Raw genomic sequence first — 57671 nt, 5'->3', positions numbered from 1 at the left:
TCGTCGTGATGGAACTCGTCGAGGGCCAGAGCATTTCGGCAGTGCTCAAGACGCATCGGGCGCTCAACCACTACCAGCTCGCCGTGTTCGTCGACGGCGTCGCCGCGGCGTTGCAGACGGCGCACCGGGTCGGGATCGTGCACCGCGACATCAAACCGGGCAACGTGCTGCTGGCTCCGCTGGGGCAGGTCAAGCTCGCCGACTTCGGCCTGTCCCGCAACGTCGCCGAAGCCACCATGACCCGTTCCGAGATGCTGGTCGGAACGCCCGCCTACCTCCCGCCGGAGATCGCCCGCAGCCGCACCCTGGAGGCCTCGGCGGATCTGTGGAGCCTGGGGGCCACGCTCTTCGCCGCCGCCGAGGGCAGGCCACCGTACGACAAGTCCAAGGACCCGCTGGCCGTCATCAGTTCGATCGTGCACGGGCCGCTCCCCCGGCATCACCAGACCGGGCCCATCGCCGACGTCCTCACCGGCCTGATGGTCAAGGACCCGGCCCGGCGGATGCCGCTGGCCGAGGTGCGCCGCCGGCTGCGAGAACTCGTCATGGACGCCGGCGAGCAGCCGTTCGAGGGGCTGCTGAGCATTCCCACCGCTTCCACCGAGCGCATTCCCGCACCGAACCCGGAACCGGAAATCCCGCGGCAGAACAGCGGGCGGCCGGGTGCGCGCGCACCCGGCCGCGCGCCTCGCGCCCTGCCGGGAACGCAGCCGCCGTTACGCGGCGCCGCGGCGACCGAGCAGCCGAAACGACGTGCGCCGGTGCCGCCGATGCCCTCGCGGTCGGCTGCCGCGTCCCGGGCACCGCTGCGCACACCCGTCGTGCTGGCGGTGGCGGGGGTCGTGCTGGCGGTAGCCGCGGCGACGATCGGATTCGTGGTCGGCCAGGAGGACGACACCGCGGGCTCGGTCTCCAACGAGCAGAGCCTGACCTTCGGCAGCGCCTACCGCGCGTTGCAGGTCGAGCAGGGCGCGACCTTGGGGCGGAAGGTCTCGAAGGGCGCGCAGCACGACATCCAGTACCTCGGTTCCCTGGTCGCCGGTGATGTGCTGCGGCTGGACGGCGTGGACTTCGGCGGCAGGCCCGCCACCGAGGCCGTCGCCCGCCTGAGCACCACAGCCAACGGGACGAGCAAGGCGCATCTGGACATCCACCTGGATCGCCCCGACGGCGAGCTCGTCGGACGCGTCGACATCGCCATCCGGCGCGGCGGAACCGGTTGGCAGAACGTGCCGGTGCGGCTGCAGCGCGGCATCACGGGCACGCACACGCTCTACCTCGTGGTCGGCGCGACGGCCCGGGTGGACGATCTCCTCAAGCTGGATTGGATCCGGTTCCGCCGCTGACCGCCACCACGCATCACTGCTCGGCCTCCCACCGGCATCGGGTATCCTGACCAGCGATGACGGTCTTGAGCGAGCAGGAGTGGCGAGCGCGGCAGGCCGCTCATCGGGAGCGCGTATCCGCGTGGACCGCGCCGCACCGCAGGCGCCGGGAGGAGAACCGCAAGCATCCGGTGCTGGACTTCCTGTTCACCTACTACTCGTTCCGCCCGGCGCGCCTGGAGCGCTGGCAGCCCGGGGTCGGCGTGACCTTGGAGAACGGCGAAGAGTTCCTGTCCCGCCGCGGCTTCGTCGAGACCTCGGACGGGGTCGCGCTGGATCCGGAGGCGTTGACCGACAAGCGCCGCGACAGCGCCGAGTTCATCCTCGGGCTGCTCTCGGCGACCGCCTCCCGGCAGGCCCGGCTGGGCTGCTTCGGGCTGCACGAGTGGGCGATGGTCTACCAGACCGAGCCCGGCGACGTCCGGCACTCCGGCTGGCCGCTGCGGCTCGGCCACCAGGGCACCGACGAGGTCGTCGAGACGATGCCGATCGGCTGCACGCACCACGACGCGTTCCGCTTCTTCACCCCGCAGGCCCGCCCGCTCAACGAGCTGCAGCCCGAGCGCGCCGACCAGGTCGAGCTCGAACAACCGGGCTGCCTGCACGCGAACATGGACCTGTTCAAGTGGGCCTACAAGCTCGATCCGTTCGTACCCGCCGAGCTGATCGCGGATTGCTTCGAGCTCGCCGCCCGGGTGCGCGAACTGGACATGTGCGCGAGCCCGTACGACCTCAGCGACCTCGGCTACGAGCCGGTGCGGATCGAGACGCCGCAGGGACGCGCCGAGTACGTGCGGCGCCAGCGCGAGTTCGCCGAGGAGGCCGCCGCGCTCCGGCAACGGCTCATCGACACCTGCCGGGAGATCCTGGCCTGGGGCGGGCAACCGGTCTGAGCCCGGCCACGAGGTCGCGACCGGCCCCGGGTCACCGGAGCCGGTCAGCCGACCGTCGCCTCGGCCGCCTGCGGCCGCTCGGTCCGCTGGCCCCGGGCCAGCACCAGGTAGACCAGCACGGCCAGAGTCGACAGCGCTGCCATGACCAGGGCCATCGGCACGGCGGTGTGCGAGCCCGCGACGCCGACCAGCGGCGAGGCGAGACCACCGACCAGGAACTGCAGCACGCCCAGCAGCGCCGAGGCGCTGCCCGCGGTTTCCGGGCGTCCGGACAGGCTCAGCGCGGTCGCGTTGGGCATCACCAGACCGACGCTGGCCACGGTGACGAACAGCGCGGGCAGCAGTCCGGCCAGTCCGATGCCGCCGAGCACCGAGACGATCACCGACAGGGCGCCCAGCAGGTTGCAGCCGAGCCCGATCGCCAGCATCTTGCGCGGGTCGGCCTTGCCGACCAGTCGCCCGTTGAGCTGGCCGACGGCCACGATGCCGATGGCGTTGACGGCGAAGACGATGCCGAAGGTCTGCGCGGACATGCCGTAGACGTCCTGCAGCACGAACGACGATCCGGAGATGTAGGCGAACATCGCGGCGAACGCCAGCGACGCGGACAGCGCGAACCCGGTGAACAGCCGATCGCTCAGCAGGCCGCCGAAGGTGCGCAGGGTACGGCCCAGGCTGCCCGGCTGCCGCTGCTGCACGGGCAGCGTTTCCGGCAGCAGGAAGGTGGCCACCGCCAGCAGCAGCGCACCCACGACCGCGAGGACCACGAACACGCCGCGCCACGAGGTCAGCTGCAGCAGCTGACCGCCGACCACCGGCGCCATGATCGGCACGACGCCCACCACGAGCATCAGCATCGAGAAGAACTTCGCCAGCGCCACGCCGGAGTACAGGTCGCGCACCACGGCTCGGGCGATCACGATTCCGGCCGCGCCGCCGAAGCCCTGCACCAGCCGGATCCCGGCGAGCGCGTACGCCGACGGTGCCAGCGCGCACAGCACCGAGGCGAGCACGTAGATGGCCACGCCGATCAGCAGTGGCCTGCGCCTGCCGACGGCGTCCGACATCGGCCCCATCACCAGCTGACCGAGCGCCAGACCCATGGTGCAGGCCATCAGGGACAGCTGGACCTCGGAGGCGCCGGCTTGCAGATCGGCGGCGATGGCCGGGAACGCGGGCAGGTACATGTCCATGCACAGCGGTCCGAAGGCCGTCATCCCGCCCAGAATCAACGCGTACTTGGCCCGGCTTGGCGGAGCCTGAGTCATTCAACCCTCGTTCGTTCGCGACACGAAACTTTCCCGTCAAAACCGTAACCGGAATCGGCGCGTTTCGCGATGAGTTGTTCGTCGCACGCAAGTCTGTCCCAGGAGATCCGCACGACCGAGGAGATCCCATGCCCGAGACCCACGACCTGGCGCCGGCCGTCCGTCGCCTGACCGATCTGCTGCCCGGCATCGGTGAGGAGAGGCTGCGCGCACCCACGCCCTGCCGCGACTACTCGGTAGCCGATCTGCTCGACCACGTGCACGAGCTGGCCGCCGCCTTCACCGCGGCAGCCGTCAAGGACCTGGACACCACGGCCCGAGCGCCGGATCCGCGCGCCGAGAAGCTGCCCGCGGACTGGCGGACGGCAATCCCCCGGCGACTCGACGCGCTGTCCGAGGCTTGGCGAGAGGAGGACGCCTGGACGGGCATGACCCAGGCCGGCGGTGTAGCACTGCCCGGCGAGCTGGCCGGAATCGTCGCGCTCAACGAGATCACGGTGCACGGCTGGGACCTCGCCGCCGCGAGCGGGCAGCGCTTCGCCCCGGACGAGGCCACCGTGGCGGCGTGCCTGGACTTCGCCGCGAGCTTCGCCGATGACGAGCCCGACCCGGACAGCCCGTTCGGACCGCCGGTTCCGCTCCCGCACACGGCCCCGCCCCTGGAACGCCTGCTCGCCCTCACCGGCCGCAACCCGACCTGGCACCCCTAGCAGCGGTGGTGACAGTTTTGCCTAAAACTGTGAGACCTCGGCGCCCGAGAGGTCCGTACAGTTTTAGGCAAAACTGTCACGGGCCTGACCGGCACCGCGCCTGAGGCGGTGGTTCCGCCGGAGTGCTGACGCGTTGTCAGGCACCCGGTACGCGGAAGCCGAAGGGTAGCTCCAGGCGGTGGGCGGTCAGGAACTCGTCGTCGGCCAGCAGCTCGGCCGTCGGGCCGTCGGCCACGACCCGGCCGTCGTCGACCACCACGCTGCGCGGGCACAGCTGCAGCGCGTACGGCAGGTCGTGGGTGACCATAAGCGTGGTGCTGCCCAGCGACAGCAGGACTTCCGCGAGCTCGCGGCGGGCGACCGGCTCCAGGTTCGCCGAGGGCTCGTCGAGCACCAGCAGTTCCGGGTCGCAGGCCAGCACCGCGGCGAGCGCCACGCGCTTGCGCTGGCCACCGGACAGGTGCAGCGGTGAGCGGTGTGCGTGCTCGGTCATCCCGACCGCGTCCAGCGCCTCGTGAACGCGCTGCTCGAGCTCGGCACCGCGGGCGCCGAAGTTGGCGGGGCCGAACGCCACGTCCTCGCGCACCGTCGGCATGAACAGCTGATCGTCCGGGTCCTGGAAGACCAGGCCGACGCGGCGGCGGATCTCCTTGAGGTTGCGGTCGACGACCTCGAGCCCGCCCACCGAGATGGACCCCGAGCTACCGCGCAGCACCCCGTTGAGGTGCAGCGTCAGCGTGGTCTTGCCCGCACCGTTGGGCCCGAGCACCGCGACCCGCTCGCCGGGCTCCACGCGCAGGTCCACCCCGCGCAGCGCCGCGTGCCCGTCCGGGTAGGCATAGGTCAGGTCCGAGACCGCCAGCGCCGGCTCGACCTCCGAGGCCGCGGCCGCACCCGCCGACTGCTCGCTCACGCCGTCCACAGCGACACTCCCAACACGACGGCGGCCAGCGCGGGGACCGCCAAACCCATGCCCCAGGTCCGTACCGAGGTGCGACGAGCCGGCTGGAGCTCGGGCATCTCCCCCGCCCAGCCGCGCGAGACCATCGCCAGGTGCACGCGCTCCCCGCGTTCGTAGGACCGGATGAACAGACTCCCGATGCCCCGGGCGGTGGCCCCGACCTGCCAGAGGAACCGGGGATCGTGGCCGCGGGAGATGCGCGCGAGGCGCATCCGCGCCGCCTCGGCGGCGATGACCTCGGCGTAGCGCAGCATCAGCGTGATGATGGTGATCAGCAGCTTCGGCGTCCGCAGCCGCTGCAGGCCGAGCACCAGTTCGCGCGGCGCGGTCGTCGCCGCCAGCACGAGCGAGGTGCCGAGGCCGAGCGTGCCCTTGGCGAGGATGTTGAAACCCGCCAGCAGTCCCTCGGTGGAGAGCCCGATCCCGGCGACGTCCGTGCTCGGACCACCCGCGGTGAACGGAAGCAGCAGCGCCAGCACCACGAACGGGACCTCGATGAGCAACCTGGTGAGCAGCCAGCGCACCGGGATGCCCGCCAACCGGGACGCGCCGAAGACGATCGAGGCGTAAGCGGCGAAGGCCCAGAACAGCTCGCGCGGTGTGGCCACCACGCACAGCACGAACAGGAACGCCGCCACGATCTTGACCTGCGGGACGGCCCGGTGCAGCACCGAGTCGCCCGGTAGGTGCAGCGCGTCGGCGTGTCCGCCGCTCATCTACCGTTCTCCGGTCCGGCGGCGCAGCCCCCAGAACAACCCGCCCGCGGCCGCGAGCGTGACGAGGGCGCCGATGATCCCGGCCACCCCGGTGAACCGATCGTCGCCACCCACCGCGTAGTCGGCCAACGGGCCTTCGGACAGCGCGTGGTCGGTGGTGTGCTGGGCGATGCAGTCACCGCGCAGCTGCTCGCCCTGCTGGGTCTGCACGGTTTCGCAGCCGCGCTGGGTGACCGCGTCGAGCCCGTCGGGATCGGAGTCGGCGAAGTAGGCCACTCCCCCGGCGACCACGAGGACCACCAGGGCGAAGATCAGCAGGAACCGGCGTCGCGGGACGCTCATCGGACGGCCTCCTCACGGGTGCCGCGCAACAGGTGGACCAGATCGGGCCGGGCGGAGGCGACCGCACCCACCGTGGCCGCGGTGATCAGCCCTTCGCCGATACCGATCAGGCCGTGCACGCCGATCATGGCCATCGAAACCGCGCCCAGGCCGATACCTGCCGCGCCGCCGATCGCGTACTCCAGGATGAAACCGCAGGAGGCCAGCACGGTGTTGACCCATGCGGCGACGAACGCGGTGGTCAGCAGGCCCGCTCGGCTGCGCTTGGCGAACCGCCGCAGCGCCAGGGCGACCAGGTAGCCTGCGGCGGTGCCGATCAGCGCCATGTTGGTGATGTTCGCGCCGAGCATGGTCAGCCCGCCATCGGCGAACAGCAACGCCTGCACGACCAGCACGATCGATACGCACAGCGCCCCGACCCACGGGCCCGCGAGCAACGCGGCCAGCGCGCCGCCCAGCAGGTGGCCGCTCACGCCTGGCAGCACCGGAAAGTTGATCATCTGCGCGGCGAAGACGAACGCGGCCACCAGACCGGCCATCGGCGCTGTGCGGTCGTCGAGGTCGGTGCGCGCCTTGTAAAGCGCCACGGCGAGCCCGGCGATGGCCACTGCGGCGAAGAGCACCGCGGTCTGCGCGTTGAGCAGCCCGTCGCTCATGTGCATGGCGAGCGTGGTGGTCTGCACGGCCGTCCCCTCTGGTCTTCAACAACAGCGGACCAAGGGTAGTTGCCGCAGAGCTGCTATCACCAGTACCTGGCAAGAGGTGAAGATCGCATTCTCGCGCCGGACGGCGCGTGTTCGCGGCCGGCGCGCCCGACAACGCGAAAAAGCCGTCGGCCCGGGCGCGTCACCGGGGCCCACGGCTCAAGCCTGCGAACTCAGTCGCGCACGGCCAGGGCCAGCTCGCCGTTGTCGTCGCGCTCGGCGTCGAGAGTCTTGTCGCCCAGCAGTTGAGCGACTTCCTGCTCCAGGAAGACCCGGACCCCGGACTCCTCGATGATCTCGTCGCCTTCCTGCGGCGCCTCCGCGACCGCGGCCTGGAGTCCCTGCTCGGCCGACGCAATGCGCAGACCGGAGCCCTCGGAAGATTCGCCGCCGACGAGGACAAGCTTGATGACCTCTACGGCGTTCTCACTGATGGTCAGCATGCGTAGCTCAACTGCTTCCTGCGCGTTGTTCCGTCGGTTGAAGGGGTCACCGTGTCAAAGCGACGAGTATCCACGCAAACCGGCCCCTTCCTGGCGTGTCGATCACGCCGGGAAGGGGCCGGATCAGCGCTGCGGGCCGTCCGCTCCGCGCCCGAGCGGCGAAGTCGCGAACGAGACCCGCACCTCGCCGGGCTTCAGCTCTGGTAGGCCTCCAGCGGCGGGCAGGAGCAGACCAGGTTGCGGTCGCCGCGCGCACCGTCGATGCGCCGCACCGGCGGGAACACCTTCGCCGCGTCGGTGCCCAGCGGGTAGGCCGCCTGCTCCCGCGAGTAGGCGTGGTTCCACTCCTGAGCCAGGCAGGCCGCGTTGTGCGGCGCGCCCACCAGCGGATTGTCCTCGACGGGCCACTGCCCGGCCACGACCTTGTCGATCTCGGCGCGGATGGCGATCATCGCCTCGCAGAAGCGATCCAGCTCGGCGAGGTTCTCGCTCTCGGTCGGCTCGACCATCAACGTGCCCGCGACCGGGAAGGACATGGTCGGCGCGTGGATGCCGTAGTCCGAGAGCCGCTTGGCGATGTCGTCGACGCTGATGCCGCTCTCCTTGCTGATCGGCCGCAGGTCGAGGATGCACTCGTGGGCCACGTAACCGCCCTCACCGGTGTAGAGCACCGGGAAGTGCTCGCGCAGCCGCCTGGCCACGTAGTTGGCCGAGGCGACGGCGGTCAGCGTCGCGCGCCGCAGCCCGTCGGCGCCCATCATCCGCACGTAGGCCCAGGAGATCGGCAGGATCGAGGCGCTGCCCCACGGGGCGGCGCTGATCGGCCCGACGCCGGTGTCCGGACCGGCCGCGGGCTGCAGCGGGTGGTTGGGCAGGAACGGCGTCAGGTGCTCGCGCACACCGATCGGGCCCACGCCCGGGCCGCCACCGCCGTGCGGGATGCAGAACGTCTTGTGCAGGTTCAGGTGCGAGACGTCGGAGCCGAACTTGCCCATCCGGGCCAGGCCGATCAGCGCGTTCAGGTTCGCGCCGTCCACGTAGACCTGACCGCCCGCGTCGTGCACCAGACCGCAGACCTCCCGCACGGTGTCCTCGTAGACGCCGTGCGTGGACGGGTAGGTGATCATGATGGCCGCGAGGTCCTCGGCGTGCTTGGCCGCGAGCTCGCGCAGGTGCTCCATCTCGATGTTGCCCTGCTCGTCGCAGCGCACCACGACGACGCGCATACCGGCCATGACCGCGCTCGCGGCGTTGGTGCCGTGCGCCGACGCCGGGATCAGGCACACGTCGCGGTCCGTCCCACCACGGCTGTGGTGGTAAGCGCGGATCGCCAGCAGACCGGCGAACTCGCCCTGGCTGCCGGCGTTGGGCTGCAGGCTCACCGCGTCGTAGCCGGTGACCTCGGCCAGCCAGTTCTCCAGGTCGGAGACCACCTGCAGCAGTCCCTCGGCGTCCTGGGCCGGGGCGAACGGGTGCAGCGAGGAGAACTCGGGCCAGGTGATCGGCTCCATCTCGGCCGTCGCGTTGAGCTTCATGGTGCACGAACCCAGCGGGATCATGCTCCGGTCCAGCGCGATGTCCTTGTCCGAGAGGGCGCGCAGGTAGCGCAGCAGCGAGGTCTCGGAGCGGTGGGTGTGGAACACCGGGTGCGTCAGGTACTCGGAGGTGCGCACCAGCGCGCTCGGCAGCGCATCGGCGGTCTCGGCGTCGATGGCGTCGGCGTTGCCCGCAGCCACGCCGAACGCCCGCCACACCCCGTCCAGGTGCGCGCGCGTGGTGGTCTCGTCGCAGCTGATGCCGACGTGGTCGGCGTCCACCCGGCGCAGGTTGATGCCCTCCTGGCGAGCCGCGGCCAGCACCTCGTCGGCGCGGCCGGGCACCTTGGCGACCACCGTGTCGAAGAACTCCCGGTTCACGACCTCGACGCCACCGCGGCGCAACTGCTCGGCCAGCACGGTCGCCATCCGGTGCGCACGGGTCGCGATCGCCCGCAGCCCGTCCGGGCCGTGGTAGACCGCGTACATCGCGGCGACCACGGCCAGCAGCACCTGCGCCGTGCAGATGTTGCTGGTCGCCTTCTCGCGGCGAATGTGCTGCTCGCGGGTCTGCAGCGCGAGGCGGTACGCCTGGTTGCCGTCGGCGTCGACGCTCACGCCGACCAACCGCCCGGGCAGCTGGCGCTCCATGCCCTTGACCACCGCCATGTACCCGGCGTGCGGGCCGCCGAAGCCCATCGGCACGCCGAAGCGCTGGGTGTTGCCCACGACCACGTCGGCGCCCATCTCGCCCGGCGAGCGCAGCAGCGTCAGCGCCAGCAGGTCCGCGGCGACCACGGCCTTGGCGCCGCGCTCGTGGATCTCGCCGATCAGGGCCTCGTGGTCGCGCACGGCACCGGAGGCGCCGGGGTAGGACAGCAGCGCGCCGAAGAAGTCGCCCTCGGGCAGCTCGCCTCCGGCCAGGTCGGCGACGACGACCTCGATGCCCAGCGGCTCCGCGCGGGTCTGGATGACCGCGATGGTCTGCGGCAGCGTGTCGGCGTCGACCAGGAAGCGCGGCGACTTGCTCTTGCCCGCGCGACGCACCAGGGTCATGCCCTCGGCGGCGGCGGTGGCCTCGTCCAGCACCGAGGCGTTGGCCACCGGCACACCGGCCAGGTCCGAGACCATGGTCTGGAAGTTCAGCAGCGCCTCGAGACGGCCCTGCGAGATCTCCGGCTGGTACGGGGTGTACGCGGTGTACCAGGCCGGGTTCTCCAGCACGTTGCGCATGATCACCGGGGGGGTGACCGTGCCGTGGTAGCCGAGCCCGATCATCTCCGCGTGCGGCCTGCAGCGGCCCGCCAGCTCGCGCAACTCGTCCAGCGCCTCGGTCTCGGTGGCCGGGTCGGGCAGCGCCAGCTGCAGGTCACCTTCGCGGATGCTGTCCGGGACGGCCTTCTGCCCCAATTCCTCCAGCGAGCCGACGCCGATGACGTCGAGCATGCGGGCGAGCTCGGCGGGCATCGGTCCGACATGCCGGTCGGCGAAGGGCCTGCCGTGCTCCAACGCGGCCAAGGGAATGCGATCGTGCTTACCGTCGGTCATCGCCAAACCTCACTCATCACGGCGAACAAAGGGCGGCAGCCGGGGCTGCTCTCCCCCTCTGTCACTGTCCGCGAAGCGAACGCCTGAGAGCTTCACCCACGCTGTGGGCTTGCACCGTCGGCGGAGTGCACCACGCGTGGCGCACCCTCTTTCCAGAGGTATCTCGCCCGTGCGGTCCAGGTGGCCTGAGAGGTTGTCGGGGAGATTTGCTCCTTCGGCGCCTGCTCCGGCACTGCCGGTCCAGGGCTCTCCCGCACGGGGTCGGCGATAGCGGTCAGGCTACCCGATCAACAGCGCATTGCGGATCCGCGATGTCGGCTGTCGCACAAACAGACGATCCGGTCAGCCGGTCTCGGCCTGCCGCTCGCGCCTGCGTTGTGCCAGCTCATCGGCCAGCTGGGCCTCGATGTTCTCGCCACCGTCGGCCCGCTCGGCGGGGAACTCGTGGATGGTTCCGCTGATCTCGCGCATCGCTCCGCTGACCGCGATGCCGAACACGCCCTGGCCGCCCTGCAACAGATCGACCACCTCCTCCGCGGAGGTGCACTCGTAGACCGTGGTGCCGTCGCTGAACAGCGTGAGCTTCGCCAGGTCCTGCACACCGCGGTTGCGCAGGTGCTCCACCGCGACTCGGATGTTGTGCAGCGACACCCCGGTGTCCAGCAGTCGCTTGACCACCTTGAGCACCAGGATGTCCTTGAACGAGTACAACCGCTGCGAACCGGAGCCGGCGGCACCGCGTATGGACGGCCCGACCAGCTTCGTCCGCGCCCAGTAGTCGAGTTGCCGGTAGGTGATGCCCGCGATCTGACACGCCGCAGGCCCCCGGTAACCGACCAGTTCGTCCGGCAGCGAGGCGTCGGCGAACAGTTCACCCTGCTCCGCAGCACTCGAGTCGGCTGCTTCCTCGACCACGCCTGCCTCCCCTCGTCCGGCCGTGCGGCCGACGACGATCACCAGCGCCCGGATCCGTGGCGATCCAGCGACGCGAACCTTGTGCCCACACCACCCGCGGTGGCGGTACCGGCTGAATCACACCAGGGCAATTCGCGCACTTCGAAGGTAGGCCCGCCCGGCGAGCGGGTCAACGCGACGCGCGGGGCGGCGGGCCGAACACTTCGACGCGCGAAACGTCCGGTGACGAGCAGGCCCCCGGGAGCGGCGAACCGCTCCCGGGGGCCTGTCGTTGGCTTCACGTCATTCGTCGACGAGCCCGGCGACCGGGCTTCACGTGTCGGCGCCGCGGAAGTCCTCCGGAGAAACGGAGTCGAGGAACTCGCGGAACTTCTCCACCTCGTCCTCCTGCTCGTCCGGAATGATCAATCCCGCTTCGTCCAGCACCGACTCGTCGGCGTGAATGGGCACACCGATCCGCAGCGCGAGCGCCACCGAGTCGCTCGGCCGCGCCGACACCCGCACGTCTCCGTCGAACACCAGCTCGGCGAAGAAGGTGCCTTCCTGCAGATCGGTGATCCGGACCTGTTCCAGGTCCCGGCCGAGCGCACCGATGACATCCTTGAGCAGGTCGTGCGTCAGCGGCCGCTGGGGCCGCACGCCCTGCTGCTCGAGGGCGATCGCAGTGGCCTCCACCGACCCGATCCAGATCGGCAGGTAGCGCTCACCCTGCGCCTCGCGCAACAGCAGGATCGGCTGGTTCGCCGGTAGTTCCACTCGCACGCCGACGACGCGCATCTCGCTGCTCATCGTCACATCGCCTCCTCCAGCGCGCCGAAGCGTGACATCCCCGTCGAGGATCGCGCACCGACGCCTCCGACGCTACCCGCGATACGGCGGACACGCCCATCCCTACAAGCGGTCCGGCGGTCCTCCGCCTTGCGCAGTCGTTGTTGCCGGGACTCGTGGCCCTGACCGCCGGCTCGGCTCCTCGTCGAGCGTCACCCGGCACGATACACCGCACGAACTCCCTGGCTGCGCAGTGCAAACCGCCTGCGCCACCGGAAAATTCCCGGCATCAGGGGCGCATCCGCGCGCTGGCGCGCAGCTGCTTCACGCGTCAGCGGGGCGACGCCCGGTGGCGCCGCCCCGCTGACGGTAGTCATGTACCCCCTGGGCAGGCCTCAGCGGCCGCCCTGGCCCCCATCGATCGGCCCGGTCAGGAAGACCAGCCGGAACTTACCGATCTGCACCTCGTCGCCGTTGGCCAGCACCGAGGTGTCCACCGGTTCCCGGTTGACGTAGGTCCCGTTGAGGCTGCCCACGTCGACCACCACGAAGTCGTTGCCTTCCCGGCGGAACTCCGCGTGACGACGGGAGACCGTGACATCGTCGAGGAAGATGTCACTGTCCGGGTGCCGTCCGGCGTTGGTGGTCTCCCGGTCCAGGAGGAACCGCGAGCCCGCGTTCGGGCCGCGCTTGACCACCAGCAAGGCCGAACCCGCGGGCAGCGCGTCGACCCCGGCTGCGGCGGCGGGCTCCGGAGCCCCGCTCTCGGTGCTTTCCTGCTCCGAGAAGGGCCTGAAGACCGAGGTGGTCTCCGGTGACTGCTCCGGCGGAACGTCGCCGAAGCCGCTGTTTTGGCTCACCTGAGCTCTCCTCTACGCGGATAGATCGTGCCAAGTATGCACCCAACGTACCGTGCCTGGACAGGCCCGGGACGCGCGACTCCCGACATCGGCAGGCGCCGAATACCGGTTGTGACGATCATGCCTGGTCGATGACCTTCTGGTACCCCTCGGCGTCCAGCAGGGCGTCCAATTGCTCCGGTTCGGCGAGCCGGATCTCCACCATCCAGCCGTCATCCTGCGGAGCCGAATTGACCAGCTCGGGCTGATCTTCGAGCGCGTCGTTACGGCCGGTCACCTCGCCGGCGACCGGCGCGTAGATGTCCGAGACGCTCTTGGTCGATTCCACCTCGCCGAGCGCGTCCCCAGCGGCGACCTGCTGCCCCACTTCCGGGAGCTGCACGAAAACCACGTCGCCCAGCTGCTGCTGGGCGTAATCGGTGATCCCGATGCGCACCACGTCATCCGTCCTGCGCTGGACCCACTCGTGCTCTTCGGTGTACCTGATGTCCGGGGCCGTCACGAGGTCCCGCCTTCCTGCCGCTGTTGCAACGCGCCGGTGATCGGCTTCGGCGAAAGGTACTGGCCCCGCGCAACGGGCCGCAAGGCGACGCGCGATCGGCTGAGAAGCCGCTCAGCGCCCGCTGCGCAGCCCCGGCGCCGAACGGCGCGCTGCGGGCCCCACCCCTGAACAGGGCCGCGAGAGGTCTCCCCGCCGAGCCGGAAGCGGGTCGGGCCCCGGCGCCGGAACCGGCGCGGCGGGCCTACGTTCGCGCTTGGCGGACCGCGGCGATGACCTGGCCGAGGTAGAGGATCCCGGCCCAGAGGTAGAGCGCGCCGCCCCAGCAGGTGAAGGCGTAGGCGATCGGGCGAACCACGTCCGCGCCGATGAAGTCCTCCTGCACCAGCAGCAGCAGCGGGAACGCGTACATCAGGCAGAAGGTGGCCGCCTTGCCCAGGTAGTGCACGTCCGGCGGCTCGTAGCCGTGCCAGCGCAGCACCGGCAGACAGAGCGTGAGCACGATGTCGCGGCCGACGAGGGCCACGGCCGCCCACCAGGGAATGACATCGCGGAGCACGAAGGCCGCGAGGGTGGCCACGATGTAGAGGCGGTCGGCGGCTGGGTCCAGCAGCTCGCCGATGCGGCTGTACTGGTTGAGCCAGCGTGCGAGCTTCCCGTCGAGCCAGTCGGTGATGCCGGAGACCACCAGCACCAGCAGGGCGAGCAGATCGGACTGCGGACCGAGCAGCAACCACAGGAACAGCGGCACCCCGGCCAGCCGGACCACGCTGAGCAGGTTGGGCAGCGTCCACAGCGGGTCGGCCCAGACGCCACGGGCGACTTCCCGGATCCGGTCCATGCCGGGATCCGGAAGCTCCCCGTTGCTCGCGTCGGTCGCACCGCTCGTGGTGTTGTCCGTGGTGCGCTCGGCGTCCTGCACCACGAGCCTCCCCTGAATGGTTGTGCGCACTGTCCCGCAACGGGTGCACACTCGTGCATCCTGACCCGATCAGGGTCTCATATGGGCTGCACAACCCACTTGGCGGCCGGATGCCGCGCGCGGAGTCGAAGCGACCGGACCGCGCACGAGCCGGGGCTCGGCCACCGGTGCGCGATCAGCGGCGGCGGTGCGTCCAGCCCCGGCGGTGCAGTTCGGCGTCGGTCAGGAACCGCGCCCTGCCCCTGTCGTCCACGCCCGCCCAGCGAGCGCCTGCGGCGCCCTCGCGGACGTAGCAGTGGCCACCGCTCCACACCACGCTGCAGGGCGCGGTCGGTAGTTCACCCGCGCTCGGTCCATCCGCCTCGGCGGACCCATCGGACGGCGACATCCCTGCGGACAGGGCCGGTTTCGTGCTCATCGTTCGTAGCACCTCCGATTATTTTGTCGGCGCCAAGCAGCTCGGTGTTAGCCCGGGCCATCGACTCTGCCGCGATTGTGTGCCCCTGAAACCGCAATGTCGCGCTGGAACCGAGGTGTCGCGCCCAGCGGCCGATCACCGTCGCCGAGCAGCCGTCCGGCCGGCGCCCGGCGTTCGGCGCGGGCGATGACGCTCGCCCGCTCGCGGCGTCGCGCGGTGACCGCGCCGTTTCGGCGTGAACCTGGCGCCGGTGCGGCATGTGCGGTACTAACCGGGGCAACATCACCTTCGCCGACACTGGAGTCAGTTATGGGTGCCTACGCCGAGGCCTATCAGCGGAGCCTGACCGACCGCGAGGGGTTCTGGCTCGACGCGGCGCGCGCGATCGACTGGGACGAACCGCCGACCCGGGCGCTGGACGATTCCGCGGCTCCGTTCTACCGCTGGTTCCCGGACGGCGAGCTCAACACCTGCTTCAACGCGCTGGACCGCCACGTGCGCGACGGGCGCGGCGAGCAGCCCGCGCTGATCTGGGACTCGGCGATGACCGGCGCGGTCCGCACCTGGACCTACAGCGAGCTGCTCGCGAAGGTCGCGCACTTCGCCGGGGCGCTGCGCGCGCAGGGGGTCTCCCGCGGCGACCGCGTGGTGATCTACCTGCCGATGATCCCGGAGGCCGCCGTGGCGATGCTGGCGTGCGCGCGGATCGGCGCGGTGCACTCGGTGGTCTTCGGCGGTTTCGCGCCCAAGGAACTGGCCGCGCGGATCGACGACGCGCGGCCCTCGGTGATCGTGGCCGCCTCGTGCGGGCTGGAGCCGGGACGCGTCGTGGAGTACAAGCCGATCGTCGACGAGGCGCTGAGCCTGACCGAGCACCAGCCGGGCAAGGTGATCGTGTTCCAGCGACCGCAGGCACGAGCCGAGCTGGGCCCGCGCGACGTCGATTGGCAGGACGCCCTGGCGGGGGCCGAACCCGCCGAGTGCGTGCCGGTGGCGGCCACCGATCCGCTCTACGTGCTCTACACCTCGGGAACCACCGGGCGCCCGAAGGGCGTGGTCCGCGACAACGGTGGCCACGCGGTGGCGCTGCGCTGGTCGATGGCCAACATCTACGACATCTCCCCCGGCGACGTCTTCTGGACAGCCTCGGACGTCGGCTGGGTGGTCGGGCACTCCTACATCGTCTACGCGCCGCTGCTGACCGGAGCCACGACCGTGCTCTACGAGGGCAAGCCGGTGGGCACCCCGGATGCCGGCGCGTTCTGGCGCGTCATCGCGCAGCACCGGGTCAAGGCGCTGTTCACCGCGCCCACCGCGCTGCGCGCGATCAAGCGGGTCGATCCGGACGCCGAGCAGCTCGCCGCGCACGACACCTCGTGGCTGCGGACGCTGTTCCTGGCCGGCGAGCGGCTCGACCCGGAGACCTACCACTGGGCCGCCGAGAAGCTGGACGTCCCGGTGATCGACCACTGGTGGCAGACCGAGACGGGCTGGCCGATCTGCGCGAACCTGCGCGGGCTCGAGCCGATGCCGGTCAAGGCGGGCTCGCCGACGGTTCCCGCCCCCGGCTTCGAGATCGCGGTGCTGGATCAGGCGGGCAATCCGCTGCCGCCGGAGACCGATGGCGCCATCTGCCTGAAGCTGCCGCTGCCACCGGGCACGCTGCCGACGTTGTGGGGTGACGACGAGCGGTTCCGCGAGTCCTACCTCTCCCGCTACCCGGGCTACTACCTCACCGGGGACAACGGCTACGTCGATGCCGACGGGTACGTGTTCGTCATGGGCCGCACCGACGACGTGATCAACGTTGCGGGGCACCGGCTCTCGACCGGATCGATCGAAGCGGTGCTCGCCGCGCACCCCGCCGTGGCCGAGTGCGCGGTGATCGGCGTGCACGATCAGCTCAAGGGGCAGGTGCCGCGCGGCTTCGTGGTGCTCAAGTCGGGCGTGGAGATCACCGAGGAGCGGCTGCACGACGAGCTGGTGACGGCCGTGCGCGAGCAGATCGGACCGGTCGCCGCCTTCAAGGACGTGGCCGTGGTCGGCGGGCTGCCCAAGACGCGCTCCGGCAAGATCCTGCGCAAGTCGATGCGCGAGATCGCCGATCGCGGGGACACCAAGGTCCCCTCGACCATCGAGGACCCGGGCGTGCTGGAGGATCTCCGACCCTCGTTGCGCGCCGACTGACGCGGCCCGATACGTCCGTTTGGAGGCTTCCCCGGAACAGCGTGGTCTATACCTTTGGGTGGTTCCCTCCCGAGAGGAGCCACTCCATGAGCGCTAGACCCCGTTCGATGGCGCGCAGGACCGCGCTGGTCGCGGTCGCCGGAGCTCTGCTGGCCGCCGGAACCGTGGTTCCGGCGAGCGGTGCTCCGGCGGCCTCGCCCCTGGACGACATCATCCCCGCACCGGAGTCCGTCACCGCCGATCCGGGCTCCGGTTTCGAGCTCACGCAGCGGACCGCGATCCGGGCATCCGGCGAGGCCGCAGCCGTCGGCGACTACCTCGCGGGCGTGCTGCGCCCCTCGACCGGCCTGCCGCTGCCGGTCAACCGCAACGGGCGCGGTACCGGCAACATCGCCCTGACCCTGGACGGCGAGCAGGAGCTGGGCCCGGAGGGATACCGGTTGCGCGTCGACGACGACGTGGTCCGGTTGCGAGCCACCACCACCGACGGCCTGTTCAACGGCGTGCAGACGCTGCGCCAGCTGCTGCCCGCCGGGATCGAGAGCACGACCCCGCGGAGCGGCCCGTGGACGATGCCCGGGGGCGAGGTCGTGGACACGCCGCGGTTCGGGCACCGGGCGGCGATGCTGGACGTGGCGCGGCACTTCTTCGGCGTCGAGGAGGTCAAGCGCTACATCGATCAGCTGGCCAAGTACAAGATCAACCGGCTGCACCTGCACCTGTCGGACGACCAGGGCTGGCGGCTCCAGATCAAGAGCTGGCCGCGGCTGACCGAACACGGCGGCAGCACCGAGGTCGGGGGCGGCCCCGGCGGGTACTACACCCAGCAGGACTACACCGAGATCGTCGACTACGCGGCCTCCCGGCACATGACCGTGATCCCGGAGATCGACATGCCGGGGCACACCAACGCCGCGCTGTCGTCCTACCCGGAGCTCAACTGCGATGGCCAGGCCCCACCGCTCTACACCGGCATCGAGGTCGGCTTCAGCTCGCTGTGCGTGGACAAGGACATCACCTACCGGTTCGTCGAGGACGTGATCCGCGAGGTCAGCGCGCTCACCCCCGGCCAGTACCTGCACATCGGCGGCGACGAGGCGCACTCGACCACCGACGAGGACTACATCGCCTTCATGTCCGAGGTGCTGCCCCTGGTCGAGAAGTACGGCAAGCGGCCGATGGGATGGCACGAGTACGGCAAGGCCGCCCCGCAGGGCGATGCGGTGCTGCAGTTCTGGGGCACCACCAACAGCGACCCGGTGCTCGGCGAGGCCGTGGCCCGCGGCAACGAGATCCTGGTCTCGCCCGCGAACAGATCCTACCTGGACCAGAAGTACGACGAGAACACCGAGCTCGGGTTGAACTGGGCCGGGCCGACCACGGTCTCGGAGTCCTACACGTGGGACCCCGGCAGCTATCTGCAGGACGTGCCGGAGGAATCGGTCCTGGGCGTCGAGGCTCCGATGTGGACCGAGACCCTGGAGGAGTCCGATCACATCGAGTTCATGGCCTTCCCCAGGCTGCCGGCGATCGCGGAACTGGCGTGGTCACCGAAGGAGGCCCTGGGCTGGGAGTCGTTCAGCCGGCGGCTAGCCACCCACGGACCGCGTTTCGAGGCGGCGGGCATCGACTACTACCGCTCACCGCAGGTCCCCTGGTAGCGGCGGAACCGGATCGCGCTGACCTCGCCGGAGCCCGCGCGGGCTCCGGCGAGGTCAGCCGCCGTTCCCGGAAACGGGAGGAAACCGGTCGACCGGGCGGCGGGGCCGCCGCGCCGGTCAGACCCCGACCTTGGGTTCCAGCACCGCCCACCAGTCGGCGAGGGTGGGCCGCTCGGCCAGGTCGGCGAAGGTGACCTGCACACCCTGCTTGCGCCACTGCTCGACCAGGGTCATCACCCGGACCGAGTCCAAGCCCCAGTCGATGAGTTCCTCGTCATCGGCGAGTTCCGCCGGGTCCTCGAAGAGGAGCTCGGCGACCTGCGCGCGGACGTCCTCCAGGGTGAGCTTCGCGGGCATCGTCATCTCCTCGTCGTCTCAGGGGTCCTTGCAGTATGCGGCGACGGCCGCTGTTCCAGGTGCGGGACTCTGCCCGCACCACCGGGGTTCTGCCGCGTCGTGCGGCGAGGACAGCCGCGACCCCGCGTAGGTGGCTACTCAGGGAGTGGCTCCCGCAGCCACACGGCGCGTCAGGTTCCCCCACCCGCACCGTCACGCAAACCAAGCGGAAGTATCTCCTCAGACCGTCTCGGTCGCGCGGGTCAGGGATTCGGCCAGGTTGGCGCTGGTGTCCACGACACCGCAGTTGCGCGCCGCGTACTGCAGCGCCATCCGGTGGTTGTCCAGGGAGAAGTCGGCCACGCCGTCGGCGGCGAGGAACGCCTGGACCTCCTGCTGGAAGGCCTCGGCCGCGGTCATCATGCAACCGATGTGGGCGTAAACGCCGGTGATGACCAGCTGGTCACGTCCCCACTCGCGCAGCAGTTCGCGCAGCTCGGTGCGCTGGAAAGCGCTGTAACGCCACTTGGTCAGGCGCACGTCGTCCGGCTGCGGGGCCAGCTCGTCGATGATCTCCTCCATCGCCGGGTCGGCCACGCCGGGGCCCCACCATTCCAGCTGCAACCCGCGCTGTTCCGGGGTCTGCCCGCCGGGCTGCGCGCAGTAGACGACCGGGACACCTGCGGCGCGCGCCTTTTCGGCCAGGCTCGCGATGTTCGGCACGACCTGGTTCAGCGGTTCGGCGTCCCGGGTGAAGGCGTCGACGAAGTGCCGTTCCATGTCGTGCACCAGCAGTACCGCGCGTTCGCGGTCGACGTGCCACGACACCTTGTTGGCGGGCAGTTCCTCGGGCCGCGGGACCCGGTAGGGGGCGATCCTGGGAAGCGCCACGGTGATTCCTTTCAGATCTGGGCGGGTCTTCAGCCGGGCAGTTGCGGCACGAGCTCGCGGGTGATCGCTTCCCGCAGGTCGCGCTTGCTGGTCTTGCCGACGCCGGTCTGCGGGAACTGCTCGACGAACACCACCCGGTCCGGCACCTTGTAGCCGGCCAAGCCGCGCTGCCGGATGAACTTGATCAGCTCGCGGGACTTCGGCGCGGTTCCCCGCGCGACCACGAAGGCGCAGGTGCGCTCGCCGAGGTAGTCGTCGGGCATCGAGACCACGGCCGCGTCGTGGACCGCGGGATGGGCCAGCAGGTGGTTCTCCACCTCTTCGGCGGCGATCTTCTCGCCGCCCCGGTTGATCTGGTCCTTGGCCCGCCCCTCGACGACGAGGTTGCCCTCGGCGGTGAAGCGCACGACATCGCCGGTGCGGTAGAAGCCCTCCGGGGTGAACGCGCGAGCGTTGTGCTCCTCGGCCCGGTAGTAGCCGCGGATCGTGTAGGGCCCGCGGGTGAGCAGGTGACCGGTCTCCCCCGGCGGAACCGGCTCGTCCTCGTCATCGACCACCAGGACCTCGTCGTCCGGCGAGATCGGGCGCCCCTGGGTGGTGACGACGACCTCCTCCGGATCGTCCAGGCGGGTGTAGTTGACCAATCCTTCGGCCATGCCGAACACCTGCTGCAGGGTCGCTCCCAGCACCGGGCGCACCCGGCGCGCGGCCTCCTCGCTGAACTTCGCGCCGCCGACCTGCAGCACCTCCAGGCTGGAGAGGTCGTGCGAGCTCTCCGGGGCGGCGTCCAGCCACAGCAGCGCCAGCGGCGGCACCGCGGGTGCCTGCGTGACGCGCTCCCGCTCGATCAGCGGGAACACCTCGTCCGGGCTCGGCCTGCGCGCCAGCACCACCCGGCCACCGGCGTGGAAGACGCCGAGCGCGCCGGGCGAGCTCATCGGGAAGTTGTGCGCGGCGGGCAGCGCCACCATGTAGACGGTGTCCTCGGCGACCCCGCAGATCTCGTTGCTGGCGCGGAACGAGTAGATGTAGTCGTCGTGCGTGCGCGGGATGAGCTTGGGCACCCCGGTGCTGCCGCCGGACAGCTGCAGGAAGGCCACGTCGCTCGAGGACGGCTCGTCCAGCGCCACCGGCTCGGCGTCCACATCGGGCAACGCGGTGAACTCGCCCGGCTCGCCCGCGATGAACACCGCTAGATCGGGCAGCTTCTCGCGAACCTCGGCAGCGAGCGCGCGGTGGTCGAATCCGGCCTCGACATCGACGGTGAGGTAAGCGGTCGCCTCGGAGAACTCGCAGAAGTACGCGATCTCGGTCAGCCGGTGCGAGGGCAGCGCGAACACCGGCACCGCACCGAGGCGGAACAGCGCGAAGCAGACCTCGTAGTGCTCGGCGATGTTCGGCAGCTGGACCACGACGCGGTCGCCCTTGGCGATGCCCCGTTCGCGCAGCCCGGCGGCCAGCCGATCGGCCCGCTCGTCGAGTTCGCCGTAGGTGACGCGTCGCGTCGCGTCGACGACGGCGACGCGGTCGGGGTGCTTGGTCGCGCGCACCCGCAACATCTGGCCGTGGGTGTACCCCTGCCAGTAGCCGGCGGCCCGGTAGCGGTCGGCGCACTCGTCGGGCCACAGCGTGACCCCGGGAAGTGAAGCGATCATGATTCCCCTCAGAAGGCCTGTTCCAAGCCCATCGCGGACAGCGCGGTGCGGAACTTCGCGGTGGTTTCGGCCAGCTCCTCGGCGGGCTCGGACCCTGCGACGATGCCCGCGCCCGCGAACAGGCGCAACGACTCGTCCTCGACGTCGGCGCAGCGGATCGCCACCACCCACTCGCCGTCGCCGTCGGCGTCGCACCAGCCGACCATGCCCGCGTAGTAGCCGCGCTCGAACGGCTCGGTCTCGGCGATCGCCGAGCGCGCCCGATCCGGCGGCGTACCGCACACCGCCGGGGTCGGGTGCAACGCGTCGGCCAGTTCCAGCGAGGTGGTCGCCGGATCGCGCAGCTCGCCGCTGATCTCGGTGGCCAGGTGCCACATGGCGTTGGTGGACACGACCGAGGGCGCCTGCGGCACGTGCAGCTCGGAGCAGTACGGGCGCAGCGCTTCGGCCACCGCCTCGACCACCGCGGCGTGTTCGCGGTGGTCCTTCTCGGACTCGCTGAGCTCGGCGGCGCGCCGCCTGTCCTCGGCCGGGTCGTCGCTGCGCGGCCGGGATCCCGCCATCGGGTTGGACCGCACCGACGTGCCGCGCCGGGAGACCAGCAGTTCCGGGCTCGCACCGAGGAAGGTGCGGCTCAGCGCGGGCTGCGGGCCGAAGCTGTCGCGCGTGCCGTCCTCGCCGCGGCGCGGCAGGTCGACGGCGAAGGTGTAGCTGGCCGGGTCGGCGAGCGCCAGGCTGCGCAGCATCCCGCGGACGTCGACGGGTTCGCTCGGGGTGAGTTCCAGCGAGCGGGCCAGCACGGCCTTGCTCAGCTCACCGCGCTCCATCCGGCGCAGCAGCCGCTCGACGCCGCGCTCGTACTCCTCGGGTCCGGGCACGGAGCGCACCTCGAACTCCGGCCCGGCCACCGAGTGCCGCTGCGGCACCAGGACGTTCAGCGGCTCGGCGCGCACCACTTCCTCGGGCAGCACCAGGTGCGCGGGGAGGTCGGCGCCGAACGGCACGGCCCCCACCACCATCGGGTTGCGCCGCCCGAATTCCACGGCGCCGTCGAGGAATTCCCGCATCTGCTGGGGCAGTTGCTCCCGGGAGCACCGGGTCTTGGGCATGGTCGCGGCGACCCCGCGCGCCAGCAGCACACCTCTCGGACCGGAGAATAAGAACGACGATCCTGCCTCGTAGGCCGCGAGCAACCGGGCGGAGCCCGCGACGACCGTGTCGTCGGAGAGCACACCGGGTTCGGTGTCGATCGTGGTCATGGCAACCTTTCGCGATTCGCGGCGGGTTCAGGCGCGCAGCGTGGCGCCACCGTCGACGTACAGGTCATGCATCGTGATGTGCCCGGCCTCGTCGGAGACGAGGAAGACGACCGCGTTGGCGATGTCGGCCGGGGTGGCGAGCTTGCCCAGCGGAATGCCCGCCTTGTAGGTCTCCGGCGAACCCGCGATCACCTGCTCGGCGCCGCTCTCGTCGGCCCACATGCCGCGCTGCATGTCCGTGTCGGTCGAACCCGGTGCCACGATGTTGCAGCGGATGCCGTGCTCGGCCAGTTCCAGTCCGAGCGATTTGGTGAACATGGTGGCGGCGGCCTTGGACGCGGCGTAGGCCGACATGGAGTGGCGGGGCACGCCGGCGGCGTTGGATCCGACGGTCACGATCGCGCCCCGCCGCCGCGAGATCATGTGCTTGGAGACCTCGCGGCAGAGGTTGAACACCCCGGTGGCGTTGACCGCGAAGGTGCGCTGCCACTCTGCGTCGGTCATCTCCTGCGCGGAGCCGGTCTGCAGCACGCCCGCGACGTTGGCGAGGATGTCGACGGGGCCCTGCTGGGCTTCGACCACGGCCACCACCTCGGCCACCGCCGCGGGATCGGCGACATCGGCGCGGTAGGCCCGCACCCGGTGGCCCTTCGCGGTCAACTGCGCCGCGAGCGTTTCGACCCGCGCCCCGTTGCGATCCATCGCCGCCACCTCGGCGCCGCTGCCTGCCAGCGCGGTCGCCACTTCGGCCCCGATCCCCTGGCCCGCGCCGGTGACGATGGCGACCTTGCCGCTGATCCCCGTCCGGTTCATCGTGCCCTTCTGTGCATTCAGGCTAGCCTAACCTTTGTCAGGTAAGCCTGAGTTTAGAACACGGACCGTCCGGTTTCGCCCCGCCATCGGGGTGGCTTTGATCACCGAAGTGAGGTTTCGCTGCCGCTGGACGGCAACGCGACCCCGAATTCAGCCGACAACACCCCGGACGAAGCCCAGCTCCAGCAGGTCCTCCGGGCGGAGGCGGAGCAGCCCGGCCAGTTCGGGCACCTCGGGCTCCGAGCGCTTGAGGATGGCCGCCGCCGATTCGGGGGCGATCACCGCGAAGTAGGCGTCCGAGGTGATCCAGGTGCGTTCCGGGGCCGACAGGGCGAGCGCACCGCCCGAACCGCCCTCCCCGATGACCAGCGTGGTGACCGGCACGTCCGCGGCGGCCACGGCGCTGAACGCCTCGGCGATGGCCGGGCCGATACCGCCGCGCTCGGCCGCCGCGTCGTTGGCCGCTCCCGGGGTGTCCACGAGTGTCAGCACCGGGATGCCGAGCTGATCGGCGAGCCGGATCAAGCGCGCGGCGGTGCGGAATCCGGCCGGGGTGTTCGCGGTGCCGCACTGCGCGGCGAAGGCGATCGTGCGGCCGCCCCGGTCGCCGAAACCGCAGATCATGGCTTCGTCACGGCCACCTGTGCGATCGCCGCCGATCTCGAACCGGCGGTCGAAGTAGACGCCCAGGTACTCACCCGCGCGCGGGCGTTCGGCCGCCCGCGCGCGCTCGACGGCCTGCGATCCCGTTCGAACGGGTGCTCGCGCGGTCAACGCGACCGGAACCGGAGCCGGGTCCGGAGACGCCGCCACGCGAGCGGGGTGCAGCAGCTCCACCAGTTCGGCCAGTCGCGCGGGAAGCTCCTCCTCGGGAACCAGCCGGTCGATCTGGCCGTCGGCGTACTTGCCCTCGCTGCGAAACTCCACCCCGTCGGCGCCTCCGCGCACCCGGGCACCGCCGAAGGCCACGGCCGCTCCGGGCGTTGCCAGCACGACATCGGCGTTGGCGGCCAGCGCCGCCCACATCCCGCCGGTCGTCGGGTCGCGCAGCACGGCGATGTGCGGGATGCTCTCGCGCCTGATCGCCAAGCAGGCTCGCGCGATCACCTGCAGCTGCTGCAACGCGCGGATGCCCTCCTGCATCCTGCTGCCACCGGAGGCCACCAGCGAGACCACCGGCAGGCGCAGCTCACGGGCCCGCTCGAACGCGGCCGCGATGCGGGCGCCCGCGTCCGCGCCGACCGAGCCGCCCAGGAAGGCGAAGTCGAAGGCGATCAGCACCGCTTCTCGCCCACCGAGCCGCGCCCGCCCGCACAGCACCGATTCCGCGCTCCCGGAGCGCTCTGCCGCGCGAGCGCGCTGGCCGGCATAACCGGGCCAGTCCAGCGGACCGTCCCCGGTCGTGGCGGCGCCCGGGGGGGTCGAACTCGGCGAACTCCCGGCCGATCGCCTCGACCAGGGCGCGGGCACCGCTGTGCTCAGCCATGCCCGCCTTCCGCGAGCAACGCCTTCTTCTGCACCTTGCCCATCTCGTTGCGCGGCAGGGACTCGCGCAACCGCACCTCGCGCGGCCGCTTGTGCGGGGTCAGCAGCCCGGCGACGTGCTCGATCAGCTCCTGCTCGGACGCCTCGCCCACGGGAACCACCCAGGCGATGATCCGCTCGCCCAGGTCCGGATCGGGTTCACCGGTGACCGCGACCTCGGCGACCGCCGGGTGCTCGAGCAGGCAGTTCTCGATCTCGCCCGCGCCGATCTTGTAGCCACCGCTCTTGATGATGTCGGTGGCCTTGCGGCCGACGATGCGGACGTAGCCGTCCGGCGCGCGCACGGCCATGTCCCCGGTCCGGAACCAGCCGTCGCTGAAGGCCGCCTCGGTGGCATCGGGCCGGTTCAGGTAACCGCTGAACAGGTTCGAACCGCGCACCAGGATCTCACCGACGGTCTCGTCGTCGCTCGCAGTGATCTCGGCGCCCTGCTCGTCGACGAGCTTGAGCTCGACGCCCGCGAAGGGCCTGCCGACATAGCCGGGACGGCGATCGCCGTCGGCCCGCACACCGCAGTTCATGATCGTCTCGCTCATGCCGTAGCGCTCGACGACGCGCTGACCGGTGAGCCGCTCGATGCGCTCGTGCTCCACCGCGGGCAGCGCCGCCGAACCGGACACCAGCAGCCGGGCCTTGCCGATCGCCCCTCCCAGCTGCGGGTCTTGCTCCGCGTCGGCGGCGAGCCGGTGATACATCGTGGGAACGCCGAACATCATCGTGGCCGTGCCGGACAGCTCCTCGGCCACCGCGGAGGTGTCGAACTTCCCGAGGTGGCGCACCGAACCGCCCAGGCGGATCGGGCCCAGGGTGCCCAGGATCAACCCGTGCACGTGGAACAGCGGCAGCGCGTGCACCAGCACGTCGGCCTCGGTCCACTGCCACGCCTCGGACAGCGCGTCCAGGTTCGCCGCGATCGCGCGGCGCGGCAGCACCACGCCCTTGGGCGGACCCGTGGTCCCGGAGGTGTAGACGATCAGGGCGGGCGCATCGGGCACCGCGTCGTCGTGCGGCGCCGGGCGGCGCGCGGTGACGTCGATCTCGGCCACCGGGACGGTGCCGAACCCATCGGGCGCTGTGAACCCGGATTCGGCGAGCAACAACTCCGGCTCGCTGTCGCCGAGGATGTGGGCGAGCTCGCGCTCCCCCACCTTCGGGTTGATCGGCACCACCGCCGCACCCGCGCACAACCCGCCGATGACCGCCACCGCGGTCTCCAGGCTGTTGGTCGCCCACACCGCGACCCGCCGCTTGCCCCCGAGACGCTCGGCGACGGCACCGGCCGCGCCCGCCAGCTCCCGGTAGGTCAGCGCCCGATCGCCGAAGCGCAGCGCCTCGCCGTCGTCGGGTTCGCGCAACTTCGGGAACAGCACCTGGCCGACCATGACCACCTCCGCTAGGACTCTGAGCACTCCCACCTTCGTCACCGCGCTCGAAGGCCGTCAAGGCGGCGATCACCACGTCCGACGCCCCGCCGCGGCCACCGCGCGCAGCCGGTGGTTAAGGTTCTGGAGGTTTGTTCCCTGGGTACGGAGTCTCGGTTGATCGGGTGGTTGCTGGCCACTGCGGGCACTGCCGCGCTGGGCGCGGTGTTTCCGCTGGTCAACATCGAGCTCTACCTGCTCACCGCCGTGTCCACCACCACCGGCGTCAGCTGGTGGGCGTTCGCGATCGCCGCGGCCGTGGGTCAGGTCGCCGCCAAGACCGTGTTCTACTTCGCGGGACGCGGCGGCTTCGCGCTCGGCGAGCGCCTGAGCAAGCGGCTCGAGGAGAAGCGCGGCGGCCGCTGGGCGGGCTGGCTGGACGCCTTCCACCGCCGCACCCGGGAGCACCCGTGGTGGGGCATGGGCGTGCTGGCCGTCAGCGCGGTCCCGGGCCTGCCGCCGTACAGCTTGATGTGCCTGCTCTCCGGCGCGGCGGGTCTTCCGGTGCTCGGGTTTCTCGGCTCCAGCCTGCTCGGCCGCACCGGACGCTTCCTCATCATCGCCGGTGCGCCGGGACTGCTCAGCTGGACGCTGAGCGGCTGACCGGCCAAGCGGTGATCGATCACACGGAGGGTGCGGATTCGATCACCCCGCGCACGGGGTGATCGAGCCGATCCCCGGTCGGTCTTCTACCGTTCGAACTCGTGAGTCTACTGCGAACGCTGCCCGTCGAGGACGTGCTGGCACGCGGCGAGCGGAGCAGCCTGCAACGCCGGCTGACCGGCAGGGATCTCATCGGATTCGGCATCGGCGTGATCATCGGTACCGGTGTGTTCACCCTCGCCGGGGTCGAGGCGAAGGAGCACGCGGGCCCAGCCGTGGTGCTGTCGTTCCTGATCGGCGGGATCGTCGCCGCGCTGGCGGCGCTGTGCTACGCGGAGCTGGCGGCCTCGGTGCCGACCGCGGGCAGCGCCTACACCTACGCCTACGCGACCCTCGGTGAGCTGTTCGCCTGGATCATCGGGTGGGACCTGCTCCTCGAGTTCTCCCTCGGCGTGGCCGTGGTGGCCCGCAGCTGGTCGGGTTACGTCGCCAACCTGCTCGGCCTCCCCGGTCAGTGGTTCGGCGAGGACGCACCGATCAACCTCGGCGCGGTGCTGATCATCGCGGTGCTCGCGGTGGTGGCCGTCGCGGGCATCCGGGAATCGTCCTGGCTGACCAACGGCCTGGTGGTCATCAAGGTCTCGGTGTGCGTTCTGGTGATCGTGGCCGGGCTGTTCTTCTTCAACGGCGCCAACCTGGATCCGTTCGTGCCACCGGCACGGCCGCCCGAGGCCAGCACCGGCGCGCTCGAACAGCCGCTGCTGCAAGCGGTGGCGGGCATCGAGCAGTCGGTCTACGGCTTCGGCGGCGTGCTCACCGCAGCGGCCGTGGTGTTCTTCGCCTACACGGGCTTCGAGGCACTCGCCAACCTCGGCGAGGAGACCCGCAGACCGCGCCGCGACCTGCCGGTGGGCCTGCTGGGCAGCCTGATCGCCTGCACGCTGATCTACGTCCTGGTCGCGATCGTGCTCGCGGCGATGATCGACTACCGGCAGCTCGACGAGGGCGCTCCGCTGGCCGCGGCGTTCCAGACCGTCGGGCAGCCCTGGGTGGCGGCGGTGATCTCCCTCGGCGCGGTGACCGGGCTGACCTCCGTCATGCTGGTGAACCTCGTGACCATCGGCCGGATCGGGTTCGCGATGGGGCGGGACGGGCTGCTACCGCAGCGGATCTCCCGGGTGCACCGCAGGCGCGGAACGCCGCACCTGGTGACCATCGGCGCGGCTGCGCTGATCGCGCTGCTGGCCGCGTTCGTCCCGATCTCCGAGCTCTCCGACATGGTCAGCATCGGGGCCTTGTCCGGATTCCTGATCGTGTGCGTGGCGGTTCCGGTGCTGCGGCGCACCCGGCCGAACCTGAACCGGCCGTTCCGGGCGCCGTTCTCCCCGGTGCTGCCGATCGTCGCGGCGCTGGCCTGCCTGTACCTGATGGCCAACCTCGACATCCTGACCTGGATCCGGTTCGGTGCGTGGCTCGTGGTGGGCCTGGCGATCTACTTCCTCTACGGCATCCGGCACGCTCGACTCGCCACCGGGGAGCCCGTCGATACCTGACCGGCCCGGCACGCACAATCGTGGTGTCGCGGGCTGGACGCCCCGCTCGTAACGTCTAGTGCGCCGCCGCAGCCAGCAGGAGGTTGGATGAGTCCCGAAACGCCCGACGCCGACGCCGCCGAACAGGCCCGTCAGGCCGACGAGATCCCCGAGGAGAACGAGGTCGCACCCACCGATCGGCCGCTCGACGCCGATCCCGCCGACCTGGTCGATCAGCACCGCGAGGAGCCGCTCGACGACGCCTACGAGCACGACTGACCGCTCGTGGGACCGGGCAGGGGCGGGAACCCCCTGCCCGGTCGGGTGGCTCGACCACCCGACCGGTGCGGGCGAATCACCCGATCAGCGGCACCGCTGGTTCCAACGCGCCGTGCAGCCGGGCATACCGCGGCGATCCCGCGCGTCGTTCGACTCCGGATGCGGGCCTACGACGCCTCCGGCAGCACCCTGCCCGGGTTGAGGATGTCGTTCGGGTCGAGCGCGCGTTTGATCGCGTGCGAGGTCGACAGACCGGCCTCGTCGAGCTCCCGGCCGAGCCAGTCGCGCTTGAGCTGACCGACGCCGTGCTCACCGGTGATCGTGCCACCCAGCTCCAGGCCGAGCGCCATGATCGCGTCGAACGCCTGGTGCGCGCGTGCGGTCTCGTCGGCGTCGGACTCGTCGAAGGCGACCACCGGATGCATGTTGCCGTCCCCGGCGTGCCCGGCGCACAGCACCTGCACCCGGTGCTCGGCCTCGACGCGCTTCAGCCCGGTCACCATCTCCTCCAGACGCCTGCGCGGCACGCACACGTCGTCGATCAGCAGGGCCTTGCCGAGCTTCTCGTGCGCGTCACCGACCAGGCGGCGAGCCTGCATGAGCATTTCGCCCTCGGCAACGCTGTCGGAGACCACGACCTCGGCGGCGCCCATCGCGGTCGCGACCTTCTCGAAGGCCGCGAGCTCGGCCGGGGCGGCATCTCCCAGATCGGACTGCACCAGCAGCATCGCCGCCATACCCTCGGGGAAGCCCAGATCGGCGATCTGCTGGACCGCCTTCACCGAGGAGGCGTCCATGAACTCCAGCACCGACGGCCGATGGCCCTCGGCCAGGAACCCGCTGACGGTGCGCGCCGAGTCGGCGAGTTCCGGGAAGAACGCCACCGCGGTCAACGGCTGCGCGCTGGCGGGCCGCAGCGACAGGGTCACCTCGGTGACCACGCCGAGCGTCCCCTCGGCGCCCACCATCAGGCGGGTCAGGTCGTATCCCGCGACGCCCTTGGCGGTGCGGCGCCCGGTGCGCATCACTCGCCCGTCGGCGAGGACGACCTCCAGACCGCGGACGAAATCACCCGTCACACCATATTTCACGCAGCACATGCCGCCCGCGTTGGTGGAGACGTTGCCGCCGATGGTGGAAATGCTGCGGGAGCCCGGATCCGGCGGGTAGAACAGACCGCGTTCGGCGACGGCCGCGGCCAGCGCACCGTTGATCACACCGGGCTGCACCACCGCGACCTGCTCCTCGGGGTCGATGCCGATGATGGCGTCCATCTTCTCCAGCGACAGCAGCACGCACCCGTCCAGGGCGTTGCCCGCTCCGGAGAGCCCCGACCGGGCGCCCTGCGGCACGACCGCCACCCCGTGCTCGTTGGCCCAGCGCAGCACCGCGGAGACGTCCTCGGTGCTCCGCGCGCGGACGAGGGCGGCCGGGGTTCCCGCGGGGCAGAACGTGGCCCGGTCGCGGCTGTGCGCGGCCAGCACGTCCGGGTCGTCGAACACCCGGCCTTCCGGCAGCAGTTCCCGTAGCGCTTCGGTGGTGGTCATGCCCTCTCCCCGCGAATCGGTCCTACCACCACGAACCTAGACCTCCGAACAACCGCGGCCCAGCCCGTCCCACTGGCAGGAAACCCGCCGCGCGAGGTCAGATCCACGGAGCGATCGCGGTCACCCACGCTCACCGGTGCGGTCACCACCACCGTCGCGCCGCGATCGCCGCCAACGCCGCCCTGGTGAACGACCTGCTGCCGAAAGTCTTGGAGGACGGAACGCCGCATCCGGAAGCCGAACCGAGAACGGGCCGCGCTTCACCGCCACTGCCATCGGAAAGCCGTGCTGGGCAACCAATCCTCGGTGCGCTGCTGCGCTACTGTCCGAAGTTGACGAGCTGGGACGCGGGCTGTTGCGGGATGCCGGATCGATCGACGTCGAGACCGGTCGCGGGGCGACGCACGCCGACGCCGACGCGAATTAACCCACGCCCGAGCGGTTCCCGGTACCGACCAGCCGCCCGTTGCCGCACAGTTTCAGGGGTCCTTGCAGAATGCGGTGGGGCCGCTGGTTCAGGTGGGGGCTCAGCCTGCGCCGCCACGGGTTCTCAGACGTCGTCGGGCGAGGACAGCCGCGGCGCCGCGTAGGCCGCTACTCAAGGAGCGGATCCCGCAGCCCGGCGGCGTCTGAGGTTCCGCTCCCGGCACCGCCACGCAAACCGCAAACTGAAATGTCTCCTTAGGCAGAACTGTCACGAGCCCTGCACCCGGAATGTCCGTGCTGCGTTCCTCAGCCCGGCCAGAGGCCGAAGAGGTTCGCGAAGCCCTCGCGCCAGCTCGGCCAGGTGGGCCGCCAACCGAGCGTCTCTCGGATCCGGAAGTTCGTCGCGCCGCGCTGCTCCGTGAGCTGGTGGACGGTCAACCAGTCCAGCTGAGCCTTGGCCTGGTCCGCGGTCAGCGAGACCGGCGCGGGCCCACCGGCCATCCTGGCGTAGGCGGGCAGCCATTCCGAGCACTCGGCGGGTTCGTTGTCGACCACGTTGTAGACGCCCGGGTCGCCGCCCTCGAGGAATTCCAGGACCACCCCGGCAGCGTCGTCGACGTGCGTGAACGAGGTCAAACCCATTCCGTCCACCACCAGCGGCAGCTCGCTGCCGCACACCCGCGCGTGGATGTCGCCGCCCGGCGCGTACTCGGTGTCCGGGCCGTACAGCGAGCCGTAGCGCAGCACGAAACCCTCGATGCCCGCGCGGGTCAGCACCTCTTCCTCCATGGACGCCAGCGCGCGGACCACCTCGCCCCAGCAACCCGGCGCCTCCGTCCACAGTGGGGCTTCCTCGTCCAGGACGTCGTGGCCGTGCGGGCGGTAGGCGGCGGTCATGCCGGGCGCGATGAACCTGCGCGCGCCTGCCTGCACCGCCGCGTCCAGGAGGTTCTTCGAGCCGCTGGCGCGCAGCTTCGCCGTGCGGCGCATCGCCTCGTCCCGATCCGCCGCGCCGAAACCGGTCGTCTGGTCGATGACCACGTCGGGTCCGCTCTCGCGGAGGCGGTCGGAAAGCCCTTCCAGGTCGAGCACGTCGGCGACGACGACCTCGTCGGCTGGCACGTCTTCCAGCCGGTCGGTCTTGCGCACCAGCGCGGTGACGTGATGTTCACGTTCGCGCAGGAGCGGAAGCAACTTTCGACCGACAACACCGGTGGCACCGGCAACAACCACACGCAGCGGCACTACTGACCTCTCGGACCTGCTCCAGCACAATGTTTCGCGGGCCCGAGGCTACCGTCTGTGCGCACCCCGTATCGGGTGAAAAAATCTCGGATTTAGCGGTCCTTGCACTATGCGGCGGAGCCGCATGCGGTGTGGGACTCAGCCTGCGCCGCCGCGGGTTCTGACGCGTCGTGTGGCGAGGACAGTCGCGACGCCGCGTAGGTTGCTACTCAAGGAGCGGATCCCGCAGCCACACGGCGCGTCAGGTTCCGCCACCTGCACCGCCCCGCAAGCCTCAAACTGAAGATGTCTGCTTAGACCGCGAACTCGACCGCGCGACGGCGCGGGAGCGCGGTTCGGGCTGCGGCCTCTCGGGCCGGCAGCGGCAAGATCGACCACGAACCGACGGACCTTCCGGGGCGACGAGCCAGGCCGCGGGCGGCCGCTGCCCGCCGCCGCCGGAAAGTCCGATCTCGTCAGATGGTGCGGATACCCGCGGCCTGCGGGCCCTTCGGTCCCTCGGCGATGTCGAATTCCACGCGCTGGTTCTCGTCCAGCGTGCGGAAACCAGTGGCATCGATGGCGGAGTAGTGGGCGAAGACGTCAGAGCCGCCGCCGTCCGGGGTGATGAACCCGTAGCCCTTCTCCGCGTTGAACCACTTGACCGTACCGGTAGCCATTCCTTGTTACTCCCTGTTTCTACTGGCCAGGGTCAACACTGCGCAGACCCCCGGTCGCCGAGCTGATCACCCACCCGCGGAACGAGCATCGCGGCACAAAAAAAGCGCCTGCGTTCTGGCAGGCACTTCGCAGTAACGCTGGGACCAAAACCGCAACCACCAGTAACGCTAGCACTCCGGTAGCAGGTTGTCACACGTCGATCGCACGCAGTCAGGCGACCGCGTCCGAGCAGCCCGAACCGGCCCTCGAGGGCCGGTTCGGGCTGCTGCTGAACGACTTTCAACTTCCGTTCCCGATCGAGCACGGGCGGCACGATCGCGCGCCGAAGCAACCGCGCGCCCCTCGCGCCGCCCGCGCGAGACCTACCCGGTCACGGAATGCTCAGCAGCGCCTGCCCCTGCTCCTCGGCCGCCCGGTTCTGCTCGGTGCGCCGCTCGGCCATCAGCAGCGCGGCGTCCCTCGGCGTGTGCCCCTCGGTGTCCCAGGAGGCAAGCAGCGGCGGAATCTTGGCCAGCATCTCCTCCCGCAGCACCTGGAAGGACAGCACCGGGTCGGCGTCGACCCGGCCCATCAGCAGCCACCAGGCCCATGCGGCGGCGCCCGCGTTGGCCACGAAGTCCGGAATCACCGGAATCCCGCGAGCCGCCAGCATCTCCTCCGCTTCCGGGGTGACCGGGTTGTTGGCCGCCTCGACGATGACCCGCGCGGCGACGGACGGCACCTGCGCCTCGGAGATGGCGAACGAGACCGCCGCCGGGATGAGCACGTCCACCTCGATCGAGAGCACCGCCTCGCGGGGCAGCCGGGCGACGTCCTCGGGAACCTGGTCGCGGTCGATCTCGCCGAAGCGGTCCCGAGCGTCCAGCAACGCCGGCACGTCCAGGCCGTCCGGGTGGTAGAGGGTGCCGGCCGCGTCGGCCATCGCCACCACCTTCAGGCCCGCTTCGTGCAGGTAGTACGCGGCGCCACCGCCCATGGTGCCGACGCCTTGCACCCCGACCGTGGTCTCCGGGGCCTGCCAGTCGCGGGCGTGCAGCACGCCGAGGCAGCACTGCGCCACGCCGTAGCCGCCGACCACATCACCGAGCAGCAGCCCGCCCGGCACCGGGGCGTTCAGCCCGGCGCGCACCCGGCGCAGCGTGCGCTCGACGTCCGGGGCGCGGGTGATCGCGGCGTGGTAGCTCTGGTGCATCCCCAGCTCGGCGAAGGCGTCGTCGATCAAGTGCTGCGGCACGCCCAGGTCCTCCGCGGTCACCCAGTGCGCGTCCAGCCACGGCCGCATCGCGTGCAGGAACCGCCGCAGCACTCCCTTGGCCTCGGGATCCTTCGGGTCGCAGTCGATCCCGCCCTTGGCGCCGCCCACCGGCAGGTCGAACACCGCGGTCTTGCGGGCCATGCCGCGCGCCAGGTGCTCCACCTCCTCCATGGTGCAGCCGGCGCGCATCCGGGTCCCGCCGGTGGCGAGACCGGAAACCAGGCTGTGCACGACGAGATAGCCGTTGCGGCCTGTCACCGAATCCGTCCAGGTCACCTTCATGAGCGGTTCGCCGCCGACGAGTCCCATGGGCCGAACCTCCTTTCAGAGCGCATAACAAGTGCGGGCGCATTTACGCCCGATTTGACCGGATCCCGATCAGGAATGTGCTAAGGCGAGACGCCGAAAGCCGTGGAAGGCGGTAAGGGGTCGGGCCGGACGCGCAAGAAGGTTCGGTTCGAGTAGCACAAGGCCCACCTCCCACGTCCGCCCGGGGTGTAGCTCGAAGCTAAGGTTCAACGAGCCGGATTGTCAACAATCATCGCTTCGAACAAGGGTTACGTGGCTGGAACGGGTGGATTTCTCCCGGTTAATCGCCGGAAGGGCCCGCTGCGTAACGAGATCAACTCGACCGGCCCACGGCGGTGCGGCTCGGCCCTAGGCTGCGATTCGCGAACCGTTCGACAGCGCTCTCCCGGCCGCGCCGGAACCTGGGGGATCCGGACGCGGGCGCGTTGCCCTTTTGGAAGGATGAGCAGCATGAGTCAACCGGGACCAGGTGTCCAGCCGGGATCGCTGGACGAGTCGGCGCAGCAGCAGCTGATCCAGGAGATCGGCCGGGTGATCGTGCGCGCGTTGCCTCCCGGGTGGAACGAGGCCACCGTCGAGTACCGGGCGGTAGGTGAGCACCGGGAGACCATCGCGCAGCTGAAGGCCCCGAACGGAAGCGCCATCCCCCTCGCCGTGCCCGCCGAAGCCGCCGAGCTCTTCACCCGCTTGCGCGACGGCATGTACCGGCCCGACCGCGGCACCTGGGTCAGCGCGCTCTACCGCTTGCAGCGGCCCGGCAGCTACACGGTGGACTTCAACGGCGAATACCGCCCGAACTGGCGAACCGCTCCCCCTCCGCAGGCCTACGCCGAGGAGCTGCGCCGCTATCCGCGTCCCGAGTCGGCGGTTCCGGAGTGGTTCCACGACTCGACGGCAGGACCCGGCCACGACACGAGCGGCGCCCTGCGCACGGCCGAGGTGTTCGACGACGACGGGCGTCCGATCACCGATCGCCCGGACATCGCCCCCGCCGAGCGCGACCGCGTGATCGACTTCCTGGAACGCGCGCCGATAGTGCTGGCCGCGCGCAGCTACGACACCGATCGGCTCGACCCGAAGGGTCCCGCCTCGGTGCCGATGACCTTCCACACCGACGGCAGCTGGGTCTGGCCCGGCGCGGTCGGCTACTACTTGCGCACGCACGGGGTGGCACCGGAACCGGAGCTGCTCGAGCACATCCGGGGCTTGGACTTCCAGCTTCCCGAGGTCAGCGACTCGCAGCAGGAGCTCGCCGTTTCGCTGATCACCGGCGAGTCGCGGAACTAGGCCGCGCCGTGCCCGAGGTCGCCTTCGTCGACGGCCCGGTGGCCACCATGGACGCCGCCCGCTCGTTCACCGATGCGGTGCTCGTGCGGGACGGGCGGATCGCCGCGCTCGGCGAACAGGCCGTGCGGGAGCGCGCGGGTCCGCGCACCGAGGTGGTGCCGCTGCGCGGCAGGCTACTGCTGCCGGGCATGCACGACGCCCACGTCCACCCCGTCTTCGGCGGTCTCCAGCGGCTGCGCTGCGACCTCTCGGACGCCGCTGACGCCGCGGACTGCTTGAGCCGGGTCGCCGCGCACCTGCGCGCGCACCCGAGGCAGCAGTGGCTGCTCGGCAGCGGATGGGACATGGGTCACTTCGCCGACGGCTGGCCGACCCGCCGGGCGCTGGATTCCGTCACCGGGGACCGGCCCGCCTACCTGGTCAACCGCGACCAGCACGGGGCCTGGGTGAACTCCGCGGCGCTACGACTGGCCGGGGTGGACCGGAACACGCCGGACCCTCCGGACGGCCGCATCGAGCGCGATCCGGCCGGACGCCCGGACGGCACGCTGCACGAGGGGGCCACCCGGCTGGTGACGCGGGCGCTGCCGGAGGTGGACGCCGAGCACTACCTGGCCGGGCTCGCGGAGGGGCAGCGGCACCTGCACGAGCGGGGCGTGACCTCCTGGCACGACGCGATCATCGGCGACTACCTGGGCTACGACGACCTGCTGGAGACCTACCGGACGGCCGACCGGCGAGGGCTGCTGACCGGCAAGGCGCGCGGCGCGCTGTGGTGGGACCGCGAGCGCGGCCTCGACCAGATCCCGGAGCTCGTCGAGCGCCGCTCCCGGGCCCGGGGCGACCGCTTCCGCGCCGAGAACGTGAAGATCATGCTGGACGGCGTCTGCGAGAACGCCACGGCCGCGATGCGGATGCCCTACCTCGGCGATGGCGGCACCGGCATGTCCTTCGTCCCGCCGAGCCTGCTGGCCGAGGCGGTGCCGCGGTTGGCGAGCGAGGGATTCGGCCTGCACTTCCACGCGGTCGGCGGCCGCGCGGTGCGCGACGCGCTGGACGCGTTGCAGGCGGCCCCCTCGGCCGGCCCGCGCCACCAGATCGCGCACGCGCAAGTGGTGCACCCCAGCGACATCGGCCGCTTCCGCGAGCTCGGGGTGGCCGCGACGGTGCAACCGCGCTGGGCCGTCAACGACCCGTCGATGACCGAGCTGACCGTCCCCAAGCTCGGCCACACCCGGTCCGGGTGGCAGTACCCGTTCCGGTCATTGCGCGGCGCCGGGGCGGTGCTGGCGGCGGGCAGCGACTGGCCGGTCTCGGAGGCGGACCCGCTGCTCGCCGTGCACGTGGCGGTCAATCGCAGCGAACCGGGCAGCGACGAACCCCTCGGCGCCGAGGAGTCCTTGGACCTCATCGACGCGCTCGCCGCCTACACTGCTGGCAGCGCGTGGGTCAACCACGCCGAGCGCGAGACCGGCAGCGTCGAAGCGGGCAAGGCCGCGGATCTGGTGGTCCTCGACAGCGACCCGTTCTCCTTGACACGGGCGGAAATCGGACATTGCGGCGTGGACCTGACCATGGTCGACGGGGAGATCGTGCACAGCCGGTGATCAAGATCGGGTGAGCCGCTGGGCTATGTGAGCGACCCGTTTTCCCGATCGTGTGCAACGGCAGTCGCGGCATCGACCGCGCCGCGACGGCCTGGTTTCGTCGCTCCTGCGACGGGACACCATCTCCGAGGAGGCCAAGCCGACATGCCGTCCTTTCGACTGCCGGACTTCTACCTCTCCTACCCGGCTCGTCTGAATCCGAACCTGCAGCGCGCCCGCGAGCACAGCAAGCGGTGGGCGCGGCAGATGGAGATGATCGACGTCCCGCAGCAGGGCAAGGAGATCTGGACCGAAACCGACCTGGACAAGCACGACTACGCGCTGCTCTGCGCCTACACCCACCCCGACTGCGACGGTGACGAGCTCGACCTGGTCACCGACTGGTACGTGTGGGTCTTCTACTTCGACGATCACTTCGTCGAGCTGTACAAGCGCTCCCCCGACCTCGGCTCGGCCCGCGAACACCTGGACCGGCTGCGCGCGTTCATGCCGATCGAGGGCCCGATCACCGAGGAGCCGAGGAACCCGGTTGAGGCGGGCCTGGCGGATCTGTGGCAGCGCACGGTTCCCTCGATGACCGTCGATTGGCGCCAGCGATTCGCCGACAACACCAAGCACCTGCTGGACGAGTCGCTGTGGGAACTGGCCAACATCACCGAAGAGCGCCTCTCCAACCCCATCGAGTACATCGAGATGCGCCGCAAGGTCGGCGGGGCGCCGTGGTCGGCGAACCTGGTGGAGCACGCCGCGGGCGCGGAGGTACCCGCGGCGATCGCCGAAACCCGCCCGCTGCAGGTGCTTCGGGACACGTTCTCGGACGCCGTGCACCTGCGCAACGACCTGTTCTCCTACGACCGCGAGGTCTTGGACGAGGGCGAGCTCAGCAACGGCGTGCTGGTCTTCGAGAAGTTCCTCGGCTGCGACACCCAGGAGGCCGCGGACACGGTCAACGACCTGCTGACCTCGCGGCTGCACCAGTTCGAGCACACCGCGCTCACCGAAGTCCCCCGGCTGCTCGACGAGTTCGGGATCGACCCGGCCGGGCGGCTCGCCGTGCTGGGCTACGCGAAGGGCCTGCAGGACTGGCAGTCCGGCGGGCACGAGTGGCACATGCAGTCCGGCCGGTACCCGGACGGCGGCGGTTCCACCGCGGTGCTCGGCGGTCCGACGGGCCTGGGGACCGCCGGCGCCTACATCGGCAAGTCGCTGGTTTCCACCGCGCCGCAACGCATCCGGGGGTTCAGCCACGTCCCGTTCCAGCGGGTCGGGCCGATCCAGCTGCGCGAGATCGAGCTGCCGTACCAGGTGCAGCTGAGCCCGCACCTGGACGCCGTGCGCGATGACGTCGTCGAGTGGTCCCGCGAAATGGGGATGTTCGTCGACGCCCCGGCGATCTGGGACGAGGACGCGCTCCGGATGAACGACCTCCCGCACTGCGCGGCCGGTCTCGACCCGGACGCGACCCGCGAGGAGCTCGAGCTGGCCTCCGAGTGGCTCGTCTGGGGCACCTACGGCGACGACATGTACCCGCAGCTGTACGGGCACACCCGCGATCTGGCGGGGGCGAAGGCGCAGAACGCCCGGCTCAAGGAGCTGATGCCGCTCGACGGCGCGAGCACCGAGGTGGTGCCGGTGAACATGCTGGAGCGTTCGCTGCTCGACCTGTGGCGTCGCACCAGCGCGCCGATGGACGCCGGGCAGCAGGAGACCTTCCGGCAGGCGATCTGCACGATGATCGACAGCTGGGTCTGGGAGCTGGACAACCAGCACCAGAACCGGGTGCCGGATCCGGTGGACTACTTCAACATGCGCCCGCGCACCTTCGGTTCGGACCTCACGATGAGCCTGTCGCGCTTCTCGCACGGCAACGTCGTGCCGCCGGAGATCTACGAGAACCGCACCATCCGCAACATGGAGAGCTCCGCCAGCGACGTGGCGACGATGATCAACGACCTGTTCTCGTTCCGCAAGGAGATCGAGTTCGAGGGCGAGGTGCACAACGCGGTCCTGGTGGTGCAGAACTTCCTGGACTGCGATCTGGAACGCGCCTTCGACATCAGCTACGGCCTGCTGCACACCCGGCTCGAGCAGTTCCAGCACACCGTCGAGGTGGGACTTCCGAACCTGTTCGAGGAGTTCGAGCTCGGCACCGAGGCGCGCCGGGTCCTGGAGCAGTACGCGACCGAGCTGCAGGACTGGATGGCCGGAATCCTCAACTGGCACCGGCACTGCAGGCGCTACTTCGACGAAGAGCTGCGGTACAACACACCGCTGAGCGGTGCGCGCGTGTCCGGGATCCCCGGCCCGCCAACGGTGGAGTCGTTCTACACACCGTCGATGCCGTGGAACCCGGTCGCGGGCTGAAGGGTCCATTCAGTTCGTGGCTGAGCCGCTGTTCCAGGTGCGGAACCGCCCGCACCGCTGCGGGTTCTCAGACGTCGCCGGGCGAGGACAGCCGCCGCCGCGCAGGTCGCTGCTCGAGTCGCGGACGCCGCAGCCCGGCGGCGTCCGAGGTTCCGCTACCCGCGCCGCCGCGCGAACCGCGACTGAAACACCTCCCCGAGTCAGCCACCGGTGGCTTCGCCGGAGGTCAAGGCGTGCCAAGACGCTCGTCCGACTGCTGAGATCGCCTCCGCTCCGGGACCGCCCCGGTAGCCCTTGGTGGAGATCGGGTCGGTGAGCTCGTCGACCAGCACGGCCACGACGACCTCGGGCCGTGCTCGGCCGAGCAGGGCGACGTCGTGGCGCAGCCCCTTGATCTCGCCGGTCTTGTTCCAGAACCGGGCTCGTTCCGGGAGCAGGGCGGGCAGCCGATCGATGACCTGCTGCCGGGCCAGCACGTCGAGCGCGTGCGCGGTGAGCTCCGGCGGGAGCGCCTCGCCCTCGGCCAGCGCGGACATCGCCCGCGCCTGGTCGAGGGCGGTGGTGCGCAGCGCACCGGGCGCGTCGACATCGCCGATGTGCCGCTCGACCCGGGTCGCCCGGCAGCCCAGGTCGGCCGCGCAGTCGGCGACGGGTTCGAATCCGACCCGGTCGATGACGGCGTTGGTGGCCGCGTTGTCGCTGATCACGATCATCAGGTTGATCAGGTCCCGCAGCGACGTCCGGGAGACGCTGGGCAGCTCGGGCAGGATCCCGGTTCCCCCGGTGCGCTGCTGCGGCAGCTCCACCCACTCGTCCAGATCGAGACGGCCGTCGCGCACCGCGCGCAACGCCGCGATCATGACCATCACCTTGATGGTGCTGGCCGAGTGCACCGGCTGCTCGGCACCCCGCAGCACCGATTCCCGCTCGGTGAGGTGCCAGGTCGCGATACCCACCCGGCCGGGCAACCGGATGCCTTCCAGTTCCTGCTCGAAACGTGCTGCGTAACCCACTGAGTCCATCCCTTCCACCGCGGCGCGCGAGAACCATAGCTTCGAAGCCGCCGCATGGCCCGACACCGGTTTGACAGACTGTTCCGCGTGCGCCCACGGATGTCACGTCTGGACCGAACCACTCGTCTGTTCTGGCGCTTCAGCGGCAGACCCGTCGATCTCGCCGGCGCCCACCGCTGGCTGGACGCGCCGATGCACGACAGCCCCCGCATCGGCGAAGGCTGGCTACCCGAGTCGGCCGCCGGAGACGGCGCGCTCCGCGAAGGATCGGCCGCAGGTCTGCTGGCCGACTTCTCGCACCTGGACGGGCCGGGTTTCCGGGCGAGCGACCTGCACCGGTCGATCCGGGACTTCTACGAACGCACGTCCGCCTGGGGCATGGAGGTGTGGACCCAGTGGCACCCGCTATTCCAACCGGCGGGCGAGCTGGTCTCCCGGCTGTTCGGGCGTCGCGTGCAGCAGCTCGCGTTGCCGACCCGCCCGCTCGAGGTCGCCCGGGGCATGGACAGCAAGGTGGTTCCGATCATCGGTCCCGGCGGCGACCAGCAGGCCGCCGGGTGGATCCGCAAACTGCGCTCGACCGGTGAGTACGTATTCAGCGGCCGCTACTCGACGAGGGTGTTGCCAGACGCGGAGAGCCCCAGCGTGCACGTGACGTTCCCGCTCGAATCCGGCAACCTGCAAGTGTTCCTCCGGCCCACCGCGCTGTCCGACGGTTCGCTCGAACTGCGCTCGCCGGCAGGTGGTTTCGGCGACAACGGCGCCTACGTTGTGGTCGAGGACGGCGGGCGCGCGTTCGCCGCCCGCGTCCCGCTGCACGAGGTCTTCCACGTCCACCTCGACGAGCGCGCAACGCTGCGCACCGACCACCGCCTCAGCCTGTGGTCGGCTCCGGTGGTGCGACTGCACTACAAGCTCTTCGAGAACCCGTGAGCTCTCAAAGCCCGCCGAGGACGGCGAGGGCCGCGGCGGCGTCCTGGACGCCGATGCCGACGGAGTTGTAGAAGACCAGGTCGCCGTTCCCCCGCCTGCCCTCGGACTCGTTCACCAGTACCGAGCCGAGGTCGGCCAAGTCGGCTCGCCGCACCGAACCGTCCGCGAGGGCGGTCATGATCGGTCCGGCGTGCTCGGCCGCCGTGCCGACGTCGTCGACGACGACCGAGTCGGCGCGCCGCAGCAGTTCGGCGTCCACCTCGCACCGGTGCGGTTCGAAGCTGCCGACGCTGACCGCGGTCGCACCCGCGGCGAGGTCCGCTGTGGGCACGACCGGCGTCTCGCTGAGCGTGCAGGCCGCGACGAGCGGAGCGTCCCGCACCGCCTCCCGCGCGCTCGTCGCGGGCCGCACGTCCAGCCCGAGTTCCTCGGTCAGCTCCGTGGCCGCGCGCTCGCGCCTGCCCGCGTCGCGGCTGTGCAAGCGCACCGAGCGCAGCCCCCCGCACCCGAGCGATCGCCCGCACGTGCGCCCGCGCCTGCACTCCCGAGCCCAGCACCGCCAGCTCGTCGGCCGAGGTCGGGGCCAGCGCGTCGATGGCGACCGCGCTGGCCGCGGCCGTGCGCAGCTCGGTCAGCGCCGTGGCGGCCATCGTGGCCACCGGCAGACCGGTTTCGGCATCCAGCGCGAGCACCGTCGCGGAGATCGCCGGGAGCCCGCGACCGGTGTTGCCGGGATGCACCGACACCAGCTTGCTCACCGCGCCGTGCCGGGGCGGCAACAGGCGCGAGAGTTGACGTCCTCCCCGCCCTGAAGGGCAAAGCACTAGCCGTTCAATCCCGGTAGGACAGCACCGTGTTGTCCCCGGTTCGGATGGCGGTCTTGGCGGCCCGCCGGGCCTCGCCGCGGCCAAGGGATTCGAAGGCCAGGCGCTGCGAGGCGATCGCGGCATCGCCGTCCAGTGCCGCGAGCGCGTCGGCGTCGCTGTAGAAAGTCCATGCGGCCGCAGGGTACCGACGGTGATCGACATCGAGCGAAAACATCGCTGATGCTCAGAGCGACGAGAAATCACTCTTCTGATCCTCGGCTTGTAGCCGCTCGGCGTTCTACGGTGATCCCAGCGTGGTCATTCGAGCAGGAAGAGGTGCATGTCGGTGCAGTCGACGTTGAGCTCCGTGATCGGACCGGACTCCCCACCGCGGACCGACGGAGGGGGCCAATACCTCTCGAAGAACCCCGCGAACCTGGACGACGTGGTCGCCGAGGTCGAGCTGGGCACGCCCGAGACCCTGGCAAGCGCGGCCGAGCAGGCGCAGCGTGCGCAACGCGAGTGGGCGCAGCTCCCCGCGCCGGTGCGCGGGCGGGTCATCGCCGGGCTGGGCAGGCTGGTGGAGTCCAACAAGGAGTCCCTGGCTCGCCTGGTCACCCGCGAGATCGGCAAGCCCTACACCGAGGCCCTCGGCGAGGTTCAGGAGATCATCGACACCTGCGACTTCTTCCTCGGCGAGGGCCGCAGGCTCTACGGGCAGACCGTGCCTTCCGAGATGCCGGACAAGCAGCTGTTCACCTTCCGGGTCCCGGTCGGCGTGGCGGCGATCATCACCGCCGGGAACTTCCCGGTCGCCGTGCCGTCCTGGTATCTGGTCCCCGCGCTGCTGTGCGGTAACGCGGTGGTCTGGAAGCCCGCCGAGTACGCCGCGGGCGCCGCGCGGGCGGTGGCCGAGATGGCTTGGAAGGCGGGCGTTCCCAAGGGCGTGCTCAACCTCGTCTACGCCGATGGCGAGGCCACCTTCGAGGGCCTCGAGCGGGCTCTCGAAGCGGGCACGGTCAACAAGGTCGGCTTCACCGGGTCGAGCGCGGTGGGCAAGCGGGTGGGTGAGCTGTGCGGGCGCCACCTGCAGAACCCGTGCCTGGAGCTGGGCGGCAAGAACCCGATGGTCGTGGCCGCGGACGCCGATCTCGACCTGGCCGTGGAGGGCGCGCTGTTCTCCGGCTGGGGCACCGCCGGGCAGCGCTGCACCTCGCTGGGCAACCTGATCGTGCACCGCGACATCCACGAGGAGTTCGTCAACCGGTTGGACAACGCCCTGCGCGCGGCCACCGTCGGCGATCCCGGCGGCGACGTGCTCTACGGCCCGATGCTCGACCAGAAGTTCGCCGACAACTTCGACTCGATCCTCGGCACCCTGCAGCCGCACCACCGGACGCTCGGTTCGGACTCGGTCGGCCGCATCTCGGAATCCGCCCCGCGCAAAGGTTTCCAAGGAGATCCGGCGAGCGGGCTGTTCTACCACCCGGTGCTGGTCGACGGGATGCGCACCGATGACCACATCTTCGGCAACGAGACCTTCGGGCCCATCGTCGGCGTCACCACGTACGAGACCCTCGACGAGGCGATCGAGCTCGGCAACGCACCGGGCTACGGCCTGTCCGCGGCCGTCTACACCACCGACCCGTCCACCGCGTTCCGCTTCCGGCAGGGCATCGGGGCGGGCATGGTCAGCGTGAACAACTCGACCTCGGGCGCCGAGGCGCACCTGCCGTTCGGCGGCAACGGCAAGTCCGGCAACGGCGGCAGGTTGTCCGGGATGTGGGTGCTCGACCAGTTCACCCGCTGGCAGTCGTTGAACTGGGACTTCTCCGGCAAGCTGCAGAAGGCCCAGATGGACGTCGACACGGTGGAGCCGGAGCTGGACTACCGGCTGCCGCCGGAACTCGGCGGGCGCTGATGCTGCCGCCCGCAGCGGACGTGGTGATCATCGGCGGTGGGGCGATCGGCGTGAGCAGCGCCTTCCACCTCGCCGAGGCCGGCGTGCAGGTGCTGCTGCTGGAGCGCGACGAGCTCGGCTCCGGCAGCAGCAGCAAGGCCGCGGGCGGTGTCCGGGAGACCTTCTCGGACCCGGTCAACATCGAGCTCGGGCGGCGCAGCCTGCGGGCCTTCGAGCGGTTCGGCGACCGGCCCGGCGGCGAGATCGACCTGAAGCAGTACGGCTACCTGTACCTGCTGTCCGATCCGGACGACGTGGCGTCCTTCGAATCCTGCGTGGCCCTGCAGAACTCGATGGGAGTTCCCAGCCGCATGCTCACGCCGTCCGAGGCGTGCGAGCTGTCCCCGCTGGCGGTTCCGGACGGTCTGCTGGCGGCGGCCTTCTCCCCCACCGACGGCCATTGCACACCGGAAGCCGTGGTGCAGGGCTACGCCCGCGCCGCACGCGAACACGGCGCGGTGCTGCGCCGGGGCTGTCCGGTCACCGGCGTCGAACGCGCCGGGACCGAGATCACCGGGGTGCGCACCTCCGAAGGAGTGGTGCGCACCCGCACGGTGATCTGCGCGGCGGGCGCGTGGTCGGCGGCGGTCGGCGAGTTCGTCGGTATCGACCTGCCCGTCCGGCCGCTGCGCAGGCAGATCCTGGTCACCGAACCCCTTCCGGATCGGCCACCGCGCATCCCGTTCACCATCGACTTCGCCACCGGTTTCTACTTCCACGAGGAGGGCCCTGGCCTGCTGATCGGCATGTCCGATCCGGACGAGGAGTTCGGTTTCCACCTGGGCACCGACGACCGCTGGCTGGAGCGGCTATCCGGTGCTGTCGAGCAGCGGGCTCCCCGGCTCGCCGATACCGGCATCGCCCACGGCTGGGCCGGGCTCTACGAGATCACCCCGGACCACAACGCGCTGATCGGCGAGGCCCGCGGACCGAACCGCTTCCTCTACGCGACCGGCTTCTCCGGGCACGGGTTCCTGCAGAGCCCGGCGATCGGCGAGGTGATGCGCGATCTGGTGCTGGACCGCGAGCCGGTCGTCGACGTCTCGGGCCTGGACGTGCGCAGGTTCGACAACTCCGAGGCCCGCCCCGAGCGCAACTGCGTCTGAGGACTGCGCGGAAGCGTGCTCGCGCGGCGCTCCGCGGCCCGAAACGGCTTCTACCGCAGCGTCTTCCGACAACTTCAGAATCCGGTTCGGTCCCAGTCCGCGACGCGCACCGGTGCCGCTACCCGCACGCACGACGAGCTCGGCGACGAGCGCTGGAGGGAACATCCGTGGTTGATCCGTTGCAGGAGATCGACGAGTGGGGACCTGAGAAGGTCGTGTGCGTGTCCGACTCGCGCACCGGAATGCGCGGCGTGCTGGTCATCGACAACACCGCCCGGGGCACCGCCAAGGGCGGCACCCGGATGGCCCCGACGGTCACCGTCGGCGAGATCGCCCGCCTGGCGCGGGTGATGACGTGGAAGTGGGCGGCGGTCGACCTCTTCCACGGCGGGGCCAAGGCGGGCATCGTCGCCGACCCGGGCGCACTTGACAAGGAGGCCGTGGTGCGGGCTTTCGCGCGCCGCCTGGCCGATCAGATCCCGGCCAGCTACGTGGCGGGGCTGGACATGGGCATCACCGAGCACGACGCGGCGATCATCCAGGACGAGCTGTCCGATCGCGGAGCCGCGGTGGGAGTGCCGGAGGCCCTCGGCGGCGTGCCCTACGACCAGCTGGGCGTCACCGGACACGGCGTGGCCGAAGCCGCGCTCGCCGCCCTGGAGCGCACCGGCAGGCCGGTCAGCGGCGCCCGGATCGCGGTGCAGGGCTTCGGCGCGGTGGGCGCGGCGGCTGCTGCCCGGCTGGACGAACTGGGCGCTCGACTCGTCGCGCTGTCCACCACGGCGGGCTCCGTGCACGATCCCGGCGGGCTGGACGTACCCGCCTGGCTGGCGGCACATCGCGAGATCGGCGACGAATGCGTGGCCGAAGCTCCTCCCGCGCAACAGATCCCGCACGGCTCCGAACTCGAGGTCGACTGCGACGTGTTGATCCCGGCCGCCCGCCAAGACGTCATCGACGAGCAGGTGGCCGCGCGGATCAAGGCCGATCTCATCGTGGAAGGCGCCAACCTGCCCACCCTTCCGGGCGCTCGCGCGTTGCTCGACGAGCGCGGGGTGCAGCTCGTGCCGGACTTCATCGCCAACGCGGGCGGCGCGATCGCGGCGGGATTCGCGATGGACGCGCGGCATTCCGCCTTCCGGCCCGAGCCCGATCGCATCCTCGCGGAGGTGGCGTCCCGGACCAGGCGCAACACGCTGCTGGTGCTCGAAACCGCCGCCTCCTCCGGTGTTCTGCCGCACGCTGCCGCGCTGGAGCTGGCCAAGGACCGGGTGCGCACCGCGATGCGGCTGCGCGGGCGGCTGCCCGCGGCCACGTGCGCCTGAAGGGGGCGGCGTGCTCAACCCCATCCACCTGAGAACTCTGCAGGAGTGCGTGCGCACCGGTTCGTTCGCCGACGCGGGCCGCGCCCTGGGCTACACGGCCTCGGCGGTGTCCCAGCAGATGGTGCTGCTGGAAAGAGCGATCGGCGCGCCGCTTTTCGAGCGATCCGCGCGCAGCGCCCGCAGTACCGCGCTGGCGGTGCGGTTGGCCGAGCGCAGCCGGGATGCGCTGGGCGCGCTGGAGTCCCTGGAACGCGAGGTGCGCGCGATGGTGGCGGGCGAGGAGGGCAGTCTCCGGCTGGCCTCGTTCGCCACGGCCAACGCCAGGGTGCTGCCGGAGGTCCTGGCCGCGGTGATCTCGCAACGCCCCAGCGCCGAGGTGCAGCTCGACGAGGGCGAGCCGGACGAGGTCATCGACGGCGTGCTCGAAGGCGCGCTGGATGCTGCGGTGGTCTTCGAGTACGACCTGGACCCGCGCCAGTGGCCCGTCGATCTCTGCGTGCAGGAACTGCTGGCCGAGCCGCTTCGCCTGGCGCTGCCCGGGACGCATCCGCTGGCCGGTTGCGCGGAAGTCGACCTGCACCGCTTGGCCGGGGACAACTGGATCTGCACCCGCCAGGACACCGCGGGCGCCCGCTCGCTGGTGCGGCTGACCGCCGCTGCCGGTTTCGTTCCGCAGATCACCTTCCGCAGCAACGACTACTCGGTGATCCGGGACCTGGTGGCGCGGGATCTCGGCGTCGCGGTCCTGCCGGGCCTGGCGATCCCGGACGACCGGGTGCGGGTGGTCCGCATCGCCGGCTGGCAACCGCACCGGCGGGTGAAGGTCCTGCACCGCAAGCAGAACACCAATCCACTGCTACCGATCGCGCTGGAACAGCTGACGAAGTCCTGCGCGACGGTGGCCGACGCCTGGGAGGGCTGAGTGGGCGAGCCGGTAGACGACCACTTCCGGGAGGCGCTGGCCGGTTGGACACCGGGTACTGCCCGCGATCCGCGGGCGGCGGAGCTGCTGTCCCTGTTCGACTCCCAAGCCGGTAGCAGGCATCTCGACTTCCAGGCCCGCGACCTGGGCAAGCGAGGGCTGGGCTTCTACAGCATCGGCTCCAGCGGCCACGAGTCGAACGCCGCGGTCGCCGAGGCGCTGCGCCCGACCGATCCGGCGCTGCTGCACTACCGCTCCGGTGGGTTCTACGTGCACCGGGCGCAGCAGGTGCCGGGCGTCGACCCGCTGCGCGACGTGCTGCTGGGAGTGGTGGCCTCGGCCGAGGAACCGATCTCGGCCGGGCGGCACAAGGTCTTCGGCAACGCGGCCCTGTCGGTGATCCCGCAGACCTCGACCATCGCCTCGCACCTGCCCCGCGCGGTCGGGCTGGCGTTCGCGCTGGAGCGCGCGGAGCGGCTGGGCATCGCGGCGGAATGGCCCGCCGACGCGGTGGTGATGTGCAGCTTCGGCGATGCCTCCGCCAATCACTCCACCACGACCGGCGCGATCAACTCCGCGCTGCACTGCGCCTTCCAGGGCTTGCCGATGCCGCTGCTGCTGGTCTGCGAGGACAACGGGATCGGCATCAGCGTGCGCACGCCGACCGGCTGGATCGAAACCGCCTACGGCGATCGCCCCGGCCTGGAGTACATCTCCGCCGACGGTGCCGATCCGCTGGAATGCCTGGAGGCGTCGCGGCGAGCCGCCGACCGGGTTCGCGAGCGACGGGTGCCCGTGCTGCTGCACCTGCGCACCGTCCGGCTGATGGGTCATGCCGGCTCGGACGTGGAATCCGCCTACCGCTCGCGCACCGAGATCACCGCCGACCACGCCCGCGATCCGCTGCTGGCGACGGCGAGGGCCCTGGTGGATCACGCGATCCTGACACCGCAGCAGGTGCTGGACCGCTACGACGCCAAGCGAGCGGAGGTCGCCGAACGAGCCGAGGAGGCGCTGCGGCACCGCAAGCTGGGCAGCGCCCGCGAGGTGATGTCGGCGATCCACCGGCACTCCCCCGATGCGATCGCCGCGCGCACCGCCGAGGTCCCGCCGAATCGCGCCGAGACCTTCGAGACCGCACCGGAATCGGAAGGCCCGCTGACCTTGGCGCAGGCGCTCAACCGCTCGCTGGCCGAGGAGCTCGGCCGCGACCGGAGCGCGCTGGTCTTCGGCGAGGACGTCGCGCGCAAGGGCGGTGTGTACGGCGTGACCCGCGGGTTGCGCAAGAAGTTCGGCGGCACCCGGGTCTTCGACACGCTGCTCGACGAGCAGAGCATCCTCGGCACCGCCCTGGGCGCGGGCTTGGCGGGGCTGCTGCCGATCCCGGAGATCCAGTACCTGGCCTACCTGCACAACGCGGCCGATCAGCTCCGCGGCGAGGGCAGCACGCTGAGCTTCTTCTCCAACGGCCGCTACGCCAACCCGATGGTCGTGCGGATCGCTTCCTACGGTTACCAGAAGGGCTTCGGCGGGCACTTCCACAACGATGACAGCGTGGCCGCCCTGCGCGACCTCCCCGGCGTCGTGCTGGCCTCCCCTTCGCGCCCGGACGATGCCGCGTCGATGCTGCGCACCTGCGCGGCGGCCGCGCGCGAGGACGGCAGGCTGTGCGCGTTCCTCGAGCCCATCGCGCTGTACCACACGCGTGATCTGCACGAACCCGGCGATGAGGGATGGCTCGCCCGCTACCCCGCACCCGGCGAGCACCACGTCCCGATCGGTCGCGCGCGGCTGCACGGCAACGGCAACGACCTCGTGCTGGTGACCTTCGGCAACGGCGTTCCGATGAGCCTGCGGGTGGCCGAGCGGTTGCGGCGCAACGGCATCGGCGCCCGCGTGCTGGACCTGCGCTGGCTCGCACCGCTCCCGGCCGAGGACGTCCTGCGGGCGGCTGCGGCGACCGGCAAGGTGCTGGTGGTCGACGAGACCCGCCGCAGCGGCGGCGTGTCCGAATCCGTGGTCACCGCCCTGGTCGACGGCGGATTCCGCGGCGACATCGCTCGTGTCACCAGCGAGGACAGCTTCATCCCGCTCGGCGCGGCGGCCTACCACGTGCTGCTCGACGAGGACACGATCGAGACCGCCGCGCTCGATCTGGTCACCTGACCGGTAGCTCGGCGCGGTGCTGATCGGCCCCAGGTGCTGGCCCGGCGGCCGGTCACCGCCGCGCCGAGTTGCCCCGGCTACCGGCACGGCCTAGACACGATCCATGTCGCAGCACGGGACGCTCATCCTGATCATGGCCATCGCCGTCCTCGCCCCGCTGCTCGCCTACGGCACCGGCCGGTGGCTTCCGGTCCCGATCGTCGTCTTCGAGATCCTGCTCGGCGTCCTCATCGGACCGGACGTGCTCGGCTGGACGCAGCGCAACGAGGTCATCGACGTGCTCGCCGATCTCGGCCTGACCATGCTGATCTTCCTCGCCGGTTACGAGATCGACTTCGCGGCGGTGCGCGGCGCGACGCTGCGCCGCTCGATCATCGCCTGGGTGCTGTCGCTGGCCGTCGGACTCGGCATAGCCCTCGTTCTCACCGGCGCGCAGCTGAACCCGAGCTTCGTGATCGGCACCGCGCTGACCAGCACCGCCCTGGGCGCGGTCCTGCCGATGCTGCGCGATTCGGGCCAATTGCACGGCCGGTTCGGCACCGCGGTCCTGGCCTTCGGGGCGGTCGGCGAGTTCGGCCCCGTCATCGCCATCACGCTGCTGCTCAGCGGTCGCGATCCCGGTACGTCCACCGTGCTGCTGATCGCCTTCGCCGCCGTGACCGCCGCGGCGGTGTTCTGGGCGCTGCGCCCCCGCCCTCCGTGGTTCTCCCGACTGGTCGCCACCACGCTGCACAGCAGCGGTCAGTTCGCGATCCGGTTCGTCATGCTGGTGCTGGCGGCCATGCTGGGCCTGTCCAGCGCGTTCGGGCTCGACACCCTGCTCGGGGCGTTCGCGGCCGGCGTCCTCATCCGGCTGGTGCTGCGCGGGTCGTCCCCGGACGACAGCACCGAGGTCCTCGGGCGGATCGAGGCGTTGGGGTTCGGCTTCCTGGTCCCGCTGTTCTACGTCGTCACCGGCATCGAGTTCGATCTCGAAGCCCTGCGGGCCGACCCCCGAGCGCTCCTCCTGCTGCCCGCGTTCCTGCTGCTGTTCCTGCTCGTGCGCGGACTTCCCGCGTTCCTGCTCGCACCGCCAGACCTGCATCGCCGCGACCGAGCGGCCCTGGCCTGCTACGGCTCGACCTGCCTGCCGCTGGTCGTGGCCATCACGACCATCGGGCTCGACGACAGGACCGTCGAGCCCGCGGTAGCGGCTGCACTGGTCGGCGCGGCGATGCTGTCCGTGCTCGGCTTTCCGCTGCTCGCCCGCGCACTGCGCTCGCCGGGCGAGCAGACGCGCACCGCCCGGCCGCGCTTCGACGAGGAGGCCGAGTCCTGGTGATCCGCAGGGCTCGCGATCGGGAAGTCCGGGTCGGGCGAGTCGGGGTCGGGCGAGTCGACCAGGTTCAGCAGCGTCCGGAGCGCGGTCGCATCGCCGTCCAGCTCGGCGTTTGCGGGACTCCTCAGGACTCGGGAGTGCCGAAGACCTTGCCCGGATTGAAGATTCCGGCCTCGTCCAGGGCGTTCTTGATGTCGTGGTGCATCGAGACGACCTTGGAGCTGAGCTCGGAGTGCAAACCCTTGCGCTTGAGCAGGCCGACGCCGTGCTCACCGGTGACGGTGCCCCCGAGCGCGATGGCATCGGCGACGATGTCGTCGAACGCGGCCTGCGCGCGCTCGCGCGCGTCGTCGTCGCCGGGCGGGGTGATGATCAGCGGGTGCAGGTTGCCGTCCCCGGCGTGCGCGATGTTGGCGATCTGCGTGTCGTGCCGCTGCGCGGCGGCTTCGATCCGGCCGAGCATCTCGGGCACCTCGGCGCGCGGCACGCACACGTCCTCGGTCAGCACCGGCCCCAACCGCTCCAGCGCGGGATAGGCCAGCCGCCGCGCGGCGAACAGCGCATCGGCTTCCTGCTGGTCGGTCGAACGCGCGCTCCAGGTGGCCCCGCCGCGCTCGAAGCAGTCGAGCAGCGCGTCGACCTCCTGCTCGCCCGCCTGTCCCGGGCTGTCCGAACGCCCCAGCAGCAGGACGCTGGCCTCGGCCGACAGGCCCATGTTCTTCCACTCGTCCACCGCGCGCAGGCAGTGCTGATCGAGCAGTTCCAGCGCGGAGGGCACCACCCCGGCCGCGGCCACGTTCGCGACCGCTTCTCCGGCCTCGCCCAGCGAGTCGAAGTAGCCCACCACGGTGCGCTCCGGGGCGCGCTGCCCGGGCAGCAGCTTCACGGTGATCTCGGTGACCACGCCCAGGGTTCCCTCGGAGCCGACGAAAAGCCCGCACAGGTCGTAGCCCGCGACGCCCTTCGCGGTCCGGCGGCCCAGCCGCACCACCTCACCGGCTCCGACCACGGCCTCGATCCCGAGCACGTAGTCGCGGGTCACGCCGTACTTCACGCAGCACACCCCGCCCGCGTTGGTCGCGACGTTGCCGCCGATGGTCGACCAGGGCGAGCTCGCCGGGTCCGGCGGGTACCAGGCGCCGCGCTCGCGGCACGCGGCGCGCAGATCGTCGTTGATCACGCCCGGCTGCACCACGGCGAGCTGCTCGCGGGGATTGATCTCCAGGATCTCGTTCATGCCCTCCAGGGAGATCAGCACGCAGCCGTCGATGGCGTTGGCCCCACCGGACAGCCCGGTTCCCGCGCCGCGCGGAACCACCGGCACGCCGTGCTCGGCGCAGATGCGCACCACTGCCACGACGTCCTCGGTGCTCCGGGCGCGCACCACGGCGAGCGGTTTGCCGTAGGGCGCCCATTCCGCGTCGTCGTGGGCGAATCGCTCGGTGGAGTCCGGATCGGTCACCAGCACCGTCTCGTCCAGCTCGGCCCGCAGCGCCGAGAGTGCCGCGTTTCCCGCCATCTGAAACCTCCATCCCGCGAAACCACTCTCACGCTAACCGCTCGAGCACCGTCCAGGACGACCGGTCGGCCCACGCGCTCGCAGCGCGCGGGTCGGCCCCGTTCCCGCGGGAGGCGGCCCTCAACGCCCCGGGAAGTGCGCGGACCAGATCTCGCGGGAGGAGGCGATCGGGTCCTCGACGACGTCGACGGGCGTGTCGAAGATCCGGGTCTTGCGGTCGCTGCGCTGGTAGGCGGGCCAGCCCGGATCGCCGGTGGCGGCGAAGGAGACCCAGGCCTCGCGCACCGCACCGGAGAGCTCGTCGAACTCGGCGGGAGTGTCCCCGATCAAGGCCTTGATCAGGTCGCCGTCCGAGTTGCCGAAGGCGAACGGGATGTCCAGGCCGTGGCAGGCCCCCAGCGCGCCGTCGCGCTGCGGGCTCTCCCAGGTGAACTCGTACAGGAAGCTGCGGGCTCCGGCGGCGGCGTGCGCCTCGGCCGTCCACACCGCCGGCATCCGGAACAGCTGGTCGCTGAACAGGATCGTGTGCAGTTCGGCATCGCTGATCCCGGGATGGGCCGCGCGGTAGTCGGCGAGCAGATCTGCGGGCAGCCGCAGCCCTTCGGCCAGCTGTTCCGGATCGCGCGCCTCGGTGGGCAGGTCCACGGTGAACAGCGTGGCCTCGTCCCGGTTGAACCCCGTGATCAGATCGACCGCGGGTGCCGCGCCGTTGCGCAGCGCGGCCCACGGTGGTTCGGAGAGAACTTCGCCGTCGAAGACCACCCCGTACGGCGTGCCGTTGGTCCAGGAGGCCCGGTCGCGGTTCATCTCGACCTGGGCTCGTTGCTGGGCGGCGTGCAGGTCCTCGGGCGCGGTGTCGACCAGCCCAGCGGTGGTGGCGGGCACGCCGAGCGATCCGGTGATCAGCTCGCCCACCTTCCGGGACTCGTCCTCCGCCAGGTACATCGCGGCCGGGCTCTGCGCGATGGCCCGGCGGAACAGCCCGCGCCGTCCGGACCCGGCGACCAGTGCCGACACGGACACCGCACCGGCGGACTCGCCGAAGATCGTGACGTTGTCCGGGTTGCCGCCGAACGAGATGATGTTGTCGCGCACCCAGTGCAACGCGGCCAGCTGATCCAGGATGCCGCGGTTGCTCGGCGCGTCCTCCACCCAGCCGAAGCCCTCGTAGCCGACGCGGTAGTTGACCGTGACCACCACGACACCGGCCTTGGCGAGGTTCGTGCCGTCGTAACCGCTGTCGGAACTGCTGCCCGCGAGGTAGGCGCCGCCGTGGAACCACACCAGCACCGGGAGGTGCCCGCCGCGATCCGGCGTCCACACGTTCACGGTCAGGCAGTCCGGATCGTCGCCCGGCTGCCAGGAAGGGCGCAGCCCCGGCATCATCGCGGGTTGCGGAACCGAGGCGCTGGGCCTCGTCGCATCGCGCAGCCCGTCCCAGCGCCGCGGCGCGGCCGGGGCCTGGAACCGGCGCGGGCCCTCCAAGGAGGCGGCGTACGGAATGCCCTTGAAGGACAGGACTTCACCATCTGAGCTGCCTTGCACCGCGCCGTGCTCGGTGCGAACCACACGATCCATGCCCCCATATAACCACCGGAATCGCGGCTGGGCCGTTCCATCGATCGAAACCATGCGCTCACGCCCCGTGATCGAGTTCGGCGACCGCCTGCGGCAGCGCCTCGCTGAGCTTCTCCAGATCGGGCAACGCCGCCCGATTGGCCTGCACCCCGATGTGCACGGTGTCGCGGAACTGCGACACCGCGATGGACAGCGCGTGCCCGGCCGCCAGCGGCGCCACCGGGTACAGCTCGGCGACCTCCGCGCCGTCCAGGGCGACGGGCAGCCTCGGCAGCGGCACGTTGGTGACCATGGTGTCGAACAGCAGCTGCGCGCCCTGGCCCGCGACGGGGGTGGCGACCTGGTGCAGCAGCTGCGGCAACCGACCGGCCAGCACTGGGAACGCGCCCGGTCCGCGCAACGGGCCGTTGCGCTTGTTGCGAGTCATCGCGGCCCGGATGGCCTGCAGCCGGGTCGCCGGGTCCGGATCGGCGACCGGTAGCTCGCACAGGTAGCCGGATAGCTGGTTGCCCCCGTCGACCTGCTTGCGCGCGCGCCTGCAAACCGGGATCAGCGCCCGCGCGGGCACCTCGCCGACCTGCTGTCCGCGAGCGTCCAGCCAGCGGCGCAGCGCGCCGGTGATCACGGCCAGCACCACGTCGTTGGTCGTGCCGCCGTGCTTGGCGCGGACGCGGCGGACGTCGGCGAGATCGATGGGCACCAGCGCCAACCTGCGCGCCCCCGAGGAGCCGGCGTGCAGGGGCGAGCGCTGCACCGGCATCCGCACGTTGCGCACCACCGACGCCGCGATGCCCAGGCTCTCGGTCGAGCTGGACAACGTCTCGCGCAGCGTGCCGAGCCATCGGCTCGGGTTTCGCACCAGGCCGACTGCCTCCGCCAGCGGGTTGCGCAACGGGACGTCGTCGTCATCGGTGAGCTCGGTGTAGCCGTCGAACAGCCGCAGCCCGACCTGGACCGCGTCCCGGCCGTCGGCCAGCGCGTGGTGGAACTTCAGCACGATCGCGAACCGGTTCTCGGCCAGGCCGGTGATCAGGTGCAGCTCCCACAGCGGCCGGTCTCGGTCGAGCGGTTCGGCGACCAGTTCGGAGACCAGCGCGGCGAGCTCCTCGCGTCCTCCCGGGGAGGGCACGTGGTGCTCGTACACGTGATCGGCGGCGTTGAAGTCGCCGGATTCGCGCCAATGCGGTTGCACCCAGGACGTCTCGAGCCGCATCCGCAACCGCCCGATGCGGGCGGCGCGCTCGGCGAGCAACCCGCGCAACCGCTCACGATCGACGGGCTCGTCGGCGCGGAAGACCGATACCGCACCGACGTGCATCGGCGCCGTATCGCGCTCCATGCACAGGAAGGCCCAGTCGAGGGCGCTCAGTTCACTTCTCCGCGGCGTGCGCACGGTCATCGCATTCCCCGTTGATGACGAATTTGTCCGTTGTGTTGCCTACCGGTTTCCGAATCAATTTCGCGACACGTTCGGACTAAGCACGATTTCGTTACGCTACCGAAACGGGAAACCGCCCCAGGTGAACCGGATGTGGCTGGAAGCAGGAGCATCGGCGCGTTTCCTTCCGGCGCACGTACGGGTCGGGGCGGATGCGACTTCGCCGCGGTGGCAACGTTTCCGGGCCCCGGCGCACCGCGACCCCTCGCATCCGGTGCACCGTTGCACAATTCGTCAGCTTACCGGGTTCATGGCGCATCGACCTTAGCGAAGAAGGGATCGCTTGGAAACGACCACCAACACGCGCGCCAAAACACATTCGGGTGGATACAACTGCGTTCAGTGCCAATTCCGCCGGTACTGATCACCCGAAAGAACGCACGTCCGTCCGGGATGCCCGACTCCGCCAGCCGGGCCGATGACAGCCCGCACAGGTTACCAACGCCAACCAGCACCGGTTTCTCACTCGAACGCTAGACACCGCGCACAGCACGAGGCCCCGTCACCGCGGGCGCGGTGACGGGGCCTCGTGATTCCCAGCCAGGGAAAGGATCAGCTCTAGCTCTTCTTGCCCGGCTCCCAGTAGTCGAGCATGGCGGCGAAGGTCTCGAACGCCGGCTTGTTGTAGCCGTACGGGGCCTCCAGGTGGATGCTGATCGGGAAGTCGAGGTCGGCGACCCCGTCGATCACGCGCTTGTAGAGATCCACCACCGCGTTCTTGCGGCCCTCGAAGTCGAGCTCCGCGGTCTTGGCGACGAACTCCTGCTCGGCGGCCACGGCCTCGTTGCCCGGGTCCTGGATGAGCCACTGGATCAGCTTCTTGCTCTTCTCCACGCCCGGGATGAACCCGAAGGACAGCAGGATCTCCGGGCGGTGCGGCGTGGTGCGCGCGAACTCCCGGAGGAAGTCCACGATCGCCGTCGAGTGCAGCAGCTGCGTCATGCCGTAGGTGGCGCCGCGCTCGCACTTGAATCCGAAGCGCCCCTGCTCCCCCTCGCGGGTGGGGATCAGGATGGAGCCGCGGTGCGGCACGACGTCCTGGAACTTGGTCAGGGCGTCGACGGGCGGCACACCGGGGGCGTCGCCGTCGGCCATGGTGCGCGGGACACCGACGAAGGCGATGCCGTCCATGTCGGCGTTGCGCAGGTCCTGCAGCCGTTCGCTCAGGGCCTGCTCGTCGTGGAAGGCGGTGACCTGCGTGCACAGGCCGCGCATGTCGCCGAGCTCGGTCCGGATGGCCCGCCAGTAGTCGATGGTGTCCAGCTTGGGCCGGTAGTCGACGGGACGGTCGGCGTCCTCCTGGATGATCCCGGGGATCATCGCGTGTCCGATGCGGCCGGTCAGCCCGAACTCGCGGCTGAGCTCGGCGATCTCACGCCCTTCTTCAACGGCCCTCTGCACACCGCCGTCGAGGTCGGGCGGAACCAGTTCGAGTGCGATGGTGTTCATGTCGGCCTCAGGTATTCCTTCTGTCGACTTCGGTCACCGCAGCGCTCGATAGATACGCCTGCGAACCTGCACTTTCGGCAGGGACCGGATTTCTTCACTTGAGAAGGGGAATCTTTCGGCGAGAAAGATGAATCGTCGTCCGCTCGGCAAGCGAAAGGCGCGGCCGAGAGCAATGTTCCGGACGAACGCGCTGCGGTACTTCGTGTATCCCGGAGACCGCGCCACCGCAGGGAAATGCTGCGGTTCCGGGGCGGGTGACCGCCACCCGAAGGCGGCGGCCACCCCGGAACGAATCCGTTACCGAAGGATCAGTAGCGGTAGTGCTCGGGCTTGTACGGGCCCTCGACGTCCACACCGATGTACTCGGCC

At 70.7% G+C, this 57671-nt stretch carries 50 protein-coding genes, 1 pseudogene and 1 riboswitch (1 of these 52 running past the window's edge); of the genes and pseudogenes, 18 read left to right on the top strand and 33 right to left on the bottom strand.

Annotation, left to right across the window (positions count from 1 at the left end; genetic code table 11):
• Together ABD289_RS15345 and ABD289_RS15340 are read left to right on the top strand one after the other, a co-directional pair.
• Window positions 1–1346, top strand: partial view of a protein kinase domain-containing protein gene (locus tag ABD289_RS15345; protein WP_344132244.1) — the 3' portion only. 304 nt of this gene lie to the left of the window's left edge; 1346 of the gene's 1650 nt are visible here — the last part of the coding sequence; the start codon falls outside the window, past its left edge; it ends in the stop codon at window positions 1344–1346.
• A gap of 56 nt (window positions 1347–1402) precedes the next feature.
• On the top strand, window positions 1403–2278 hold the full coding sequence (locus ABD289_RS15340; protein ID WP_344132240.1) for a 3-methyladenine DNA glycosylase: 876 nt from the start codon (window positions 1403–1405) through the stop codon (window positions 2276–2278).
• A 44-nt stretch (window positions 2279–2322) separates the two neighbouring features.
• On the opposite strand, the gene ABD289_RS15335 is transcribed toward ABD289_RS15340, so the two are convergent.
• Window positions 2323–3546, bottom strand: a complete 1224-nt coding sequence (locus ABD289_RS15335) for a Bcr/CflA family multidrug efflux MFS transporter (RefSeq protein ID WP_344132237.1) — start codon at window positions 3544–3546, stop codon at window positions 2323–2325.
• A gap of 128 nt (window positions 3547–3674) precedes the next feature.
• Between ABD289_RS15335 and ABD289_RS15330 the strand changes: the two genes are divergently transcribed.
• Entirely contained in the window at window positions 3675–4256 is a 582-nt protein-coding gene (locus ABD289_RS15330; protein ID WP_344132234.1) for a TIGR03086 family metal-binding protein, read from the top strand.
• Between the two features lie 136 nt (window positions 4257–4392).
• On the opposite strand, the gene ABD289_RS15325 is transcribed toward ABD289_RS15330, so the two are convergent.
• The 12 genes from ABD289_RS15325 to ABD289_RS15270 form a co-directional block, all read right to left on the bottom strand.
• Window positions 4393–5178 (bottom strand): energy-coupling factor ABC transporter ATP-binding protein, encoded by a 786-nt coding sequence (locus ABD289_RS15325; protein ID WP_344132231.1) that lies wholly within the window; start codon window positions 5176–5178, stop codon window positions 4393–4395.
• Complete coding sequence (gene cbiQ / locus ABD289_RS15320) at window positions 5166–5933, bottom strand: cobalt ECF transporter T component CbiQ (RefSeq protein WP_344132228.1); 768 nt, start codon at window positions 5931–5933, stop codon at window positions 5166–5168. Before cbiQ ends, ABD289_RS15325 begins: the two co-directional genes overlap by 13 nt.
• Window positions 5934–6275, bottom strand: coding sequence for a PDGLE domain-containing protein (locus tag ABD289_RS15315; RefSeq protein ID WP_344132225.1), 342 nt, complete (start codon window positions 6273–6275; stop codon window positions 5934–5936).
• Window positions 6272–6937, bottom strand: coding sequence for an energy-coupling factor ABC transporter permease (locus ABD289_RS15310; RefSeq protein ID WP_425564694.1), 666 nt, complete (start codon window positions 6935–6937; stop codon window positions 6272–6274). Before ABD289_RS15310 ends, ABD289_RS15315 begins: the two co-directional genes overlap by 4 nt.
• Window positions 6938–7152: 215 nt before the next feature.
• Window positions 7153–7422, bottom strand: a complete 270-nt coding sequence (locus tag ABD289_RS15305; protein WP_344132218.1) for a HesB/YadR/YfhF-family protein — start codon at window positions 7420–7422, stop codon at window positions 7153–7155.
• A 194-nt stretch (window positions 7423–7616) separates the two neighbouring features.
• Window positions 7617–10505 (bottom strand): aminomethyl-transferring glycine dehydrogenase, encoded by a 2889-nt coding sequence (gene gcvP, locus ABD289_RS15300; RefSeq protein WP_344132215.1) that lies wholly within the window; start codon window positions 10503–10505, stop codon window positions 7617–7619.
• Window positions 10506–10667: 162 nt separating this feature from the next.
• Window positions 10668–10769: riboswitch (glycine riboswitch) on the bottom strand.
• Between the two features lie 78 nt (window positions 10770–10847).
• Window positions 10848–11420: a MerR family transcriptional regulator gene (locus tag ABD289_RS15295; protein ID WP_344132212.1), complete on the bottom strand. Its 573-nt coding sequence runs from the start codon at window positions 11418–11420 to the stop codon at window positions 10848–10850.
• A 312-nt stretch (window positions 11421–11732) separates the two neighbouring features.
• A complete protein-coding gene (locus ABD289_RS15290; protein WP_132626999.1) occupies window positions 11733–12209 on the bottom strand; it encodes a bifunctional nuclease family protein in 477 nt (158 codons plus the stop codon).
• Window positions 12210–12583: 374 nt separating this feature from the next.
• The gene (gene garA, locus ABD289_RS15285; RefSeq protein ID WP_344132204.1) at window positions 12584–13048 is read right to left on the bottom strand and encodes a glycogen accumulation regulator GarA; all 465 of its coding nucleotides are present in this window, start codon (window positions 13046–13048) and stop codon (window positions 12584–12586) included.
• A gap of 118 nt (window positions 13049–13166) precedes the next feature.
• A complete protein-coding gene (gene gcvH, locus ABD289_RS15280) occupies window positions 13167–13550 on the bottom strand; it encodes a glycine cleavage system protein GcvH (RefSeq protein WP_344132200.1) in 384 nt (127 codons plus the stop codon).
• 241 nt (window positions 13551–13791) lie between these two features.
• Window positions 13792–14472 (bottom strand): cardiolipin synthase ClsA, encoded by a 681-nt coding sequence (gene clsA / locus ABD289_RS15275; RefSeq protein ID WP_425564691.1) that lies wholly within the window; start codon window positions 14470–14472, stop codon window positions 13792–13794.
• Window positions 14473–14644: 172 nt separating this feature from the next.
• Window positions 14645–14857 carry a hypothetical protein gene (locus tag ABD289_RS15270; protein WP_344132419.1) on the bottom strand — a complete coding sequence of 71 codons (213 nt, stop codon included), beginning with the start codon at window positions 14855–14857 and terminating at the stop codon, window positions 14645–14647.
• 339 nt (window positions 14858–15196) lie between these two features.
• On the opposite strand from ABD289_RS15270, the gene ABD289_RS15265 reads away from it, so the two are divergent.
• Window positions 15197–17074, top strand: coding sequence for a propionyl-CoA synthetase (locus ABD289_RS15265; protein WP_344132197.1), 1878 nt, complete (start codon window positions 15197–15199; stop codon window positions 17072–17074).
• An 86-nt stretch (window positions 17075–17160) separates the two neighbouring features.
• Window positions 17161–18735, top strand: coding sequence for a beta-N-acetylhexosaminidase (locus tag ABD289_RS15260; RefSeq protein ID WP_344132194.1), 1575 nt, complete (start codon window positions 17161–17163; stop codon window positions 18733–18735).
• 117 nt (window positions 18736–18852) lie between these two features.
• On the opposite strand, the gene ABD289_RS15255 is transcribed toward ABD289_RS15260, so the two are convergent.
• From ABD289_RS15255 to ABD289_RS15225, 7 genes are all read right to left on the bottom strand, one after another.
• The gene (locus ABD289_RS15255) at window positions 18853–19092 is read right to left on the bottom strand and encodes a phosphopantetheine-binding protein (protein WP_344132191.1); all 240 of its coding nucleotides are present in this window, start codon (window positions 19090–19092) and stop codon (window positions 18853–18855) included.
• A 219-nt stretch (window positions 19093–19311) separates the two neighbouring features.
• Complete coding sequence (locus ABD289_RS15250) at window positions 19312–19962, bottom strand: isochorismatase family protein (protein ID WP_344132188.1); 651 nt, start codon at window positions 19960–19962, stop codon at window positions 19312–19314.
• A 29-nt stretch (window positions 19963–19991) separates the two neighbouring features.
• Window positions 19992–21617 (bottom strand): (2,3-dihydroxybenzoyl)adenylate synthase, encoded by a 1626-nt coding sequence (locus ABD289_RS15245; protein ID WP_344132185.1) that lies wholly within the window; start codon window positions 21615–21617, stop codon window positions 19992–19994.
• Between the two features lie 8 nt (window positions 21618–21625).
• Window positions 21626–22876 (bottom strand): isochorismate synthase DhbC, encoded by a 1251-nt coding sequence (gene dhbC, locus ABD289_RS15240; protein WP_344132182.1) that lies wholly within the window; start codon window positions 22874–22876, stop codon window positions 21626–21628.
• 27 nt (window positions 22877–22903) lie between these two features.
• Window positions 22904–23689: a 2,3-dihydro-2,3-dihydroxybenzoate dehydrogenase gene (locus tag ABD289_RS15235; RefSeq protein WP_344132179.1), complete on the bottom strand. Its 786-nt coding sequence runs from the start codon at window positions 23687–23689 to the stop codon at window positions 22904–22906.
• Window positions 23690–23839: 150 nt separating this feature from the next.
• On the bottom strand, window positions 23840–24970 hold the full coding sequence (locus ABD289_RS15230) for a carboxyl transferase domain-containing protein (RefSeq protein ID WP_344132176.1): 1131 nt from the start codon (window positions 24968–24970) through the stop codon (window positions 23840–23842).
• Window positions 24971–25167: 197 nt separating this feature from the next.
• Entirely contained in the window at window positions 25168–26616 is a 1449-nt protein-coding gene (locus ABD289_RS15225) for an acyl-CoA synthetase (RefSeq protein ID WP_344132416.1), read from the bottom strand.
• Window positions 26617–26772: 156 nt separating this feature from the next.
• Here ABD289_RS15225 and ABD289_RS15220 point away from each other — a divergent pair, with 156 nt between their 5' ends.
• From ABD289_RS15220 to ABD289_RS15210, 3 genes are all read left to right on the top strand, one after another.
• Complete coding sequence (locus ABD289_RS15220; protein ID WP_344132173.1) at window positions 26773–27258, top strand: VTT domain-containing protein; 486 nt, start codon at window positions 26773–26775, stop codon at window positions 27256–27258.
• Window positions 27259–27359: 101 nt separating this feature from the next.
• Window positions 27360–28811, top strand: a complete 1452-nt coding sequence (locus tag ABD289_RS15215; protein WP_344132170.1) for an amino acid permease — start codon at window positions 27360–27362, stop codon at window positions 28809–28811.
• A gap of 87 nt (window positions 28812–28898) precedes the next feature.
• On the top strand, window positions 28899–29069 hold the full coding sequence (locus ABD289_RS15210; RefSeq protein WP_344132168.1) for a hypothetical protein: 171 nt from the start codon (window positions 28899–28901) through the stop codon (window positions 29067–29069).
• Between the two features lie 167 nt (window positions 29070–29236).
• Here the strand turns inward: ABD289_RS15210 and ABD289_RS15205 are convergent, their stop codons facing one another.
• The 4 genes from ABD289_RS15205 to ABD289_RS15190 all read right to left on the bottom strand — a co-directional run bounded on the left by ABD289_RS15205 (window position 29237) and on the right by ABD289_RS15190 (window position 34511).
• Window positions 29237–30616, bottom strand: a complete 1380-nt coding sequence (locus tag ABD289_RS15205; protein WP_344132166.1) for an FAD-binding oxidoreductase — start codon at window positions 30614–30616, stop codon at window positions 29237–29239.
• Window positions 30617–31348: 732 nt separating this feature from the next.
• The gene (locus ABD289_RS15200; protein ID WP_344132413.1) at window positions 31349–32275 is read right to left on the bottom strand and encodes an NAD-dependent epimerase/dehydratase family protein; all 927 of its coding nucleotides are present in this window, start codon (window positions 32273–32275) and stop codon (window positions 31349–31351) included.
• 467 nt (window positions 32276–32742) lie between these two features.
• Complete coding sequence (locus ABD289_RS15195; RefSeq protein WP_344132164.1) at window positions 32743–32946, bottom strand: cold-shock protein; 204 nt, start codon at window positions 32944–32946, stop codon at window positions 32743–32745.
• Between the two features lie 371 nt (window positions 32947–33317).
• Entirely contained in the window at window positions 33318–34511 is a 1194-nt protein-coding gene (locus tag ABD289_RS15190; protein WP_344132161.1) for a Glu/Leu/Phe/Val family dehydrogenase, read from the bottom strand.
• 450 nt (window positions 34512–34961) lie between these two features.
• Here ABD289_RS15190 and ABD289_RS15185 point away from each other — a divergent pair, with 450 nt between their 5' ends.
• The 3 genes from ABD289_RS15185 (at window position 34962) to ABD289_RS15175 (ending at window position 39769) form a co-directional block, all read left to right on the top strand.
• Window positions 34962–35798 carry a hypothetical protein gene (locus tag ABD289_RS15185; RefSeq protein ID WP_344132158.1) on the top strand — a complete coding sequence of 279 codons (837 nt, stop codon included), beginning with the start codon at window positions 34962–34964 and terminating at the stop codon, window positions 35796–35798.
• 8 nt (window positions 35799–35806) lie between these two features.
• On the top strand, window positions 35807–37405 hold the full coding sequence (locus ABD289_RS15180) for an amidohydrolase (RefSeq protein WP_344132155.1): 1599 nt from the start codon (window positions 35807–35809) through the stop codon (window positions 37403–37405).
• A 144-nt stretch (window positions 37406–37549) separates the two neighbouring features.
• Window positions 37550–39769: a terpene synthase family protein gene (locus ABD289_RS15175; protein WP_344132152.1), complete on the top strand. Its 2220-nt coding sequence runs from the start codon at window positions 37550–37552 to the stop codon at window positions 39767–39769.
• 200 nt (window positions 39770–39969) lie between these two features.
• On the opposite strand, the gene ABD289_RS15170 is transcribed toward ABD289_RS15175, so the two are convergent.
• Window positions 39970–40791 carry a serine hydrolase gene (locus ABD289_RS15170; RefSeq protein ID WP_344132149.1) on the bottom strand — a complete coding sequence of 274 codons (822 nt, stop codon included), beginning with the start codon at window positions 40789–40791 and terminating at the stop codon, window positions 39970–39972.
• A gap of 78 nt (window positions 40792–40869) precedes the next feature.
• Between ABD289_RS15170 and ABD289_RS15165 the strand changes: the two genes are divergently transcribed.
• Window positions 40870–41715 (top strand): hypothetical protein, encoded by an 846-nt coding sequence (locus ABD289_RS15165; protein WP_344132146.1) that lies wholly within the window; start codon window positions 40870–40872, stop codon window positions 41713–41715.
• A 4-nt stretch (window positions 41716–41719) separates the two neighbouring features.
• On the opposite strand, the gene ABD289_RS15160 is transcribed toward ABD289_RS15165, so the two are convergent.
• The 3 genes and pseudogenes from ABD289_RS15160 to ABD289_RS15150 form a co-directional block, all read right to left on the bottom strand.
• On the bottom strand, window positions 41720–42202 hold the full coding sequence (locus ABD289_RS15160; protein ID WP_344132143.1) for a hypothetical protein: 483 nt from the start codon (window positions 42200–42202) through the stop codon (window positions 41720–41722).
• 73 nt (window positions 42203–42275) lie between these two features.
• Window positions 42276–42455 (bottom strand): annotated as a pseudogene (locus ABD289_RS15155) (ornithine cyclodeaminase family protein); the annotation flags it as partial.
• A 91-nt stretch (window positions 42456–42546) separates the two neighbouring features.
• Window positions 42547–42756, bottom strand: coding sequence for a hypothetical protein (locus ABD289_RS15150; protein ID WP_344132140.1), 210 nt, complete (start codon window positions 42754–42756; stop codon window positions 42547–42549).
• Window positions 42757–42861: 105 nt separating this feature from the next.
• Here ABD289_RS15150 and ABD289_RS15145 point away from each other — a divergent pair, with 105 nt between their 5' ends.
• The 6 genes from ABD289_RS15145 (at window position 42862) to ABD289_RS15120 (ending at window position 51321) form a co-directional block, all read left to right on the top strand.
• The gene (locus ABD289_RS15145) at window positions 42862–44442 is read left to right on the top strand and encodes an aldehyde dehydrogenase family protein (RefSeq protein WP_344132135.1); all 1581 of its coding nucleotides are present in this window, start codon (window positions 42862–42864) and stop codon (window positions 44440–44442) included.
• Window positions 44442–45587 (top strand): NAD(P)/FAD-dependent oxidoreductase, encoded by a 1146-nt coding sequence (locus ABD289_RS15140; protein WP_344132132.1) that lies wholly within the window; start codon window positions 44442–44444, stop codon window positions 45585–45587. Before ABD289_RS15145 ends, ABD289_RS15140 begins: the two co-directional genes overlap by 1 nt.
• Window positions 45588–45754: 167 nt before the next feature.
• On the top strand, window positions 45755–46912 hold the full coding sequence (locus ABD289_RS15135; protein ID WP_344132129.1) for a Glu/Leu/Phe/Val family dehydrogenase: 1158 nt from the start codon (window positions 45755–45757) through the stop codon (window positions 46910–46912).
• Between the two features lie 10 nt (window positions 46913–46922).
• Window positions 46923–47834, top strand: coding sequence for a LysR family transcriptional regulator (locus tag ABD289_RS15130; RefSeq protein ID WP_344132126.1), 912 nt, complete (start codon window positions 46923–46925; stop codon window positions 47832–47834).
• A complete protein-coding gene (locus tag ABD289_RS15125) occupies window positions 47835–50000 on the top strand; it encodes a thiamine pyrophosphate-dependent enzyme (RefSeq protein WP_344132123.1) in 2166 nt (721 codons plus the stop codon).
• Between the two features lie 103 nt (window positions 50001–50103).
• The gene (locus ABD289_RS15120) at window positions 50104–51321 is read left to right on the top strand and encodes a cation:proton antiporter (RefSeq protein ID WP_344132120.1); all 1218 of its coding nucleotides are present in this window, start codon (window positions 50104–50106) and stop codon (window positions 51319–51321) included.
• 121 nt (window positions 51322–51442) lie between these two features.
• Here ABD289_RS15120 and ABD289_RS15115 read toward each other — a convergent pair whose 3' ends face one another.
• The 5 genes from ABD289_RS15115 to ABD289_RS25450 all read right to left on the bottom strand — a co-directional run.
• Entirely contained in the window at window positions 51443–52837 is a 1395-nt protein-coding gene (locus ABD289_RS15115) for an FAD-binding oxidoreductase (RefSeq protein WP_344132117.1), read from the bottom strand.
• 120 nt (window positions 52838–52957) lie between these two features.
• The gene (locus ABD289_RS15110; RefSeq protein WP_344132114.1) at window positions 52958–54415 is read right to left on the bottom strand and encodes a carboxylesterase/lipase family protein; all 1458 of its coding nucleotides are present in this window, start codon (window positions 54413–54415) and stop codon (window positions 52958–52960) included.
• Window positions 54416–54473: 58 nt separating this feature from the next.
• Entirely contained in the window at window positions 54474–55814 is a 1341-nt protein-coding gene (locus ABD289_RS15105; RefSeq protein WP_344132111.1) for a wax ester/triacylglycerol synthase family O-acyltransferase, read from the bottom strand.
• A 597-nt stretch (window positions 55815–56411) separates the two neighbouring features.
• Entirely contained in the window at window positions 56412–57302 is an 891-nt protein-coding gene (locus ABD289_RS15100) for a mycobacterial-type methylenetetrahydrofolate reductase (protein ID WP_344132108.1), read from the bottom strand.
• Between the two features lie 308 nt (window positions 57303–57610).
• The coding region (locus ABD289_RS25450; protein ID WP_486374880.1) for an adenosylhomocysteinase at window positions 57611–57671 on the bottom strand (61 nt) is incomplete at its 5' end.

The sequence above is a fragment of the Saccharopolyspora halophila genome, assembly GCF_039531955.1.
GTDB lineage: Bacteria > Actinomycetota > Actinomycetes > Mycobacteriales > Pseudonocardiaceae > Saccharopolyspora > Saccharopolyspora halophila.
The sequence above is the reverse complement of the archived record's forward strand: the minus strand, read 5'-3'. Positions and strand labels throughout refer to the sequence as shown.

Coding starts and splice junctions, on each gene's coding strand:
- ABD289_RS15205 (WP_344132166.1), bottom strand. CDS start 30,616: ATGACCACCACCGAAGCGCTACGGGAACTGCTGCCGGAAGGCCGGGTG.
- ABD289_RS15175 (WP_344132152.1), top strand. CDS start 37,550: ATGCCGTCCTTTCGACTGCCGGACTTCTACCTCTCCTACCCGGCTCGT.
- ABD289_RS15305 (WP_344132218.1), bottom strand. CDS start 7,422: ATGCTGACCATCAGTGAGAACGCCGTAGAGGTCATCAAGCTTGTCCTC.
- cbiQ (WP_344132228.1), bottom strand. CDS start 5,933: ATGAGCGGCGGACACGCCGACGCGCTGCACCTACCGGGCGACTCGGTG.
- ABD289_RS15315 (WP_344132225.1), bottom strand. CDS start 6,275: ATGAGCGTCCCGCGACGCCGGTTCCTGCTGATCTTCGCCCTGGTGGTC.
- ABD289_RS15340 (WP_344132240.1), top strand. CDS start 1,403: ATGACGGTCTTGAGCGAGCAGGAGTGGCGAGCGCGGCAGGCCGCTCAT.
- ABD289_RS15270 (WP_344132419.1), bottom strand. CDS start 14,857: ATGTCGCCGTCCGATGGGTCCGCCGAGGCGGATGGACCGAGCGCGGGT.
- ABD289_RS15260 (WP_344132194.1), top strand. CDS start 17,161: ATGAGCGCTAGACCCCGTTCGATGGCGCGCAGGACCGCGCTGGTCGCG.
- ABD289_RS15335 (WP_344132237.1), bottom strand. CDS start 3,546: ATGACTCAGGCTCCGCCAAGCCGGGCCAAGTACGCGTTGATTCTGGGC.
- ABD289_RS15110 (WP_344132114.1), bottom strand. CDS start 54,415: ATGGATCGTGTGGTTCGCACCGAGCACGGCGCGGTGCAAGGCAGCTCA.
- dhbC (WP_344132182.1), bottom strand. CDS start 22,876: ATGACCACGATCGACACCGAACCCGGTGTGCTCTCCGACGACACGGTC.
- ABD289_RS15235 (WP_344132179.1), bottom strand. CDS start 23,689: ATGAACCGGACGGGGATCAGCGGCAAGGTCGCCATCGTCACCGGCGCG.
- ABD289_RS15310 (WP_425564694.1), bottom strand. CDS start 6,937: ATGCACATGAGCGACGGGCTGCTCAACGCGCAGACCGCGGTGCTCTTC.
- ABD289_RS15150 (WP_344132140.1), bottom strand. CDS start 42,756: ATGTTTTCGCTCGATGTCGATCACCGTCGGTACCCTGCGGCCGCATGG.
- ABD289_RS15190 (WP_344132161.1), bottom strand. CDS start 34,511: ATGGGACTCGTCGGCGGCGAACCGCTCATGAAGGTGACCTGGACGGAT.
- ABD289_RS15225 (WP_344132416.1), bottom strand. CDS start 26,616: ATGGTCGGCCAGGTGCTGTTCCCGAAGTTGCGCGAACCCGACGACGGC.
- ABD289_RS15265 (WP_344132197.1), top strand. CDS start 15,197: ATGGGTGCCTACGCCGAGGCCTATCAGCGGAGCCTGACCGACCGCGAG.
- ABD289_RS15185 (WP_344132158.1), top strand. CDS start 34,962: ATGAGTCAACCGGGACCAGGTGTCCAGCCGGGATCGCTGGACGAGTCG.
- ABD289_RS15330 (WP_344132234.1), top strand. CDS start 3,675: ATGCCCGAGACCCACGACCTGGCGCCGGCCGTCCGTCGCCTGACCGAT.
- ABD289_RS15100 (WP_344132108.1), bottom strand. CDS start 57,302: ATGAACACCATCGCACTCGAACTGGTTCCGCCCGACCTCGACGGCGGT.
- ABD289_RS15195 (WP_344132164.1), bottom strand. CDS start 32,946: ATGGCTACCGGTACGGTCAAGTGGTTCAACGCGGAGAAGGGCTACGGG.
- ABD289_RS15170 (WP_344132149.1), bottom strand. CDS start 40,791: ATGGACTCAGTGGGTTACGCAGCACGTTTCGAGCAGGAACTGGAAGGC.
- ABD289_RS15140 (WP_344132132.1), top strand. CDS start 44,442: ATGCTGCCGCCCGCAGCGGACGTGGTGATCATCGGCGGTGGGGCGATC.
- ABD289_RS15120 (WP_344132120.1), top strand. CDS start 50,104: ATGTCGCAGCACGGGACGCTCATCCTGATCATGGCCATCGCCGTCCTC.
- ABD289_RS15115 (WP_344132117.1), bottom strand. CDS start 52,837: ATGGCGGGAAACGCGGCACTCTCGGCGCTGCGGGCCGAGCTGGACGAG.
- ABD289_RS15255 (WP_344132191.1), bottom strand. CDS start 19,092: ATGCCCGCGAAGCTCACCCTGGAGGACGTCCGCGCGCAGGTCGCCGAG.
- ABD289_RS15245 (WP_344132185.1), bottom strand. CDS start 21,617: ATGATCGCTTCACTTCCCGGGGTCACGCTGTGGCCCGACGAGTGCGCC.
- ABD289_RS15290 (WP_132626999.1), bottom strand. CDS start 12,209: ATGAGCAGCGAGATGCGCGTCGTCGGCGTGCGAGTGGAACTACCGGCG.
- ABD289_RS15105 (WP_344132111.1), bottom strand. CDS start 55,814: ATGACCGTGCGCACGCCGCGGAGAAGTGAACTGAGCGCCCTCGACTGG.
- ABD289_RS15145 (WP_344132135.1), top strand. CDS start 42,862: ATGTCGGTGCAGTCGACGTTGAGCTCCGTGATCGGACCGGACTCCCCA.
- ABD289_RS15210 (WP_344132168.1), top strand. CDS start 28,899: ATGAGTCCCGAAACGCCCGACGCCGACGCCGCCGAACAGGCCCGTCAG.
- gcvP (WP_344132215.1), bottom strand. CDS start 10,505: ATGACCGACGGTAAGCACGATCGCATTCCCTTGGCCGCGTTGGAGCAC.